The organism is Bradyrhizobium sp. CCBAU 65884, assembly GCF_028128835.1.
In the GTDB taxonomy this organism is placed as follows: domain Bacteria; phylum Pseudomonadota; class Alphaproteobacteria; order Rhizobiales; family Xanthobacteraceae; genus Bradyrhizobium; species Bradyrhizobium ottawaense.
Window position 1 is genome coordinate 1 of record NZ_LBJU01000121.1, and the last position, 57,671, is coordinate 57,671.

Genomic DNA, 57,671 nt, shown 5'->3' on the forward strand with positions numbered 1-57,671 from the left:
CGGCCGGAGCGGCGGGAGCCGTGACCGCGGGCGCGGCCGGCGCGGTCGCCTGCGCCGGCGCCTGCTGCACCGGCTGCTGCTGCACCGGAGCCGGCGCAGGCTGCGCAGTCGTCGTGCTTGGCGTGGTGTCGTCATCGTCCTTGGAGCCGCCAAGGCCCTTCAGGTTGATGTTGTTCAGCTTGATCGGCTTGTCCGACAGGCCCGGTGCCACGATGGTCACGCAGTTGAGCGAGGCGCAGTTGCGCGGCGTCTCGATGCGGATGTGCTGGCCTTCGATCTGGAACGAGATCGTGTTGCCGCCGGCATGGGCGGCGGCGGTCGACGCCAGAAAGAGCGCGGTGGCGACGATGGTGAGCTTGTTCATGACAGCCTCCGAAAATGGCGTGGTCCCGATGGACTGAAGTCGCTGGTGGATGAAGCGTGGTTCGACCCTACGCCGGACTGGCCGGGGCGTTCTGTGATGGGGGTCACAACGGTGCCGCGCCGTCTGGGTGAGGCAGCGCACATTCAGCCGTGCCGCCTCTGTGTAAGCTCGCGGCGGCACTCAAGGAGGTGTGGATGAAACGGCTTGCGACTTCGCTTGGCACCTTGATCGCACTGATGGCGATCACGCCCGCGGCGGTGGCCGGTTCCTATTCCTTCTCGATCGGCGGTCACCGGTTCCATGTCGAGTCGCCGCGCAATTGCCGGTCGGCCTCTTGTGTGTCGGTCTCCAGCCGCAGCCTTCGATCGACAGACGATGTCGACACGACATCAGCCGCGCAGCCTGCGGTCGCACCGCTGCAGCCGGCCTATCCCGCAGCTCCCGTCCGACCGGCGCAAGCAACCATCGTCGTGCCGCCACCGGCGCCGACCGGCCCTGTTGTCGCCGCGACGACGTCGCAGCCTGTTGTGCTGCCGCCGCCAAGGGTCGAGGCGCCGACACTCGTCGCGCCGAGCCTCAATCCGCCACGGATCGACCCGCCGAAGATCGTTACGCTCGATCCGCCGCGCATCGAGCCGCCGCCCTTCCCAAGTCCCGAGATCAAGCAGACCGCAACGGTCGCACAGCGCAGCGACGATGAGCCGGCTTATATGCCACTGGGCGAATGGGAGAGCCCCGGCGCCAAGGGCACGGTTCGCATCGAACGCTGTGGCCCCGCACTGTGCGGTTACGCGCTGACGGAGGCGTCGAGCCGCGGCGAGAGCGTGCTCGTCAACATGAAGCCGAAGTCGCACGACGTCTGGACCGGCAACATCTACAGCCGCTCCAGCGGCAACACCTATTACGCGACCATGACGCTGAAGAGCTCCGGCCGGCTCCACGTCGAAGCCTGCGCGCTTGGCCGCTTCTGGTGCTCCGGCAACGACTGGACGCGGATCGAGGCGCCGCGAGAGCAAATGCTCACGACGTCGCGGCAATGGAGCGCGCGGTCGTAGTTTTTCTCTCCCTCTCCCCTTGCGGGAGAAGGGACGAAGAGCGTGTATCGGAGCGATAAGCCGCTAAATCATGCCGAGCACGATGGCGCCGACGAAGGCCATGGCGAGGTATGCGGCGACAACGCTCAGTCTCCCGGCGAACGTCATGAGGTCGCTCCCTCCATGCGCGCCGCTTTGCGCGCAGGCATCATGGTTAACAGAGAGTCTCCTTGCGAAAAAGTCAGGCTTGCTGTCGCTCAGCCTGCCGGCTCCGGGCCCGTATGGTTAAAGAACTCTGAAATCAACGTGTTGAAGAGTCTTTAAGTAAATTCACCGAACGTGCGTGCATGACGCGCGGAGTTCGTTTGTATCTCGTCGGCTCCATCGTCCTTGTTTCGCTAGCGGGTTGCGGACGCGGCTTCTTCCAGGCCGAACGCGAACCGTGGCGAGCCGAGGCCGAAGCCGCATGCCTGAAATCGGGCGCGGTGAAAGAGGGGCCGGATCTCGTCCGCATCGACCCGATCTCCGGGCCCGGCATGTGCGGCGCCGAGTTTCCGCTCAAGGTCGCCGCCATCGGCGAAGCCTCGAGCAGCTACGGCTTTGCCGACGAGGAGCTGCGCCCGCCGGGCAGCATCGGCGGCCAGCCGCGCTGGCCGGTGACGCAGCCGCGGTCGACTACGCCGCAGAGCCAGAACTATCCGGCATCGTCCTATCCGCAACGATCGAACTATCCCGAAAGCGCGGTGCGCCAACCCTCTGGCTATGGCAGCTCAAGCGGGCCGGTGTCACTGAACGCGCCCGGCGTGGCGGCGCAGGAGGACGAGATCGACCTGCCGCCCGACGGCACCGATGCCGCGGGCGCGGCGCGCTACATGAATTCGCCGAGCTATCCGGCGCGGCCGGCACCTTACTCGCAGGCGCCTGCGCAGCAGCCGCCGCCGCGCCTTGGCCCCGCGCAGGGCAATCCCGTCACGGCCGTCGGTCCGGTCGCGATCAAGCCGACCGCGACGCTCGCCTGTCCGATCGTGTCCGAGCTCGACCGCTGGCTCGCCGACACCGTGCAGCCTTCGGCGATGCGCTGGTTCGGCGTCCGCGTCGCCGAGATCAAGCAGATCTCCGCCTATTCCTGCCGCGGCATGAACGGCAATCCGCATTCCCACATCTCCGAACACGCCTTCGGCAACGCGCTCGACATTGCCGCCTTCGTGCTCGCCGACGGCCGCCGCGTCACCGTGAAGGACGGCTGGCGCGGCATGCCGGAGGAGCAGGGATTTTTGCGCGACGTACAGTCGGGCGCTTGCGCGCATTTCACCACCGTGCTCGCGCCGGGGTCGAACGTCTATCACTACGATCACATCCACGTCGATCTGATGCGCCGTGCCAGCCGCCGCCTGATCTGTCAGCCCGCCGCCGTCTCCGGTGAAGAGGTGGCCTCGCGCGCGCAGTCGCGCAGGCCGTACGCGAATGCGCGCGAGCCTTCCGTGACCGGCTCGCTCGGTGTGCGCAAGAGCACGGGGCACAAGCGCGAGGAAGACGATTACGCCGACGATTAGACGGACGCAGCTGCTCTTGTCGCCCGGATGAGCCAACGGGTCGGCGCGAAGCGCCGCCCGATGACAGGCTCCGCGATATCCGGGGATAATGGTCCCGCATGTCGCTGCACTCACGCGGGCTACGATCTACGTCCGCTTCGCCGGTGCGGGGACCAACCCCATGCAGAGCTGCACCTCGCCCGGGACATTGTAGGTGCGCATGATATGGCGGCTGTCGCGCAGGCCGGTCGCCTCACGCTGCACCACGAACATCCAGAGCGCCTGACCGGCTTCCATCACCAGCTTGCGCCTGGCCGGTTGCATCGAGGCCGGCAGCTCCGAGAGCGCGTGGGCGGCGTCGAACTCGCGCAAGCGGGTTAGCGCCTGTTCGAGTGTGCGGCCCATCCGTCCAAGCGCCGAGGCCTGTTCCTGAACGATCTCGTAATGGAGGATATCGACGGGCGGGCGAAGATCACGGGACATGACCGCAAATATAGTGCCGCCTGACGGGCCTGCGCAACGCGCAGCTACTTCGCCTTGTATGCCGCCATAAACATCCGCGTCGCACTGTCGACGACCTCGGTCATGCGCTGTTCCGACGGCGCGGGCGCGGCCTGGAACACGAAGGGCAGGAAGAGGGACGCCTTGCACAGCTCCATGAACTGGGAGGCGGCAAGGTTGCAATCGTCGATCTTGAGATGGCCCGAGGCGACATGGGCTTTGAGATAGTCGGAGAGGCGGTTGATCGACTTGTCCAGCACCCGCGCATAATAGCGGCGGCCGACATCGGGCATGCGCTCGGCGATCGCCATCACGGTGCGGATCGCCGATCCGCCGCCGGGCCGGCAGAGCAGATGGATATAGGCCCGGCCGAACTCCTTCAGCGTGGTCTCGGCATCGCGCGCCGGATCGAAATTGAACACGACCTGGCCGAACTGGAGCGCCTCCTGCTCGAGGATGGCTTCGAACAGCGCGCTTTTGTCGGCGAAGTAGACGTAGAGCGTGCCCTTGGAGACCTGCGCGGCGCGCGCGATCTCGCCCATGCTGGCGCCGTCGAAGCCAAGATCCATGAACACTTTGCGGGCGCCGTCCAGGATCTGGCGACGTTTGGAGCCGTCCTCCTCCTGGATGACGTGCAGATGATCGCGGCCGGCTACAACCATTGGTTCAGGGTCTCGGCAGGTTTTTGAGTCGGGTCTGCGGCCATGAAACCCGAATAAAGGATTCTCGTCAGTAGGGTCCGGCCGGGATTATTATGTATATTGACCGAACCGTTCGGTCAATGGTATTTGGATTAGCGAGAGGGAACAGTCCGCACGCCGGCTGTCTCTTTGATCGCGCTTTTTTGGGGAGGCCTTTATGGCCGTATCGAGAGACCAGGCTGCGCGCGTCCTTCGCCAGGAAACGGTGGAGGAGCACGCGGACGGTGATGCTGCGATCGAGAACGCTGCACCCCTTGCCGAGCAATTGCGCTCTCACGTGGCCGAGGAAGCCAGGCGCCGCACCGCCGAGGCGCCGGAGAAGCCCGTGACCGACAAGCCGGTCGCACCTGCGCCGGAGGCACCTGCCGCCGGCGCTCCCAAATCCGGCAAGCGCAAGTTCGTCCTGATGGGCGTCGGCCTCGTGCTGGCGCTCGCGGCCGCGAGCTATGCCGGCTACTACACGCTGGTTGGCCGCTTCTACATCTCCACGGATGACGCCTATGTCCGCGCCAACAACACCATGCTGGGCGCGCGCGTCTCCGGCCACATCGCCTCGATCCTTGCCGGCGACAACACGACCGTGAAAGCGGGCGACATTGTCTTCCGCATCGATGACGGGGATTACAAGATCGCGGTCGATGCCGCCGCGACCAGGATCGCAACCCAGCAGGCCACCATCGATCGCATCGGCCGCCAGGTCGCCGCGCTCGACAGCCAGGTGGCGCAGGCCAAGGCGCAACTCGTCTCGGCTGAAGCGGGCCTCAAGCGCGCCGATCTCGACTATGAGCGCCAGCAGGCCCTGAGCAACAAGGGGTTTGCCTCGCGCGCCACCTTCGAGAGCTCGGAAGCCGGACGCGACCAGGGCGCCGCCGCAGTCAAGGCCGCGCAGGCCGCATACGACGTTGCAATCAGTAATGTCGATGTCGCCAAGGCGCAGCAGGCCGAAGCCCAGGCCCAGCTCGCCGAGCTCAAGACCACGCTCGCCAAGGCCGAGCGCGATCTCAGCTTCACCGCGGTGCGCGCGCCGGTCGACGGTACGTTCTCCAATCGCCTGGTCAACGCCGGCGACTTTGTCGCGGTCGGCCAGCGCCTCGGCAACATCGTGCCGCTGGACGCCGTCTATATCGACGCCAATTTCAAGGAAACGCAGCTCAAGCGCATCCGTCCCGGCCAGTCGGTGACGATCAAGGTCGATGCCTACGGCATGCGCAAGTTCTCCGGTGTCGTCGACAGCATCGCGGCGGGCGCGGGCTCGGTGTTCACGCTGCTGCCGCCCGACAACGCCACCGGCAACTTCACCAAGATCGTGCAGCGCGTGCCGGTCCGCATTCGCGTGCCAAAGTCGGTGGCGAAGCAGAACCTGCTCCGCGCCGGCATGTCGGTCTATGCGACCGTCGACACCAACAAGGGCGCGGCCGACGCCGACAGCGAGGTCGACCTCGACGATCCCACCGCGATCCACCCGCAGTAGCCACAGCCTCAGCGCTGCGAGGTCAGACCATGGGCAACGCCACCACCGCTTCACCCGCCATGATGGCGGACGCCGCTTCGGAGCGCATCGCGCCGAAGCGGTTGTTCGCGTTCATCATCATGGTGTTCGGGATGTTCATGTCGATCCTGGACATCCAGATCGTCTCGGCCTCCCTGAGCGAAATCCAGGCCGGATTGTCGGCGAGCTCCAGCGAGGTCTCCTGGGTCCAGACCGCCTATCTGATTGCGGAGGTCATTGCGATCCCGCTGTCCGGATTCCTGTCGCGCGCCTTCGGCACGCGGCTGTTGTTCGCGATCTCGGCGGCTGGCTTCACCGCCTCGAGCCTGCTCTGCGGCTTCGCCACCACCATCGAGGAGATGATCCTCTGGCGCGCGCTGCAGGGCTTTCTCGGCGCCGGCATGATCCCGACGGTGTTCGCCTCGGCCTATACCGTTTTTCCGCGCTCCAAATTCCACATCGTCGGCCCCATCATCGGGCTGGTTGCGACGCTGGCGCCGACCATCGGACCGACGGTCGGCGGCTACATCACCGATCTGATGTCGTGGAACTGGCTGTTCTTCATCAACGTCGTGCCCGGCATCGGCATCACCCTGGGCGTGCTGGCGCTGGTCGATTTCGACGAGCCGCATTTCGAGCTGCTCGACCGCTTCGACTGGTGGGGTCTGTTGTTCATGGCGGGCTTCCTCGGCACGCTGGAATATGTGCTGGAGGAGGGGCCGCAATATGAATGGATGCAGGATACCTCGGTCGCGATCTGCGCCTGGATCTGCGCGATCTCGGCCATCGCCTTCTTCTGGCGCGTCTTCACGGCGGCCGAGCCGATCGTCAACCTGCGCACCTTCTCCAACCGCAATTTCGCGATCGGCTGCGTGCTGCAGTTCTGCATCGGCATCGGCCTCTACGGCCTGACCTACATCTATCCGCGCTATCTCGCCGAAGTACGCGGCTACAGCGCGCTGATGATCGGCGAGACCATGTTCGTCTCGGGGATCACCATGTTCCTGGTCGCGCCGCTGGTCGGCCGCCTCATGGTGAAAGTCGACATGCGCTACATGATCGCATTCGGCCTCGTCGTGTTCGCGATCGGCTCCTACCAGATGACATGGATCACGCGCGACTACGATTTCTACGAGCTGCTGGTGCCGCAGATCCTGCGCGGCATCGGCATGATGTTCGCGATGGTGCCCACCAACAACATCGCGCTCGGCACGCTGGCGCCTGACAGGGTGAAGAACGCTTCGGGTCTGTTCAACCTGATGCGCAACCTCGGCGGCGCCGTGGGCCTCGCCGTCATCAACACCGTGCTCAACGACCGCACCGATTTGCACATCACCCGCCTCCAGGAGCGCGTGACCTGGGGCAATGCGACCGCGACCGAAACCCTGACCATGTTCATGCAGAAGTTCCAGGGCCTCGGCGATTCCACGTTGATGGCGATGAAGCAGCTCTCCCAGCTCGTGCACCGCCAGGCCGTCGTGATGAGCTTCGGCGATGCCTTCTTCGTGCTGACGCTGTTCTATCTCGGCCTCACCCTGCTGGTGACGCTGCTGAGCAAGCCGGCCCCACTGACCGGCGGCGGCGACGCGCATTGAGCCTGCCACACACGCGGTGTCATCGTCCGGCTTGACCGGACGATTCAGTATTCCAGGGGCCGGCGTTGGTGAACTCGCTCTCACCACATCCGCCGCGGCGTACTGGATGCCCCGATTTCGCGGAGCATGACAGCGGAGGGCGGGGCGGCTGTGGAGCGTACCAAGGCCGCGCGCACCAAATTGCAACACTCATCCGTGATCTCGCGCGAGCCCCGTTGCAAGTCGCGAACGACACATCTATAAAGCGCACCTCATTCACTCGAACCGGGGAGAGATTTGCATGATTTCGTCGCATTCGCAGATCGTACGCCCGCGCTCGATGATGTTCTGGTTCGGTATGTACGCGGCCTGTTAGAGGCCTCCTCCGCCAGTTTCGATTGGGCCAAGTTTTCGAGCAAGCGTCCCGATCGCTTTCTTTCCCAAGTCAAAGCCAACCTTAAGTGACGCCGTCTCGGCCCTCGCGGCCGGCCTGCGTCCATCGATGGAGCCGGCCCGCGCCAAAGGCGGCCGGATGATGTCATGACCGCTCTGTCAAAAAAGCCCGCGGCGATCCGCCTGGTGCTGCCCTTCGTGTTCCGGCACTGGCTGAAGCAGCCGGGACGGGGGCTCATCGTGGCCGGCGGCCTGCTGGGTGCGACCATCGCCGACCTGTTCATGCCGGTCTTCTCGGGCCGGCTGGTCGATGCGCTGACGCGCGGCCCGTCGGATCCCGATGCGCGGCATGCCGCCCTGGTTGCCTTCGGCGCCATCGTGGGGCTGGGCGCGGCCTCCGTGGTGCTGCGGCTGGCCGGCCTGCAGGCGATCGTGCCGTTCACGCTCAAGACCATGTCGGACGTCGCACAGGAGGCCTTCACCCGTGTGCAGCGCTTCTCCACGGACTGGCACGCTAACTCCTTCGCGGGCTCGACCGTGCGCAAGATCACGCGCGGCATGTGGGCGCTCGACCTGCTCAACGACACCATCCTGATGGCGCTAGCGCCCTCGCTGCTGGTGTTGATCGGCTCGATGGTCCTGATCGGGATGCACTGGGCCTCGCTCGGCGTGGTGATCGCGGTCGGCGCGTTCTTCTACGTCACCATCACCGTCGTGTTCTCGACGCGCTACATCGCGCCGGCCGCCCGAGTCTCCAATGCCTGGGACACCAAGGTCGGCGGCACGCTTGCGGATGCCCTGACGTGCAACGCGGTGGTGAAGTCGTTCGGCGCGGAAGCGCGCGAGGATACGCGGCTCGGCCGCGTCATCAACCGATGGCGCGTGCGGGTGCGGCGGACCTGGCTGCGCTACAACTACACGTCCATGGCGCAGCTGTCGCTGCTGCTCTGCCTCCGCACGTCCGTGATCGGCGGCGCGGTGCTGTTGTGGATGTCGGGACATGCCTCGCCTGGCGACGTGACTTATGTGCTGACCAGCTACTACATCATCCACGCCTATTTGCGTGACGTCGGCATGCACATCAACAACCTCCAGCGCTCGGTCAACGACATGGACGAACTGGTTGCGATCCATGCCGAGCCCATCGGCATCGCCGATGCAGCCGGTGCGCGGCCGATCGCGATCGAGGGCGGCGAGATCGTGTTCGACGACGTGACGTTCCACTATGGCGGCCATCGCGCGCCGCTCTATGACGGGTTGTCGGTGACGATCCGGGCCGGTGAACGTGTCGGCCTCGTCGGACGCTCCGGCTCCGGCAAGACCACCTTCGTCAAGCTGGTGCAGCGGCTCTACGACGTCACCTGCGGCAGCGTGCTGATCGACGGGCAGGACATCGCATCGGCCACACAGCAATCGCTGCGCAGCCAGATCGCGATCGTGCAGCAGGACCCGATCCTGTTTCACCGCTCGCTCGCCGAGAACATCGCCTATGGCCGGCCCGGCGCCAGCCTCGAGGCGATCGAGCAGGCGGCGCGGCTTGCGAATGCGCACGACTTCATCCTGCGCCTGCCGAAGGGCTACGGCACGCTGGTCGGCGAGCGCGGCGTGAAGCTGTCGGGCGGTGAGCGGCAGCGCGTGGCGCTGGCGCGCGCGTTCCTGGCGGATGCGCCGGTGCTGATCCTGGACGAGGCGACCTCGAGCCTGGATTCGGAATCGGAGGCGCTGATCCAGGAGGCGATGGAGCGGCTGATGAAGGGCCGCACCTCGATCGTGATCGCGCACCGGCTGTCGACGGTGAGGAGCCTCGATCGCATCCTGGTGTTCGACCGCGGCGAGATCGTCGAGCAGGGCACCCACGCCACGCTCGCGGGAAAGCCGGGAGGTATCTATCGCGGCTTGTTCGAGCGCCAGGTGGTGGAGCTCGGGCATATCGCTGCAGCGGAGTGAGGCGCGCGACTGCGGGACGAAAGTCCCGCAGTCGCGCCGCCAAGGAATGCGTCAAGGATGGAATGAGATGAAAGACCTGACCAACGGCTCCATCGTGAGACACATCCTGGCCATGGCACCTCCGATCATGGCCGGCATGATATCGATCATGGTCTGCCAACTGGTCGATCTATACTTCGTGTCGGGCCTGGGCGATGCCGCCGTGGCGGGCGTCGCCGCGGCCGGCAATGCTGGCTTTCTCGTCAACGGGCTGATGCAGGTGCTCGGTGTCGGCGCGGGGGCACTGATCGCGCATGCCGTGGGACGCAAGGACCGGTCGGATGCGAACCTGATCTTCAACCAGGCGATCGTGCTGTCGGTGCTGTTCGGACTGTTGACCCTGCTCGCAGGTGCCGCGCTGTCGCGCGCCTACATGCGCTCGATCGCAGCGGACCAGGCCACGATCGAGGCCGGGACCACTTACCTGCTGTGGTTCATGCCGGCGCTCGCGCTGCAGTTCGCCACCCAAGTCATGGGGGCTGCGCTGCGCGCGACCGGTATCGTGCGTCCCACCATGCTGGTGCAGGCGTTTGCTGTGGCCATCAATATCGCGCTGGCGCCGGTCCTGATCACGGGCTGGGGCACCGGCCATGCGCTCGGGGTCGTCGGTGCGGGGCTGGCGAGCTCGATCGCGGTCGCCATCGGCGTGCTGGTGCTGCTGGCGTATTTCCGCAAGGTCGAGCGCTATGTCGCTTTCAATCCGGCGCAGTGGCGCCCGCAGCCGCACCATTTGAAGCGCATTCTCAATGTCGGCCTGCCGGCCGGCGGCGAGTTCGCGATGATGTTCATCTTCATGGCGGTGGTCTATTACGTGCTGCGCGATTTCGGCGCGGCGGCGCAGGCCGGCTTCGGCATCGGGCAGCGCGTGCTCGGCCTGATCAACATGCCGGCGCTTGCGGTCGGGCTGGCGGCCGGGCCGATCGCCGGCCAGAACGTCGGCGCAGCCAACGCTGCGCGCGTGCGGGAAACTTTCCTCAAGGCCGCCTTGATCGTCACGATCGTGATGACCGGCTTCATGACCCTTGCGCAAGTGAAGCCGGAGCTGCTGCTCGCCGGATTCTCGAACGACCGCGAGACCATGGACATCGCCTACCTGTTCCTGCGGATCATCTCGCTCAACATGGTCGCACAGGGGCTGATCTTCACCTGCTCGAGCATGTTCCAGGCCCTCGGCAACACCAGGCCGGTGCTCTTGAGCTCGGCGACGCGCGTGTTCACCTACTCACTGCCGGCGATCTGGCTGTCGACGCGGCCGGGCTTTCGCATGGAGTATGTCTGGTATTTGTCGGTCGCGGCGACAATATTGCAGGCGGGCTTGAGCCTGTGGTTGCTGCGCCGCGAGTTCAGGAAGCGCCTGACTTCGGCGCCGAAGGAGAAGGACCCAGAGCAGGAGAGCGCCGAGCCCATTGCGCCTCTCGCCCGCGAGCCTGCGTAACGGTGGCTTGTTCCATCCTGGCTGCTCCGGCTAACTTGCCGGGCGGGGTGGATGGTGGGCTGCAGAAGGGCCAATGACCGGAGCGACGAACGAGCCGCGGGCGGCGTCATGGCTCGCCGCGATCTGGGCGGCGCGCTATCGCACGCCGGCCCGCTTCGTCGCACTGATCGCTCTGCTGCTGCCGTGGACCACGACCGGGCTGACCTTCGCGCTCATACCCTGGCTGATCGCCTTCGCGTTTGTCGATCTGCGCGCGTTTCCGCGTTCGCTGCTTCGCCCGATCTGCCTGCTGCCCATCGCGCTGGTCGCGCTCGCCGCCGTGGGCACGCTCTGGTCGGATGTGCCATGGCCGGAGCGAATCCACGCGATCGGGCCGGCGGCGAAGCTGCTGGTCATTCCGCTCCTGATCTACCAGTTCGAGCGCTGGCCGTACGGCCATTGGGTGTTTTTCGCCTTCCTGGCGTCCTGCACGGCGTTGATGCTCTATTCCTTCGCCGTCGCAATCGACCCCGCACTCTCGCTGAAGCTCTATCTGTCGCGGGGGCCCTACAAGGTCGAAAGCGGGATCGCGGTGCGCAACTATATCGACCAGAGCCAGGAGTTCGCGCTCTGTGTGCTCGCGCTGGTCTATCCGATCGTGGCGCTGCTGCGGCAACGCCGCGTCGGCATCGCGGCGCTGTTCGCGACGCTCGCGATCGGATTCCTCGCCAACATGATCTTCGTCGTGGTGTCGCGCACGGCGCTGGTGACGCTGCCGATCCTGGTGGTGCTGTTCGCGTTGCTGTATCTGCGTCTGCGTGCGGCGCTGCTTGCCACCGGCGCGATGGCGCTGTCGGCGGTGCTGCTCTTTGGCGTGTCGCCGCATCTGCGGACGACGGTTGCGAAATTTCAGGCCGACTATCAGACGAGCGTGCAGGACAGTCAGGTCAGCGGCATGGGTTCACGTCTGGAATATTGGCGGAAGTCCCTTCGTTTCATCGCCGATGCACCGCTGGTCGGTCACGGCACCGGCTCGATCCGCGGCCTGTTCGCAAGCGTGGCCGCCGATGCGAAGATCGATCCGCTGCGTGGCGAGATCGTCAGCAACCCACACAATCAGACCCTCAGCGTGGCCGTGCAGTGGGGAATCGTCGGTGTCCTGATCCTCTACGCGCTCTGGTTTGCGCATCTCTCGCTGTTTCGCGGCGAGGGGCTGGCCTGCTGGATCGGCCTGCTGGTCGTGGTGCAGAACATGCTGACCTCGCAGCTCAACACGCATTTGTTCGACTTCACGCCGGGCTGGGTCTACGTCCTCGGCGTCGGTGTCGCCGGCGGCATGACGCTCGCGAAGAGGGCGCGAGAGCTAGAGCATGATCCGGAAAAGTGCGCAGCGGCTTTCCGAGAAGAATGCTTAGACAACAACATAAAGCGCGATGACGCTTCATCCTGATCGCATCGCGCTCTAGAGCGCGCCGAGACTGTTCCAGACCAGGGTCAGGCCAGACAGGAACAACAGGCCGAGCACGACATCGCCGAAATGCTTGTCGTTGAGGGCGTGATAGACGCGGGCGCCGGCCCAGGCGCCGATCAGGGTGCCCGGAAACGCGACCAGCGCGAGCCAGACCACTTTGAGCTCGACGAGACCCGACGCGGTCTGCAGCACCAGTGCTGTCGCGAGAACCGTGAAATTGAAGAGCTGAAAGATGCCGCGCCGCTCATGCTTGTTCCAGCCGCGGATGTTGGCCCACAGGATCGGCAGCGGCCCGGACAACCCGGCGAGGCCGCCAAGAATACCGCCGGCAAAGCCGATCGCGCCGTCGGCAAGGCGGCCGCCGAATTTGATCGCGAGCGGCCTCTTGTTCAGATAGAGCGCGCTCGAGAACATCAGAATTAAAATGCCGACGCTCAGCTTGAACACTTTTGGATCGGCCGAGGCGATCAGCATGGTGCCGATCGGTACGCCGATCAGACCGCCGATCAGGAACGGCCAGACCAGCGAGAGGTCGAAGCTCTTCCACATCGAGGGCAGCGTCGAGGTCTGCGCGATCACCGAGCAGATCAGCACCAGCGGCACTGCGAGCGAGGGCGGCAGTACGTAGAGCCAGATGCCGAGCGCCATCAGCGCCGTGCCGAACCCGGCCAGGCCCGAGACGAAGCCGCCGGCCAATGCGCCGAGCAGCAGCAGCGCGTAGGTGAGCGTTTCCAACAGAATGTCCTCGTCGCCGGGGCGATCTCGAACTGTTGATCGCCGTCGCCCGCATAGCATGCTTGCTGCCGTGCAAGTTAATCCGCCCTGCACGCAAGCGTGATCTGCGGCGCCGGGCGTTCGCGAAAGACATGCCTACATGACGGTCGTACTTTGATCCCGGGGCCCCCACCGCCATCCTGCACTCGGATCGGTCGGACCCGAATGCGATGATGGAGAATGACCATGACCCGCACCAAGATCGCCGCTGCAGCCGCGCTGTTGGCGGCGACGCTGATGCCGACGATGGCCCAGGCGCAGCTTTCCGAGCCTGCAGCGTATCAGGCCGCTCATCCCGACCGCGACGTGCTGAACGGCGGCCAGCTCACGCCCGCGGCGCGTGCGGCTCTCGGCCAGCAGGGCACGCCCAGCGATGCATATGCTTTACAGGCCTATCCGTCGCCTGGGGCGCCGGTCGTGCGCTCGACCCATCGCCGTCATCGTCGATGATCTAGACGATTTGTCTGGTGTCGGCGGGCTTCTGCAGCGCGCCGACCAGGATGCGTAGCGCTTCCGTCAATTCTGACCTGTTGCGTGCCGCGCCCAGCGAGACGCGCGCCGCGTGCGGCGGTGTCCCATCGACCGTGAAGGCCTCGCCGGCGACGACCGCAAGTCCGTTCCGCAACAGATGCGCCGCGACATCGGGCCGGTCCTCAGGCAGCCGCAGCCACAGATGATGCGCCGCGGGCTTGGCCAGGAACTGGAAGCCTTTCAATGCGCGCTGCGCGAGCTGCTGACGGCCGACCGCCTCGCTGCGGATGGCGGTGATGACACGATCGGCAATGCCGCTTTCGATCCAATGCGTCACCAGCGCGACCATCAGCGGCGCTGGCATCTGCACGGTCGCCTGCAAATATGTCCGCATGTCCCGCTGCGCCTCGCTGTCGGGCGTCGCCAGATAGGCAACGCGGAGCGCCGGCGAGATGCATTTTGACAGCGTGGTCGCAAGATAAGTCCGCTCGGGAATGAGATTGGCGATTGGCGATGCCGAGCGGTCGAGCAGGCCGTAGGCGTCGTCCTCGATCAGGATCGTGTCGGTATCGCCGATGATCTTTGCGATCGCACTGCGCCGCTCGGAGGCAAGCGTCGCCGTGGTCGGATTGTGCAGCGTCGGAATGAGATAGACGGCCTTCGGCTTGTGCGTGCGGCACGCCTTTGCCAGCGCGTCGGGCAGGATGCCGCCATCGTCCATGGCGACGCCGACGAGCTTGATGCCGAGCCGCACTGCTGCGGCCTTGATGCCGGGGAATGTCAGCGCCTCCGTCAGCACGATGTCGCCGGGCCGCGCCAGATGGGCGAGCAGGTTGAACAGGATCGTCTGGGTGCCGGGAAAGACCACGAGCTTGTCGGCATGCGCGTGCGGCACCCGCGCACGCATCCAGCGCGCGGCGACCTCGCGCTCATGCGCGCTGCCGCCGGGCGGCTGATAATTGAGATACGCCGTCAGGCCCGATTGCGCGCGGATCGCTTCCATCCCGGCGATGATGCGCTCGTCGAGCTGCGCCTCCAGCGGATGCGGCGGCACGTTCATCGAAAGATCGATCGCGACGGGATGCGGCAGATCGACCGCGCGGCGCGCGCTGGTCTCCGACACGAACGAGCCCTGTCCGACCCGCGCCTCCATGATCCCGCGTCGCCGCGCCTCGGTGTAGGCGCGCGTCACCGTGGTGAGATCGACGCCGAGCGCCTTTGCAAGCGCGCGCTGCGTCGGCAGCTGCTGGCCACGCACGAGCCGGCCGGCGGCGATGTCGGCCTCCATGGCCTCGACGATGCGCTGGTAGCGCGGCCCTGATAGCTCCGAGATTGTCGGGCTCCAATCCATGCAATTTAAGCCCATTTCCTTTGAATGTATGGATGCAAGATATTATTGTATGGCTCGTCGAAAAGGAAGAGGTGGGGTCATGGCGGCAGGTTCAGTCTCTCTGGCGAAGGCGATGTGGCGCGGCTTTCGCGGCAAGTGCCCGAACTGCGGCGAAGGCCATTTGTTCGGCCGTTTCCTGAAGGTCGCAAACAGCTGTGATCGTTGCGGTGAGGAGCTGTTCCACCAGCGCGCCGATGACTTCCCCGCCTATCTCGTGATCGTCGTAGTCGGCCATCTCGTGGTGCCGGCGATCCTCGCGGTCGAGACCGCGTATGCGCCCGCGGTCTGGCTGCAACTGGCGGTGTGGTTGCCGGTGACGCTGTTCGCCTCGCTCGCGCTGCTGCAGCCGACCAAGGGCGCCATCGTCGGGCTGCAATGGCAGGTCGGCATGCACGGTTTCGAGGCGAGCAAGCAGCGGCGCGAGGCGGACGAGCTTGCGCCGGTGCTGGTGAAGGCAAGACAACGCTAACCGGGCGTCATTCCGGGGCGTGCGCAGCACGAACCCGGAATCCATTCATCCAGCAACTTTGCCGCCCGATGGATTCTCAGATGCGCAATTGCGCATCATAGCTCCCGCTGCGCGAGCCCCGGAATGACAGCGGGCCAAGCCAGAATGGTGAGGGGCCCGATGCGCTAGCATCGAACCCCTCGTTGCAAGATATCAGCCGGCCTGTAAGCCGGGTTCTGTAAGGCACCGTCCACTTGCGCGAACGATACGTGACGGCCATTCCTCTGGGACCATGTTTGCACATGGCCTCGAGCAACCTACCCGGACGGCGGGCCTGACATCGCCCCGCGGCGTTATCGCTTGCGCGAACAGCCCGCTACGCCGTCCCTATTCGGTTTTGCTCCCGGTGGGGTTTGCCATGCCGGCTCCGTTGCCGGACCCGCGGTGCGCTCTTACCGCACCTTTTCACCCTTACCCCGCGAAGCCGAAGGCGAAGCGGGGCGGTTCGTTCTCTGTGGCACTTTCCCTGGGGTCGCCCCCGCCGGACGTTATCCGGCACCGTATGTCAAGGGAGCCCGGACTTTCCTCCCCGGCGGCCTTTCGGCACCTGCCGGAGCGGCCGTCCGGCCGACTGACTGACAACGCATGGGGCATTTGTGACGGTTTCGTCAAGCCGATATCGCGGCCCACGATCCGCCCGAAATAATTTATCCTGAAGATGTCGTTTGCTGCGTGCCCGGTTCGACTGGATGTCGGCGACACAGCCGAACAACAGGAGTGAAGCGATGCAATATCTGCTGATGATCTATCAGAACGAGGCCGAGTACGCGAAGATTGACACGGGAACCAGCCAGAAGATGTCGGCGGAGTATGAAGCCTTCACGCAATCCATCATCCGGAACGGCAATTTCAAGGCCGGCGATCGACTGCGGCCGACCACGACCGCGACGACGGTGCGTGTGCGCGACGGCAAGATGCTGACGACCGATGGACCGTTTGCGGAGACCCGCGAGCAGCTCGGCGGCTACTATCTGATCGAGGCCAAGGATCTCGACGCCGCGATCGAGATCGCGGCGCGGATTCCGAGCGCACGCGTCGGTTCGATCGAGGTGCGGCCGATCTGGGTCTACGACAAGTGACGGCCGGGCCGCGCGTCGCCGCATGACCCCTGGCGAGATCGACAAGATCTTCCGCGACGAGGCGGGGCGGGCGCTGGCCACGCTGATCCGCCTCGTCGGCGATTTCGATCTCGCCGAGGACGCGCTTCAGGATGCTTTTGCCGTCGCGCTGGAACGCTGGGCCGCGTGCGAGGTCCCCGACAATCCGCGCGCCTGGCTGGTCAATGTCGCCAGGCACAAGGCGATCGATCGTGTCAGGCGCCAGGCTGTCTTCCGCGGCAAGCAGCAGGCGCTCCTGCACGAGATCGAGCTCAACGCGCAAACGGTCGACGAGCCGCCGGCAACACTCGACGACGACATGCTGCGGCTGATCTTCACCTGTTGCCATCCGGCGTTCGCGCCAGAGGTCCAAGTCGCGCTGACGCTGCGCACCGTCTGCGGGCTGTCGACCACGCAGGTCGCGCGCGCCTTTCTCGTGGGCGAGGAGGCAATGGCGCAGCGGCTGGTCCGCGCCAAGCAGAAGATCAGGCTCGCCGGCATCCCCTACGAGGTGCCCGAGCGCGACACGCTGGCGCCGCGGCTCGACGGCGTGCTCGCCGTGATCTATCTGGTCTTCACCGAGGGCTATGTCGCGACCGAGGGCGCGGATCTGATGCGGCCTGATCTTGCAACTGAAGCGATCCGGCTCGGCCGCTTGCTCGATCGGCTGATGCCGGATCGCGGCGGCATCAAGGGCCTGCTGGCCCTGATGCTGCTCCACGATGCTCGCCGCGCCGGACGCGAGACCGCGGCCGGCGATATCGTGCTGCTCGAGGAGCAGGACCGCATGCTGTGGGATCGCGCGCAGATCGAGGAGGGCCTGGGCCTGGTCGAGGATGCGCTGCGCGTGCCGGGACGGCCGCAGCCTTATGCTGTGCAGGCCGCGATCGCCGCGCTGCATGCCCGTGCGCCGAGCTTTGCGCAGACCGACTGGCGTCAGATCGCCGGGCTCTACGAGGTGTTGCTGCGCATCTCTCCCTCTCCGGTGATCGAGCTCAACCACGCTGCCGCCGTGTCGATGGTCGACGGGCCGGCACGTGCGCTCGATCTCGTCGATGCGATCAGCGCCCGAGGCGGGCTGCGCGGCTATGAGCTGTTGCCCGCAGTGCGTGCGGATCTGTTGCGAAGGCTCGGCCGCAAGGATGAAGCGTGCGAGGCGTATCAGACAGCGACCGCGGCGACACAGCTCGAGCCGTTGCAGCGGCTCTATGCGCGGCGGATGAGGGAGATGGGGTAGGGGCTCGTGCCCCGGACGCAGCGCAGCGTCTCTTCGACGGTGCGCTGCAGAGCCGGGGCCCATCCTATCGAAGCGTGACGTGTCGCCGACTGGGTCCCGGCTCGCGCTTTGCGCGTCCGGGACGAGAGCGAACTGCGCGGCCATCGCCGTCACTTCGACGCGACGGTCGTCCCCTCTGCCGGCAGGCTCGCCAGCAGCGCCTGCAATGTCGACAGCGTCGAGTGGTCCGCGACACCGTCCAGCCGCGCGGGGCGGAAGTGGCGCTGAAAGGCGGTGACGACTTCCATGGTCGCGGCATCGTATTTGCCGGTCAGCGGCACGCCGTAGCCGTATCTGGCGAGCGCCTGCTGCAGGCTCAGCACTTCGTCGCTGATGGTGCCGAGCATCAGGGTCTCGCCGCGCACGACCGGGGCCGGCGTCACCCAGTGACCGACGCCGGAATTGGCCAGCGAGTGCCACGGAAACTTTTCGCCGGGGTCTTTCTTGCGCGCGGGCGCGACGTCGGAATGGCCGAGCACCCGGTGGGCCGGCACCTTGCGGCGAAGCATGATGCCGCGGCACAGCGCGATCACGGCGGCGATCTGGCGCAGCGGATATTCCGGATAGCCCCAGTCGTGGCCGCGATTGATGATCTCGATGCCGATCGAGCAGGAGTTGATGTCGTCCTCGCCCGCCCAGGACGAGACGCCGGCGTGCCAGGCGCGCCTGGTTTCGGGCACGCATTGCACGATGCGGCCGTCTTCCAGCACGACGTAATGCGCCGAGACTTCGGTTCCCGCCGTGCACAGCCGCGCCAGCGCGCCCTCGACATCGGGCATGCCGGTGTAGTGCAGCACGATCATGTCGGGCTGCCGTGCCTTGTTGCGCTCGCCATAGTTCGGCGAGGGGATGATGTCGGACACGATCGAGGAATCCGGCTCGAACGCCCTCATGCTCGCCGCGGCCTTGGGAACCGGGAGAACGCGTTGACGCTTCGAATCAGATCCAGACGGTGTGGACGAACCGGACGGCGGCATAGACAAACCAAGGTCGGACGGAGAGTGGGCCAAGCCCTTCTCTTTACTATTCCTTTACCCTCCAGCGTGCGCAATCGCGCGGCGCGGTTAACGGATGCATTTTGGCGAAGTGTGTGGATGAAGCATCACCGCCTCACCAGCTTTTCGACTTGTCACGAGCCGAGCAACGCTTTCTTAACGCTAAGGGCCGTTACTGAGGGATGAAGAGCCGACCCGCGTCCGGAGGCGGCCAAAGCGTATTTTGGCTCGAAATCCCATGGCTGCCCGACAAATTCCGCTGGGAACACTGGGTTTGCCGCCCGGGACGACCGGGCTTGGTAACCATGCTGGACGGTGCGGTCGTGGAACGGCCGCGATACGGAGTCATTCGAGGCGTCATGGGCTTGTTCGTCCCCAATCTCGCTTGGACGTCAGGCTGGGCCTCCAGCAGGTCTGGCAAATGAGCTCGGCTCCGCACATTCCCGTTCTTGGCCGTGAGGCCATCGCCCATCTCGCCCCGCGCGATGGCGGTATCTACGTCGATGCCACCTTCGGCGCCGGCGGCTATAGCCGCGCCATCCTCGACGTGCCGGGAACCCGGCTCATCGCCATTGACCGCGACCGCACCGCAGTCGCGGGCGGTGCGGAACTGGTCGAACGTTCCGCGGGCCGGTTGACGCTGGTCGAGGACCGATTCTCCAACCTCGGTGAGGTCTGCGCGGCGCAGGGCGTCGAGGCCGTGGACGGCGTCGTGATGGATGTCGGGGTGTCCTCGATGCAGCTCGACCAGGCCGGCCGCGGTTTCTCTTTCCGCCTCGACGGTCCGCTCGACATGCGGATGGGGCAGGCGGGGCCGACCGCGGCCGATGTCGTTGCCCGCGCTTCGGAAGGCGATCTCGCCGACATCATCTATCTCCTCGGCGAGGAGCGGCATTCGCGCCGCGTCGCCCGCGCCATCGTCGCGGACCGTCAGGAGGCGCCGTTCACGACCACGCGCGCGCTCGCCGACCTCATCGGCAGGGTGGTGCGCTCGAAGCCCGGCGATATTCATCCGGCGACGCGGACATTCCAGGCCCTGCGCATCTTCGTCAATGAAGAGCTCGAGGAACTGCAGACCGCGCTCGCTGCGGCCGAGCGCGTGCTCAAGCCGGGCGGACGCCTCGTCGTGGTCTCCTTCCATTCGCTGGAAGACCGCATCGTCAAGAATTTCCTCTCCGAGCGTTCGAAAACCGGCGGCGGCTCGCGGCACCTGCCGGAGGTGGCGCAAGTTCCGCCGAGCTTCCAGCTTCTGACGCGGCGGCCCGTAGTCGCCGGTGAGGACGAAGTCGCGCATAACCCGCGCGCGCGTTCCGCAAAGCTTCGCGCCGCCGAGCGCACCTCGGCGCCCGCGCATGACGATGGCGAGCCATCGTCATGGCCAAAACTCTCCGACGTGATGAGGGGAGGCTAGGGCATGCGCATCATCCACCTCTTCGTCATCGGCGCGCTGATCTTCGCGGCGGCCTATGTCTACAGGATCAAGATGGACTCCACGGCGCGCACCGAGAGGGTGCTGCGGCTGCATGCGGAGATCCGCGAGCAGCGCGACGCGATCGCTTCGCTGCGATCCGAATGGGCCAAGCTCGATGCGCCCCACCGATTGCAGGGCCTGTCCGACCGGCATCTGCAGCTCAAGCCGGTCAACGGCACGCAATATGATTCGCTGAAGAACCTGCCGGAGCGTCCGCCGCGGATGTTCAGGCCTGGCGAGCCCGATCCGATCGGAGCCATGCTCAACACCATCGAAGCCGCGAGCGATCCCGACAATGTGACGGGCTCCGTGCCTCAGCCCGAGGACAAGCAATGAGCGCTGCGACTCCGGCCAAACCTACGGAACCCTGGCGCCAGCGGCTGATCCGCAGCCTGCTCTACGGGCGCAATGTCGACCGCGCCGCGAAGGCGCGCGCGCGCGTAGGTCTCGCCATGCTCGCCTTCGCCTCGGTCTACGCCCTGATCGGCGGCCGGCTCGTGATGTTCGCCATCGGCGCCGATGCCCACGGCGCGCGCCGCGCCGCGGCGCAGGAGGTGGTGGCAACCGCACGGCCCGACATCGTCGACCGCAACGGCGCAATCCTCGCCACCGACGTCAAGGCGGCGAGCCTGTTCGGCGAGCCGCGCCGCATCATCGACAAGGACGAGGCGATCGAGCTGCTCACGGCGACCGTGCCCGATCTCGACGAGGCCGAGGTGCGCGAGCGCCTGAGGACGCGTAAGGGCTTCGTCTGGCTCAAGCGCGAGGTCACGGCCAAGCAGCAGCAGGCGATTCACAAGCTCGGCATTCCCGGCATCGGCTTCCTGCGCGAGAACAAGCGCGTCTATCCGACCGGCAACGAGGTCGCCCACCTCATCGGTCTGGTCAACATCGACAACCAGGGCATCGCCGGCATGGAGAAGTGGCTCGACAATCAGGGCCTCGCCGATCTCCACCGTGCCGGCTTTGCCACCGACCGGCTGCAGAAGCCGATCGAGCTCTCGATCGATCTGCGCGTCGAGCACGCGCTGCGCGACGAGCTGTTGAAGGCCAAGGAGAAGTACCACACCAAGGCCGCCTCCGGCATCGTCTCCAACGTCAAGACCGGCGAGATCGTGGCAATGGTCTCGCTTCCGGATTTCGATCCCAACAATCCGAAGGAAGCGCACGACCCCGACCGCATCAATCGCCTGACCACCGGCGTTTACGAGATGGGCTCGACCTTCAAGGCGTTCACGCTGGCGATGGCGCTCGATTCCGGCAAGATCAATTTGAACACGTCGTGGGATGCCCGTGGAAACCTGCACTATGGCAAGTTCACCATCCACGACAGCCATCCGCTCGGGCGTTTCATCAACACCAAGGAAGTGTTCACCTTCTCGTCCAACATCGGCGCCGCGCGGATCGCGCTCGGCCAGGGTGTCGAGGCCCACAAGGCGTTCCTCGCCAAGATGGGCCAGCTGACGCGGCTGCGCACCGAGCTGCCGGAGAGCGCGGCTCCGCTGATACCGCGCCGCTGGGGTGAGCTGAATACGGTCACCATCGCGTTCGGCCAGGGCATGTCGGTGGCGCCACTGCAGGCGGTGATGGGCATCAACGCGCTGGTGAACGGCGGCTATCTGATTCCGCCGACCTTCATGAAGCGCAGCGAATCCGAAGCGGCGGCGATGGCCAAGCGCGTGATCAAGACGGAGACCAGCGACAAGATGCGGTTCCTGATGCGGCTCAACGCCGAAATCGGCACCGCCAAGACCGCTGACGTCAAGGGCTACTATGTCGGCGGCAAGACCGGCACGTCCGAAAAGGTCATCAACGGCCGCTATGCCAAGAAGCGCGTGCTCAACTCCTTCACCGCCATCATGCCTTGCGACGATCCGAAATATCAGATCCTGATCATGCTGGACGAGCCGCAGGCGATTCCTGAAACGAAGGGCTTCATCACCTCGGGCTGGAACACGGTGCCGACCGGCGGCAAGGTGATCGAGCGGATCGCGCCGCTTCTGGGCGTCGAGCCGCGGTTCGACCTGCCGCCTGCGGAGCGCCTTATTCTTGCAGCATCCAGGACAACCCAGTAATCAACGGGGTAGGCCTTCGCCGCGGCTGAGTCGGGATTTTCCGTGGGATTCGGCTTTCCGGCAGGGCATGTCGACTGGAAGACCATGAAGCTGCGCGACCTCTTAGGCCAAGATCTGTCAGGCAATGCCGCGATCGAGCCCGCTATCGCCGCGCTCGAGGTGACCGGGCTCGCGCTCGACAGCCGCGTCGTCAAGCCGGGCGATCTCTTCTTCGCACTCGCCGGCAGCAAGACCGACGGCGCGCGCTTCGTCGATGCCGCGGTCGCCGCAGGCGCCGTCGCTGTCGTGGGTGATCATGCGTCCGACGGTGGCAAGGTGCCGTTCATCAGCGTTGCCAATCCACGCCGCGCGCTGGCGCTGGCCGCGGCGAGTTTCTTTCCCGCCCAGCCGGCGACCATCGCGGCCGTGACCGGCACCAGCGGCAAGACCTCGGTCGCCGCGTTCACGCGCCAGATCTGGGAGCGACTGGGGCATGCCTCCGCCAGCATCGGCACCATCGGCCTCGTCTCGCCCAAGCGCACGGTCTACGGCTCGCTGACGACGCCGGATCCAATCGCGCTGCACCGACAGATCGATGAGATCGCGCGCGAGGGCGTGACGCATCTCGCTTTCGAAGCGTCCTCGCACGGGCTCGATCAGTATCGCCTCGACGGCGTACGCGTCTCCGCCGGCGGTTTCACCAATCTCTCGCGCGACCACATGGACTACCATCCGACCGTTGCGCATTACCTCGCGGCGAAACTCCGCCTGTTCCGCGAACTGGTGCCGCCCGATGGCGCCGCGGTGATCTCGGTCGATCATGATTGCTCGGCGGAAGCGATCGATGCCGCGAAGTCGCGCGGCCTGCGCGTGATGGCGGTCGGTCGCAACGGCGACGGGGCAGGCGAGGGCATTCGTCTCACTGAGGCCGTGGTCGAGGGCTTCTCGCAAAGGCTGACAGTCGAACATCGCGGCAAGCGCTATGCGATCCGGTTGCCGCTGGTCGGCGAATTCCAGATCGAGAACGCGCTGGTATCGGCCGGACTTGCGATCGGTACCGGCAGCGATGCCGCCAACGTGTTCGCAAGCCTGGAGCGTCTCGAAGGCGCCAAGGGACGGCTCGAGCGCGTCGGCGAGCGCAACGGTGCGCCGATCTTCGTCGACTACGCGCACAAGCCCGATGCGCTGGCGAAGGCGCTGCAGGCGCTGCGGCCCTATGCGAAACGAAAGCTGGTCGTCGTGTTCGGCGCCGGAGGCGATCGCGATGCCGGCAAACGTCCGATCATGGGCGAGATCGCGGCCGAGAACGCCGACGGAATCATCATCACCGACGACAATCCGCGCAGCGAGAAGCCCGAAACCATTCGCGCCGAAATCCTCGCAACCGCAAAGGGCGCCCGCGAGATCGGCGACCGTGCCGCGGCAATCCGAACCGCGATCGAGGAACTCCAGGAAGGCGATGCCCTGCTCGTCGCCGGCAAGGGCCACGAGACCGGGCAGATCGTCGGCGGAGAGGTTTTGCCCTTCAGTGATCACGAGGCGGTCGCCGCCGCATTAGCGTCGAGGGTTGCATGAGCGCGCCGATATGGACAGTTGCCGACGTCGCGCGCGCGCTGGGCGCTGCCGGTTCGTTCCCGGACACGCCGATCGACTTCGTCACCCAGGACAGCCGGCTGGTGAAGCCGGGCAGCCTGTTCGTCGCGCTGAGCGGCACGCCGAGCGGCGGCTTCGTCTCGGCCTTCGCCAGCGCGCGCGACGGTTGGGAGTTCGCGGACAAGGCAGAAGCTTCCGGCGCGGTCGCGATGATCGTGCCGCACGAGATCGCGGGCATCCGCATTCCGCAGATCGTCGTCAAGGACACGCTGATCGACGGCCTCTGGGGCCTCGCGCGCGCCGCTCGCGCCCGCTTCCGCGGGCCTGTGATCGGGCTGACCGGCAGCGCGGGCAAGACGAGCACCAAGGAATTTCTGGCGGCCTATCCGAACGCCTATGCAAGTCCGTCCAGCTTCAACAATTTCTGGGGCGTGCCGCTGACTCTGTGCAATGCCAGACCCGATGCAAGTCTCTGGGTCGTCGAGATGGGCATGAACCAGCAAGGCGAGATCGCGCGGCTCAGCGAACTGACGCGGCCCACCGTCGCACTCGTCGTCAATGTCCAGCCCGTGCATCTGGAGAAGCTCGGCTCGCTCGAAGCCATCCGCCGCGAGAAGGTGTCGATCGCGCTCGGCCTGCCCGAGGACGGGGTGCTGGTGCTGCCGGCCGGGCTAAAGGCATCCGAATGGAAGGGCAAGGTGGTGCGCTTTGGCGAACATGCCGAGGTGCATGAGGTCACGCACGCGCCGCATGGCGAGAGCTGGCAGGTCGTGGCCATGATCGGCAAGAAGCAGATCGCCTTCAGCCTGACGCCGGGCGCGCCGCACCGCGTGCAGAATGCGCTGGCCGCGCTCGCCGCCATCCGCGCCGCGAGTCTCGATGCGGCGACGCTGGCGATCAAGCTCGATCGGGTTGGCATCATGACTGGCCGCGGCGTCGAGCAGGCGGTCGGCGGTATCACCGTGATCGACGACAGTTTCAACGGCAATCCGGCCAGCGTGGCCGCTGCGCTGCAAAGCCTCCAGGCGCGCAATGTGACCGGCGGCCGCCGCGTTGCCGTGCTCGGTGACATGCTGGAGCTGGGCGATGATGCACCAGGCTATCACACCGGCCTTGCCAAGCATCTCGACGGGATTGACGGAATCTACTGCGTCGGCCCTCTGATGCGCCACCTCTACGATGTGCTCCCGGCCGGCAAGGGCCTCGGCTGGCACGGCGATCCCGCCACGCTGAAGCCGAGTGAGGTCGCGAACCTGCTGAAGGCAGGCGACGTCGTGGTTGTCAAGGGCAGCAAGAAGATGTTCTGGGTCAACAAGTTTGTGCCGGGCCTGGTGGCCGCCTTGCAGGCAAAGGCGTAAACTGCTTGGAAGGCGCCGTTCCCGAATCCCACCCTTTGCGGCGCGAAGCCGTCCGGTTTCCCGGAGGTCGCGACCCATGATGAAGACCAGCGAATGCGCGTGAGGCACGTTGAGGCCAAGGTAAAGACCAAGATCAAGGCCGAGACCGCGTGTGCAAAGGCGCCATAGGACCGTCTGAATGTTTTACTGGCTGATCGAGCTCTCCAACACATTTCCGGGCTTCGGTGCCGTTCGCACCTTCCTGAACGTCTTCCGCTACATCACCTTCCGTACCGGCGGCGCCGTCGTCACCGGCGCGCTGTTCGTGTTCCTGTTCGGGCCCTGGATCATCGATCACTTGCGCATCCGTCAGGGCAAGGGTCAGCCGATCCGGACCGACGGTCCGCAATCGCATCTCGCCAAGAAGGGCACGCCCACCATGGGCGGGCTGATGATCCTGTCCGGCCTCACGGTCGGCACGGTGCTGTGGGCCAATCCGCTCAATCCCTACGTCTGGATCGTGCTGGCGGTGACGCTCGGCTTCGGCTTCGTCGGCTTCTATGACGATTACCTCAAGGTGACCAAGCAGACCACGACCGGGTTCGGCAGCAAGCTTCGCCTGCTGATCGAGGCGGCGATCGCGCTGGTGGCCTGCTATGCGCTGGTGCGGCTGAACCGCGATCCCGCATCGACCGCGCTGACGATTCCGTTCCTGAAGGACACCGTGCTGCATTTCGGCTGGTTCTTCGTCATCTTCGGCGCCTTCGTCATCGTCGGCTCCGGCAATGCGGTGAACCTCACCGACGGGCTCGACGGCCTCGCCATCGTTCCCGTGATGATCGCGACCGCGAGCTTCGCGATGATCGCCTATCTCGCTGGCAATGCGGTGTTTGCCGAATATCTGCAGATCAAATATGTCGCCGGCACCGGCGAGCTCGCGGTGCTCTGCGGTGCACTGCTGGGCGCCGGCCTCGGCTTCCTCTGGTTCAACGCGCCGCCCGCCTCGATCTTCATGGGCGACACCGGCTCGCTCGCGCTCGGCGGCATGCTGGGTGCCATCGCGGTCGCGGTGAAGCACGAGATCGTGCTCGCGGTGATCGGTGGCCTGTTCGTGCTGGAGGCGGTCTCCGTCATCGTGCAGGTGGTCTCGTTCAAGCTCACCGGCAAGCGTATCTTCCGGATGGCGCCGATCCATCACCATTTCGAGCAGCTCGGCTGGACCGAGCCGCAGATCGTGATCCGCTTCTGGATCATCTCGGTGATGCTGGCGCTGGCCGGTCTCTCCACGCTGAAGCTGCGGTGATCGATCGATGATCCCCGTCACGTCCTTTGCCGGCAAGACCGTCGCGGTGTTCGGCCTCGGCGGCTCGGGGCTCGCCTCCTGCCACGCGCTGAAGGCCGGCGGCGCCGAGGTGATCGCCGCCGACGACAACGCCGAGAACGTCGCCAAGGCCGCGCAGGCCGGCTTCATCACCGCAGATTTGCGCAACGTGTCCTGGGCGAATTTCGCAGCCCTGGTGCTCGCGCCCGGCGTGCCGCTGACCCATCCGGTACCGCACTGGAGCGTGCTGAAGGCACGCGAGTCAGGCGTTGAGGTGATCGGCGACATCGAGCTGTTCTGCCGCGAGCGGCGACGCCATGCGCCGGATGCGCCGTTCGTCGCGATCACCGGCACCAATGGCAAGTCGACCACGACGGCGCTGATCGCGCACCTCACGAAAGTCGCCGGCTACGATACCCAGATGGGCGGCAATATCGGCACCGCGATCCTGTCGCTGGAGCCGCCGCGCATGGGCCGCGTTCACGTCATCGAGATGTCGTCCTACCAGATCGACCTCACGCCCTCGCTCGATCCCTCCGTCGGCATCCTGCTCAATGTCAGCGAGGACCACATCGATCGCCACGGCACCATCGCGCACTACGCTGCGGTGAAGGAGCGCCTCGTTTCGGGCGTACAGGCACGCGGCACCGCGATCGTCGGCGTCGACGACGGCTTCTGCCGCGACATCGCCGACCGGCTCGACCGCGCCGGCAAGACCGTCGTGCGGATCTCCGTCAAGAACCCTCTGGCTTCAGGCATCCATGTCGAGCACGGCAATATCGTGCGCACCGCGGGCGGCGCCCGCAGCGAGATCGCAAAGCTCGGCGGCATCGGTTCGCTGCGCGGCCAGCACAATGCGCAGAACGCGGCTTGCGCGGCCGCAGCTGCGCTCGCAATGGGCATCAGCCAGGATGTGCTGCAGAACGGCCTGCGCAGCTTTCCGGGCCTCGCGCACCGCATGGAGCAGGTCGGCCGCCGCGGCAACGTGCTGTTTGTCAATGACTCCAAGGGCACCAATGCGGATGCCACCGCACATGCGCTGTCGTCCTTCGCCGACATCTTCTGGATCGCCGGCGGCAAGCCGAAGGCCGGCGGCATCACTGGCCTGACCGGCTACTTCCCGCGCATCCGAAAAGCCTATCTGATCGGCGAAGCCGCGCAGGAGTTTTCGGGAACGCTGGGCCCAGTCGCGCACGAAATCAGCCAGACGCTTGACGTCGCCGTCGAGCACGCCGCGCGCGAGGCGGAAGCCTCGGGTCTCGTCGATGCCGTCGTGCTGCTCTCGCCCGCCTGCGCCTCCTTCGACCAGTACCGCAACTTCGAAATCCGCGGCAGCAAGTTCCGCGAACTGGTGCAGGCGCTGCCGGGCGTGAAGCCGGTGGTGTAGCGAGTTCTCGTGTCCCGGACGCGCGTAGCGCGAGCCGGGACCCAGCTGCTAGGCCTCCGGCTCTGCAGCGCACCCTAATAGCGCGCGTAAACGCGCTTATGGCGCTGCGCTGCGTCCGGGGCACGAGACTGTGCACAACTTCATCCACTTCCTTAACCCCCCGGTAACCAACCTCGGCGACCAATGGACCGACCTCTGTCCGAAAGCGGCCGCCCATGCTCTCCCGTGAAGAACGCACCCCCTTTTCCGAGTGGTGGTGGACCGTCGACAAGCCGCTGATGGGCGCCATTTTGGCGCTGATGCTGACCGGGGTGATCCTGTCGCTGGCGGCGAGCCCGCCGGTTGCGACCCGTATCGGGCTTGATCCCTTCCACTTCTTCAGCCGCCACGTGATGTTCCTTCTCCCGTCCTGCCTGGTGCTGCTCGGGGTCTCCTTCCTGTCGCCGCGCGCGATCCGCCGCTCGGCGCTGATCATCTTCGCGGCCAGCATCATCCTGATCGTGCTGACACTCGCGATCGGGCCCGAAGTGAAGGGCTCGCGGCGCTGGATCACGCTGCTCGGCGTCAACATCCAGGCTTCTGAAATCGCAAAGCCGTCGTTCGTCGTCATCGCCGCCTGGTTGTTCGCGGAATCGACCAAGCGGCCGGAGATGCCGGCGACCTCGATGGCGCTGGTGCTTCTCATGATGCTGGTCGCGCTGCTGGTGATGGAGCCGGATTTCGGCCAGACCATGCTGATCCTGATGGTGTGGGGCTCGCTGTTCTTCATCGCGGGCATGCGCATGATCTGGGTGTTCGGCCTCGCGGGTCTCGGTGCGGCCGGTCTGTTCAGCGCCTATTTGTTCGTCCCGCATGTCGCGGGCCGCATCAAGCGCTTCATGAACCCGGCCTCGGGCGACACCTTCCAGGTCGATACCGCCATGGAAGCCTTCTACAACGGCGGCTGGTTCGGGCTCGGACCGGGCGAGGGCATCGCCAAGCGCAGCCTGCCGGACAGTCACACCGACTTCGTGTTCGCGGTCGCGGCCGAAGAGTTCGGCATCATCCTGTGCCTGGCGATGCTGACGCTGTTCGCCTTCGTCGTCATCCGCACGCTGTCGCGCGCCTATGCCAATGAGGACATGTTCTCGCGCTTCGCGGCTTCCGGCCTTGCCATCCTGTTCGGCGTGCAGGCGGCGATCAATATGTCAGTGAACCTCCAGCTGATCCCCGCCAAGGGCATGACGCTGCCGTTCATCTCCTATGGCGGCTCCTCGATCGTGTCGCTCGCCTATGGCGTCGGCATGATGCTGGCGCTGACGCGCCTGCGCCCACGCACCGAGGTCGAGGCCAGCGGCCACGCCGACGCGATGCGGAGTTACGCCTGACCGCTCTCGTGTCCCGGACCAGTTCCGCGAAGCGGAGCGCAGAGCCGGGACCCAGAATGCCGCACCAATCGCCCCGGTTCAGCAGCGCACCACGCTGAACTGGACGATGCTTCGCATCGCCAGGAGCGCGCTGCGCTGCGCCCCGGGGCACGAACACCTTCGTAGCCGGCTCGCAATGACGGAAAACTCCCGGTAAAACTCCCCCACCATGAACAATTCCCCCCTGATTCTTCTCGCCGCGGGCGGCACTGGCGGCCATCTGTTTCCGGCCGAGGCACTCGGCGTCGAACTGATCCGGCGTGGCTTTCGCGTCCGCCTCGTCACGGATGAACGCGCGCTGCGTTACAGCGGGCTGTTCACCAAGGACATGATCGACGTTGTCGCGAGCGAGACCGCACGCGGCCGCAATCCGCTCCAGCTCGCCTATGCCGGCCTCACGCTCGCTGCCGGCACGCTGTCCGCCTACGCCCTGATCAAGCGCTTGAAGCCTGTCGCCGTCGTCGGTTTTGGCGGCTATCCGACGCTGCCGCCGCTGGTCGCTGCGAAATTCGCCGGCGTGCCCGGCATCATCCACGACGCCAACGCCGTGCTCGGCCGCGCCAACCGGTTCCTCTCGAGCCGCGTGCGCGCCATCGCGACGTCGTTGCCCGGCGTGCTCGACCGCGATCCGGCACTCTCCGGCAAGACCACGACGGTCGGCACGCCGATGCGGCCGGCGGTGCTTGCCGCGGCTGCCGTGCCTTACGCCGCGCCCGAGGTGAACGGCCCGCTGCGCCTGCTCGTCGTCGGCGGCAGCCAGGGCGCGCGCATCATGGCCGACATCGTGCCCGGCGCGATCGAGCGGCTCGAGCCTGCGCTGTGGGGCCGTATTGTCCTCACCCAGCAGGTGCGGGACGAGGACATGGCGCGTGTGCGCGCTGTTTACGACAAGCTCAAGATCAAGGTCGAGCTGGCGCCGTTCTTCACCGATTTGCCGGCACGGCTTGCCTCCAATCATCTCGTGGTATCGCGCTCCGGCGCCGGGACAGTGGCAGAGCTCGCGGCGATCGGCCGGCCCTCGATCCTGGTGCCGCTGCCCGGCTCGATCGACCAGGACCAGTTCGCCAATGCCGGCGTGCTGGTCAAGGTGGATGGCGCGATCCGCATCCCGCAGGCCGAGTTCAGCTCCGACCGGCTGGCCTCCGAAATCTCCGCCTTCGCCGCCGAGCCCGCGCGCCTTGCCGCCATGGCGCAGGCCGCCCGCGGCGCCGGCCGGCTCGACGCCGCCGAGCGACTGGCCGATCTGGTGGTCAAAGTCGCGGGAATCTGACGCGAAAAAGCCCTTGTCTTCGCCTTCTAAAGCGGGGCATCCAGTAAGAACGGCGCGGCTGATTTGGCCGTGACCTTCGCCAGATACCGCCGTTTCAGGCGGCGAGGTCAGGGAACAGAGCATGAGACTGCCGCGCGAGATCGGACCCATCCACTTCGTCGGGATCGGCGGAATCGGCATGAGCGGGATCGCCGAGGTGCTGGTCAATCTCGGTTATGCCGTGCAGGGCTCGGACGCCTCCGACAATTACAATCTCGATCGTCTGCGCAAGAAGGGCGCAAAGGTCTCGGTCGGCCACAGGGCCGAGAATGTCGATGGCGCCGAGGTCGTCGTGGTCTCGACCGCGATCAAGCGTGACAATCCGGAACTGATGGCGGCGCGCGAGCGGCGCATTCCCGTGGTGCGCCGCGCCGAGATGCTGGCCGAGCTGATGCGGCTGAAGAGCTGCGTCGCGATCGCCGGCACCCACGGCAAGACCACGACGACCACGATGGTCGCAACGCTGCTCGACGCCGGCGGTCTCGATCCCACCGTCATCAACGGCGGCATCATCAATGCCTATGGCTCCAATGCGCGCCTTGGCGCGGGCGACTGGATGGTGGTGGAAGCCGACGAGAGCGACGGCACGTTCCTGAAGCTGCCGACGGATGTCGCGATCGTCACCAATGTCGACCCCGAGCATCTCGATCACTTCAAGACCTTCGAGGCCGTGCAGGACGCGTTCCGCCATTTCGTCGAGAACCTGCCGTTCTACGGCTTCGCGGTGATGTGCATCGATCACCCGGTCGTGCAGAGTCTCGTTGGCAAGATCGAGGACCGCCGCATCGTCACGTACGGCGAAAATCCGCAGGCCGATGTGCGGCTGGTCGATCTGACCCCGATGGGCGGCGGATCGAAATTCAAGGTCGCGTTCCGCGATCGCAAGACCGGCGCCGTGCACGAGATCGCCGACCTCATGCTGCCGATGCCGGGACGCCACAACGCCTCCAACGCGACGGCCGCGATTGCGGTCGCGCGTGAGCTCGGCGTGTCCGACGAAGCGATCCGCAAGGCGATCGCCGGCTTCGGCGGCGTCAAGCGCCGCTTCACCAAGACCGGCGAATGGAACGGCGTCACCGTGATCGACGATTACGGTCATCACCCCGTGGAAATCGCGGCGGTGCTGAGGGCGGCGCGCGATTCCTTCACTGGCAAGATCATCGCCGTGGTGCAGCCGCATCGCTACACCCGCCTGCAATCGTTGTTCGAGGAATTCTGCACCTGCTTCAACGATGCCGATGCGGTTGTCGTCGCCGACGTCTATGCCGCCGGCGAAGCGCCGATCGACGGCATCGACCGCGATCATTTCGTGACGGGCCTGCGCGCGCATGGCCATCGCGAGGTGATTCCACTGCCGGCATCCTCCGAGCTCGCGGGCATCGTCAAGGCATTGGCGAAGTCCGGCGATCTCGTCGTGTGCTTAGGGGCCGGCAACATCACGCAATGGGCGTATGCGCTGCCGGACCAACTGAAGGCGCTGGGATAGGGCGGTGATTTTGATTTCACTATTCACCACGGTGCACGCTGCGCTCCCTCCCCCCTTGCGGAGGAGGGCGGGGGAGAGGGGTGGCCCCGGGCGAGCTCTGAGTTCGTGGCTACCCCCCTCCCTGACCTCGAGAGCGAGCTTCGCTCGCCTCGGACCCCGCAAGGGGGGAGGGAACGGAGAGATTGTGCCTTCTTCACTTGAGGAAGTGGCATGAGCTTTCCCGACATCACGCCCGAGCTCAAAGCCGCGATGCCGGAGCTGCGCGGGCGGCTGCTGGCCAACCAGTCGCTGGCCGAGCTGACCTGGTTTCGCGTCGGCGGCCCTGCCCAGGTGCTGTTCACGCCGGCGGATGAGGACGATCTCGCTTACTTCCTCGCGCATCTTGCGCCCGACATTCCCGTCTACGTCGTCGGTGTCGGCTCCAATCTGATCGTGCGCGACGGCGGCATTGCGGGCGTCGTGATCCGGCTGGCGCCGCGCGCCTTCGGCGAGGCCAGCGCCAGCGGCGATATCGTCACTGCCGGTGCTGCCACGCTCGACAAGCGCGTGGCGGAGGTGGCCGCGTCGGCCAATATCGGCGGGCTCGAATTCTACTTCGGCATTCCCGGCACGATCGGCGGCGCGCTGCGCATGAATGCCGGCGCCAATGGCGGTGAGACCAAGGACGTGCTGGTCGAAGCGCGCGGCGTCGGTCGCGACGGCAGCAAGCACACCTTCTCCAATGCCGACATGAAGTTCGTCTACCGCAACAGCGGCGTCGATCCCTCCATCATCTTCACCTCCGGGCGGTTTCGCGGCGAGATCAAGGATGCCGATGCGATCCGCGCGCGCATGGCGGAGGTGCAGACGCATCGCGAGACCGCACAGCCGATCCGCGAAAAGACCGGCGGCTCGACCTTCAAGAACCCGCCCGGCCATTCCGCCTGGAAGCTGGTCGATGCCGCCGGCTGCCGCGGCTTGCGCGTCGGCGGCGCGCAGGTCTCCGAGATGCACTGCAATTTCCTGATCAACACGGGCGATGCCACCGCACACGACATCGAGACGCTGGGCGAGACCGTGCGCGAACGCGTGAAGGCAAATTCCGGAATTGAGCTACACTGGGAAATCAAGCGGATCGGGGTTTCCGTGTGAGTGTCATTCCGGGGCGCGACGCAGTCGCGAGCCCGGAATCCATAACCCCGGCTCGTGGTTATGGATTCCGGGCCTGCGCCTTACGGCGCATCCCGGAATGACGACGACTGGCTAGGATAGGTAACAAAAGACATGCGCATCACCATCCTCTTCGGCGGCTCCAACCGCGAGCGTCTGGTTTCGGTCGCCTCGGCCCAGGCCCTGCATCAGGCATTGCCCGAGGCCGATCTGTGGTGGTGGGATGTCGAGGACAAGGTGCATGTGGTGCAGTCGAAGCAACTGCTCGAACATGCCCGCCCCTTCGAGGACGAGTTCAAGCCCGGAACGCGCGGCATCCCGCTGGAGCAGGCACTCGACCGGGCGAAGGCGGAAGGTCGCGTCCTGGTGCTCGGCCTGCATGGCGGGCGCGCCGAGAACGGCGAATTGCAGGTGATGTGCGAAGCGCGCGGCGTGCCTTTCACCGGCTCTGGCTCGGCCTCCTCGCATCTGGCCTTCGACAAGATCGCGGCCAAGCATTTCGCCGCGCTTGGCGGCGTGACGTCACCGGCAAACATAGCGCTCGACGAGATCGACGAGGCATTTGCCGAATACGGCAGGCTGATCGCAAAGCCGGCGCGCGACGGATCGAGCTACGGCCTGATCTTCGTCAACGCCAAGCAGGATCTCGTCGCCGTCCGCAACGCGGCCAAGCACGAAGAGTACGTCATCGAGCCCTACATCGCCGGCGTCGAGGCGACCTGCGGCGTGCTGGAGCGCACCGATGGTTCGATCATGTCGCTGCCGCCGATCGAGATCATTCCGGGCGAGGGCAATTTCGATTACGCTGCAAAATATCTCCTGAAGTCGACCCAGGAGATCTGCCCGGGCCGTTTCGCACCCGAGATCACCGCCGCGCTGAAGGCCCAGGCGATGCTGGCGCACCGCGCGATGTCCTGCGCCGGCTATTCCCGGTCGGACTTCATCGTCTCGGACAAGGGCCTCATCTATCTCGAGACCAACACGCTGCCCGGGCTGACCAAGTCCTCGCTCTACCCCAAGGCGCTGAAAGCCGAGGGCATCGAATTCGTCGACTTCCTGCGCGGCCTGGTGGAGCTCGCCGGGCAGCGCGTGCGGAAATAATTAGGACTGGTTAACGGCCGAATCGGCGAAACGGGCCGGTTTGGGGTCCAAAACCGGTAAAATGCCGGACATCGCGGCATAAATGCCTCACATCGCGGGGCAAAATGCGCCGGACGTTAACGAACTTTACCTTTTGTTTACCAGGACGTCCGAAGGTTAACGCTGGCGGCGCATATGGCGCTTTGGCTGCCGGCGCGTGAGCTCTCGGGGGTGACGTCACCTCCAGCGAACGCTTTGAAGGGGAGAGGCTTCTTCTGCTGAAGACCAGCACCCGGCCCGGCACGTCGAAGACGTCATGTTCGCCAGGATCCGCGCGATGTCGCGGGCAAACTGTTGACGAGCTCGTGCAATGGATGGAGCAGGAAGCCTCACCCGGTCGCTTTTCAGATCGCTGAGGCCCCAAGCCGACCTGAAGGCGGCCGCTGTCGGAGCGGTCGTGCTTCTGCGCGAGTGGCTGCAGGACAAGCGCCAGCAAAGACTTCACGCCGCCCGTGCTGCCGCCAAGATCAAGGCCAAGGCCATCGTCGAGCGTGAGCCGCCGCCGCGCGTGGTCGCGCTGATCGAGCGCTATCTGCCGCGCCGGGTCGGGATCAGCATGACCGTGCTGCTGCTGATCGGAAGCTGCGGTTTCGGCATCGTCAAGGGCGGCCATCTCCAGGATTTCATCACCGCGGTCAGCGATGCCCGCAACGCGCTGGCCAATTCCGCCGGCTTCCGCATTACCTCCGTCGTGATCAATGGCCGCAAGCAGCTCACCCAGGACGAGATCCTGGCGATCGGCGGCGTCAGCGGCCGTTCCTCGCTGCTGTTCCTCGATGCTGACGCGGTGCGCGACAAGCTCAAGGGCAATCCGTGGATCGCCGATGCGACCGTGCTGAAGCTCTATCCGGGCCAGCTGATGATCGAGCTCACCGAGCGCAAGCCATTCGCGCTGTGGCAGGAGGCCGGCCGGCTCTCGGTGATCGCCGATGACGGCGCCGTGCTCGAACCCTATGTCTCGCGCCGCTTCCTGTCGCTGCCGCTCGTGGTCGGCAAGGGCGCCGAGAGTCAGGCCCGCGATTTCCTCGCGCTGCTGGCGCGCTATCCGCAGGTCAACTCGATCACCAAGGCCGCGATCTTCGTCGGCGAGCGGCGCTGGAACCTGAGGCTCAAGGACGGTCTCGACATCCGCCTGCCCGAGCAGGACGTCGGCAACGCGCTGGCGATGCTGTCCAAGCTCGACAAGGAGGGCAGGCTGTTCTCGCGCGACATCGTCGCCGTCGACATGCGCCTGCCCGATCGTCTGGTGGTGCAGCTGTCCGAGGACGCCGCCAAGGCGCGCGAGGAGCTGTTCAAGGACAAGAAGAAAAAGAAGGCCGGGGACGCCGCATGACCGGTCTCGATCGCACCCAGACGCCGAAGACGCGCCCGATGCCGCACAAGCGCGGCGGCCTCGTCGCCTGTCTCGACATCGGCACCAGCAAGATCGCCTGCATGATCGCGCGGCTGAAGCCGTCACCGCCGAGCGAGGCGCTGCGCGGCCGCACCCATGCGGTGGAACTGATCGGTTACAGCCAGATCCAGTCGCGCGGCATGAAGGCCGGGGCGGTGATCGACCTTACCGAATGCGAGCAGGCCGTGCGCCAGGCCGTCGCGCTCGCGGAGAAAATGGCCAAGGTGCGGGTCGAGTCCGTGCTGCTCTCGGTCTCCGGCGGCCGGCTTTCCGGCCAACTGGTCGAGGCCGCCGCCGACATCCGTGGTGGCGCCGTGACGCAGGCCGATGTCAGCCGCGTCACCTCGACCGGCATGCGTCACGCCACCGGCGAAGGCCGCACCGTGCTGCACGCGCTGCCGGTCGGCTACACGCTCGACGGCGTCAAGGGTATCCGCGACGCCCGCGGCATGGTCGCCCATCAATTCGGCGTCGACATGAACGTCGTCACCTGCGACGCCACCGTGGCGCGGAACCTGATGCTGGCGGTCGAACGCTGCCACATCAATGTCGAAGCCATGGCGGCGAGCCCATATGTCGCCGGATTGTCGGTGCTGACCGACGACGAGGCCGATCTCGGCGCAGCGGTCGTCGAGATGGGCGCCGGCACCACCACGATTGCCGTTTATTCGGGCGGCCGTTTCGTGCATGCGGCGGGTTTTGCGGTCGGCGGGCAACACATCACGATGGATCTGGCGCGGGGACTCTCCGCGACCATTGCCGATGCCGAGCGAATCAAGACGTTATACGGGACCGTCATCACCGGCGGATCGGACTCGCGTGAGCTGATGTCTGTGCCGACAGCCGGTGACGAGCAGGATCTGCCGCAGATCGTCTCTCGCGCCACCATCGCCAACATCGTCAAGCACCGTGCCGAGGAAGTCTTCGAAATGGTTCGGGACAAGCTGAAGGATTCGCCCTTCGCCTCAGAGCCCAACGGCCGGGTCGTACTCTCGGGCGGCGCCTCGCAGCTGACCGGCCTCGTCGAACTCGGCACCCAGATTCTCGGCCGGCCCGTGCGGGTCGGACGTCCGCTCGGCTTCGGCCGGCTGCCCAACGAGGCGAAGAACGCCGCGTTCGCGGTGCCCGCCGGACTCCTCGTCTACCCGCAATATGTTCACCACGAACATGTCGAACCGCGGCATACGCGGCAGCAGGTCAGGACAGGGACCGGCGGTTATTTCGGAAAGGTCGGACGATGGCTACGCGAGGGCTTCTGATGATTCATTTCCGCAATTCCCGACTTTCACCAACTCCCGCGGCCGCCGGCCGGGGCGAACCCACGCGCACGTGATCGAGAGGCAAACATGACCATCAGCATCAACGTTCCTGATATTCACGAGTTGAAGCCCCGGATCACCGTGTTCGGCGTCGGCGGCGCCGGTGGCAACGCCGTCAACAACATGATCACGGCGGGCCTCCAGGGCGTCGACTTCGTGGTCGCCAACACCGACGCGCAGGCGCTGACGATGTCGAAGGCGCAGCGCATCGTGCAGATGGGCACGGCGGTCACGCAAGGCCTCGGCGCCGGCTCGCAGCCGAACGTCGGCGCGGCGGCGGCGGAAGAGGTGATCGACGAGCTGCGCGACCATCTCTCGGGCGCCAACATGGTGTTCGTCACCGCGGGCATGGGCGGCGGCACCGGTACCGGTGCAGCTCCCGTGATCGCCAAGACCGCGCGCGATATGGGCATCCTCACCGTCGGCGTCGTGACCAAGCCCTTCCACTTCGAGGGCGGCCGCCGCATGCGCACGGCGGAAGCCGGCATCAACGAGCTTCACAAGGTCGTGGATACGCTGCTGATCATCCCGAACCAGAACCTGTTCCGGGTCGCCAACGAGAAGACCACCTTCGCCGACGCCTTCGCGATGGCCGACCAGGTGCTGTACTCGGGCGTTGCCTGCATCACTGACCTGATGGTCAAGGAAGGCCTGATCAACCTCGACTTCGCCGATGTGAGGGCGGTGATGAGGGAAATGGGCAAGGCGATGATGGGCACCGGCGAAGCCTCCGGCGACAAGCGGGCGCTGACCGCCGCCGAAGCCGCGATCGCCAACCCGCTGATCGACGATAGCTCGATGAAGGGTGCCAAGGGCCTCCTCATCTCCATCACCGGCGGCAAGGACCTCACCCTGTTCGAGGTCGACGAAGCCGCGACCCGTATCCGCGAGGAAGTCGACCAGGACGCCAACATCATCGTCGGCGCCACCTTCGACGAAGCGCTCGACGGCCTGATCCGCGTCTCCGTCGTTGCCACCGGCATCGAGCAGGCCGCGATCGCCCGCAACAGCCAGGCGACCTCCGCCCCGGTTGCGAACGCGGCGCCGCAGGCGCAGCAGGCGCCCGCAGTTCCGGCCGTCGCCGCCGAGAGCCGTCTTGCCGACCTGACCGCGCGGCTCCGCGCCGACAATCAGCGTATGGCTGAGCGCGCCCAGAAGCTGGAAGGCCAGATTCCGGCCGCAGCCCCGGTCGCTGCCGCGCCGATGGCGCCCCGTCCGAATGTCGAGCGCGCCGCGCTGGCCGCCATCGCCGCCGCCGTTGCGGAGGTCCCGCAGGCGCCCGCGCCGATGCAGACCTATGGTGACGTCACCGTGCGCCCGATCGCGCAGAAGCCGACGCTGTTTCCGGAGCCCGACATGGCCCCGGTCGCGATGCAGGAGCCGATGACGCCGGAAAACTTCATCCCGCCGCAGGCCGAGCGTGCGCCGGTCCGTGCGCCGCGTATGCCGCGCCTCGATGAGCTGCCGATGCCGGCCCAGGCCGAGATTCGCCAGGCCCGCGGCGAGGTCGAGGAGGAGACTCCGCAGAAGACCCGCCTGTCGCTGCTGCAGCGCCTCGCCAATGTCGGCCTCGGCCGTCGCGACGAGGAAAGCGAGCCGCCGGTCGCGGCCCGCACCGCCGGTCCCGCGATGCCGCCGCTGCCCGAGCGCCGGCAGCAGAAGACCGTGGCGCAGCAGATCGCGTCGAGCGAGCCGGTATCCGAGTATGCCCGCCGTCCCGCGCCGCAGGGGCTGGACATGCACGGCCGTCCGGCGCCTGTTGCGCCGGCGCCACAGGGCGACGACCATCTTGATATCCCGGCCTTCCTGCGGCGGCAGGCGACCTGAGGATTGTTACAATAAGGCAGACGAAAAAAGGTCCCGGCAACAAGCTTGCCGGGACCTTTCCTTTTGTCCCGTGCATATCCGGATTGCGCAGACAAGCAACTGATTTTAAATAATTAATTACGTGTTTGGGTGTTCAGTCAAACTGCCGGAAGCGACCCGAAACCCCGGCGCAATTTGGTTAAGCCTTGGCGCGAATACGGCAGGTTTGGGGTAACAATCGGTAAAAAAGCGTGAGTTGGCGCTGTTTGAGGCAGTGACTATGGTTTGCCGTGACTTGGGGATACGGATTCGCAGGAGCTCGGCACTGGCCGGCCAAGTGGGTCTCGTATAAGTCGCAGTGGGTCGTAGTGGGGCGGGTTCCTGATGAAATTTAGCCGGCAAACAACGCTTCGTGCGCAAGCCTCCGTGGCAGGCGTGGGCGTTCATTCCGGTCTTCCCGTCACTCTCACCCTTGGGCCTGCGCCTGTCGACGCGGGTTTTATTTTTGTCCGCACCGGCCTCGAGGGAAGTGATCGCGAAGTTCAGGCGACCGCCGAGCAGGTGATCGCGACCGACTTCGCTACCGTCCTCGGCGATCGCAACGGTCCGCTGGTGTCCACCGCCGAGCACGTGCTTGCTGCACTGCGGGGTATGGGTGTCGACAACGCCACCATCGAGATCGATGGTCCCGAAGTGCCGATCATGGACGGCAGCGCGGCGGCCTTCATTGCGGCGATCGACCAGGCCGGCATCGTTACCCAGCCGGCACAGCGCCGCTTCATTCAGGTTTTGAAGCCGATCTCGGTCAAGATCGGCGACTCCTTCGGCGAGATCAGGCCCTTTGCCAACGGGTTCTGCGTCGAGGTCGAGATCGATTTCACCAATCCCGTCATCGGCCAGCAGAGCTACGCCTTCGACCTCAATCCGGAGCGTTTCCGCCGCGAAGTCGGCCGGGCCCGGACCTTCGGTCTGATGAGCGACGTCGCGCGGCTTTGGAGCGCGGGCTATGCCCTCGGCGCTTCCTTCGACAACACCGTCGTGTTCGACGACGAGCGGCTGCTCAACACCGAGGGCCTGCGCTACGCCGACGAATGCGCCCGCCACAAGGTGCTGGACGTGATCGGCGACCTGTCGCTGGCCGGCCTGCCGCTGCTTGGCGCCTATCGCTCGGTGCGTGGCGGCCACAAGCTCAACCACGCTGTCCTGACCGCGCTGCTCGCCGACCGTACCGCCTGGCGGGTGGTCGAGGGCGAGGCGGCCCGCCGCACCACGCGTCCTGTGGGCGAGGTCGGTCGCGGTATCGTCGGCGGCCGGATCGCTGCGGCCTACGGGCCGGACGTGTCCTGAACAGAGTTGTTGCCGCCGGCCTCAGGCAGCGGCTTACCCCGGGGAAACTCCTGGTAACCATGATCGGCTAGGATTGCGGCACGTTCGCCTTAATCCGGGCGGAATGCCTGCCTATCCGGTTGGTTAAAGATCGCTTTTCGGATACATCGGCGTGGTCGCATGGCAGGCACCACGGTTACATTTCGCGCCCATGACGGGGTTCATGGGCTGGCGGCACCGCATCACAGGGCGTCAGGGCTTAAACTCATGTCGGCACAGCGTACGACGCGCGGATATTTCTCGGTCTCGTCGCGGGCCCGTGGGCTGCTGCAGGCCGTGACCTTCATGTTGCTCGCGCTGCCGCTGGCCGGCTGCGGCACCGGCTCGCTCTGGGACAAGTTCACCGCCAAGGACGACACCTTCGTCGAGGAGCCCGCCGACAAGATCTACAATGAGGGCCTGTACCTCATGAACGAGAAGAAGGACATGAAGGCGGCGAACAAGAAGTTCGAAGAGGTCGACCGCCAGCATCCTTATTCCGACTGGGCCCGCAAATCGCTGCTGATGTCGGCTTATGCGTCCTATCAGGGCGGCGACTTCGACGGCTGCATCGGCGCCGCCACCCGCTATGTCACACTGCATCCCGGCAGCCCGGATGCGGCCTACGCGCAATATCTGATCGCCGCTTCCCATTACGACCAGATTCCGGACATCAGCCGCGACCAGGCCCGCACCGAGAAGGCGATCGCCGCCCTCGAAGAGGTGGTGCGCAAATATCCGAACTCGGAATACGCCACGTCCGCCAAGGCCAAGATCGAGGGTGCGCGCGACCAGCTTGCCGGCAAGGAAATGAATGTCGGCCGCTATTACGCGCAGAAGCGCGACTACACGGCGGCGATCAACCGCTACAAGACCGTCGTCACGCAGTACCAGACCACCCGCCATGTCGAGGAAGCGCTGTTCCGGCTGACCGAGGCCTATATGGCGATCGGCATCGTCGGGGAGGCGCAGACCGCGGCGGCCGTGCTTGGGCACAATTTTCCTGACAGCCGCTGGTACAAGGACGCCTATAATCTTGTAAAATCCGGCGGTCTCGAACCGAGCGAGAATCAGGGGTCTTGGATCAGCCGGACCTTCAAGAAGATGGGTCTCGGCTAGGAAATTTGGTTCCATGCTGGCGCGTCTGTCGATCCGTGACATCGTCCTGATCGAACGGCTCGATATCGAATTCGCCACCGGCCTCGCGGTTTTGACCGGCGAAACCGGTGCGGGCAAATCCATCCTGCTCGATGCCTTTGCGCTCGCACTCGGCGGCCGCGGCGACGCCGGCCTCGTGCGCCACGGCGTGGAGCAGGGGCAGGTGACCGCCGTATTCGATGTCCCCAAGAATCACCCCGCGACGAAGATCCTTGCCGAGAACGGCCTGGATGACACCGGCGAGATGATCTTGCGCCGCGTGCAGCTCGCCGACGGCCGCACCCGGGCCTTCATCAACGACCAGTCGATCAGCGTGCAGACCCTGAAGGCGGTCGGCGCCGCCCTGGTCGAGATCCACGGCCAGCATGATGAGCGCGCGCTGGTCGACGCCGCCACCCACCGCCGCCTGCTCGACGCGTTCGCCGGCCTGGAGAAGGACGTTGCCGCGGTCGAATCGCTCTGGGACGCACGCCGGACTGCCAATACCGCGCTGGAGGAGCATCGCGCCGGCATGGAGCGCGCCGCGCGCGAGGCCGACTATCTACGCCACGCCTCCGCCGAACTGAAGCAGCTTGCGCCCAAGGACGGCGAGGAGACCTCGCTCGCCAACCGCCGCACCACCATGATGCAGGGCGAGAAGATCGCCTCCGATTTGCGCGAGGCGCAGGAGGCTGTCGGTGGCCACCATTCGCCGGTCTCGACGCTGTCGGCAGCGGTACGACGACTGGAACGCCGCGGCGTCAATTCGCCGGCGCTGGTCGAGCCCGCCGTGAAGGCGATCGACATGGCGATCAACGCGCTGGAGGAAGCCGACCAGCATCTGCAGGCGGCACTCGCGGCGACCGATTTCGATCCGGCCGAGCTCGAACGTATCGAGGAGCGCCTGTTCGCGCTGAGGGCCGCCTCGCGCAAATATTCGACGCCGGTCGACGGGCTCGCCGCGCTGGCCGCCAAATACGCCGCCGACGTCGTGCTGATCGATGCCGGCGCCTCGCGGCTGAAAAAGCTGGAGCAGGCCGCGATCGAGGCAGATAGCCGCTATGCCGCCGCCGCCAAGAAGCTGTCGCTGGTGCGGCAGAAATCGGCGGAAAAGCTCAACAAGGCGGTCAACGCCGAGCTGGCGCCGCTCAAGCTCGAACGCGCAAAGTTCATGACCCAGGTCGCGACCGATGAGGCAACTCCGGGACCGCAAGGCTTCGACCGCGTCGAGTTCTGGGTGCAGACCAATCCGGGCACCAAGCCGGGACCGATGATGAAGGTTGCCTCGGGCGGCGAGCTGTCGCGCTTCCTGCTGGCGCTCAAGGTCGTGCTGTCCGACCGCGGCTCGGCGCCGACGCTGGTGTTCGACGAAATCGACACCGGCGTGGGCGGTGCGGTCGCCGACGCCATCGGTGGGCGCCTGGCGCGGCTTGCCGGCAAGGTGCAGGTGATGGCCGTGACCCACGCCCCGCAGGTCGCCGCCCGCGCCGACCAGCACCTCCTGATCTCCAAGGACGCCCTCGACAAGGGCAAGCGCGTCGCCACCCGGGTCAATGCGCTGGCCGCCGACCACCGCCGCGAGGAAATCGCCCGCATGCTGGCCGGCGCCGAGATCACGGCCGAGGCGAGGGCGGCGGCCGAGAGGCTGCTCAAGGCGGCAAGTTAGACCTCGTGTCCCGGACGCGCATAGCGCGAGCCGGGACCCAGAATGCCGCCGCATGGGCCCCGGCTCTGCAGTGCACCGCTGAAGAAGCGCAGCACTGCGTCCGGGGAACAAGTCCTCCGCCCATCTTTACCCTTCCGCCCGCTCCGTCGTATCCAAGCACCATGGCCAGAGCAGCAAAATCCAAAGCAACACCGCTTCGCGACGTCGCCGACCTCACCAAGGCCCAGGCCAAGGTCGAGCACATGCGGCTGGCGCTTGAAATCGAGGGGCACAACGAGCGCTACTATCAAGAGGACGCGCCCACCGTCACCGACGCCGAGTACGACGCGCTGCGCCAGCGCTTCAACGCGATCGAGAAGCGCTTTCCTGAATTCGTCACCTCGGACTCGCCCTCGCAGAAGGTCGGCGCGGCGCCGTCAGGCCGCTTCAAGAAGGTTCGGCACTCCGTTCCGATGCTGTCGCTCGACAACGCCTTTGCAGAAGAGGACGTGCGCGACTTCGTCGGCCGCATCGTGCGCTTCCTGAAGCTCGACGACGACAAGGTCAACTTCTCCGCCGAGCCGAAGATCGACGGCCTCTCGATGTCGTTGCGCTACGAGGGCGGCGAGCTCGTCACCGCGGCGACGCGCGGCGACGGTGCGGTCGGCGAGGATGTCACCGCCAACATCCGCACGCTCGAAGACGTGCCGCAGAAGCTGAAAGGGCGCAACGTGCCCGACATCTGCGAGGTCCGCGGCGAGGTCTACATGACCAAAAAGGCGTTCCTCGCGCTCAACGAGCGGCAGAAGGCGGCCGGCGACACCATCTTTGCCAACCCGCGCAATTCGGCCGCCGGTTCGCTCCGGCAGAAGGACCCGACCATCACCGCCTCGCGCCCCCTCGGCTTCTTCGCCTATGCGTGGGGGCAGATGAGCGCGATGCCGGAAGGCACGCAGAGCGGCATGATCGGCTGGTTCGAGCGCTGCGGCTTCAAGACCAATCCGCTGACCAAGCTGTGCCACTCCGTCGAGGAGCTGGTCGCGTTCCACCAGAGCATCGAGGAAGAGCGCGCCGAGCTCGACTACGATATCGATGGCGTCGTCTACAAGGTCGATCGCATCGACTGGCAGGAGCGGCTCGGCTTCGTCTCGCGCACGCCGCGCTGGGGCATCGCGCATAAATTCCCGGCCGAGCGGGCCATGACTGTGCTGCGCGACATCGAGATTCAGGTTGGTCGCACCGGCTCGTTCACGCCGGTCGGCAAGCTCGAACCGGTCGGCGTCGGCGGTGTGATCGTGCAGAACGTCACGCTGCACAACGAGGACTATATCAAGGGCATCGGCAACAAGGGCGAGGTGCTGCGCGAGGGGCGCGACATCAGGATCGGCGACACCGTGGTGGTCCAGCGCGCCGGCGATGTGATCCCGCAGATCGTCGACGTCGTCCTGGACAAGCGGCCGAAAGGCGCCAGGGAATTCTCTTTCCCGAAGAAGTGTCCGTGCCCGCTCCACACCGACGTCGTCCGCGGCGCAACCGCCGCCGGCGAAGAGGAATCCCGCGCCCGCTGCAGCGGCGAGTTCGCCTGCCCCTATCAGAAGATCGAACACCTGAAGCTGTTCGTCTCGCGCCGTGCTTTCGACATCGACGGTTTAGGGGAGAAGCAGCTGCAGTATTTCTTCGACGAGGGATGGGTCAAGGAGCCCGCCGACATCTTCACGCTGGAGAAGCGCAACGCGAAGCTGAAGCTCGAGGAGATCGAAGGCTACGGCGCGACCTCGGTGCGCAACCTGTTCGGCGCCATCGAGTCTCGGCGCACAATCGCGCTCGAGCGCTTCATTTATGCGCTCGGCATGCGTCATGTCGGCGAGACCACTGCGCTGGCGCTGGCACGCGGCTACGGCTCGTGGGACGCCTTCCACGATGCCTGCCTCAAGGTCGCCAAGGGCGACGAGGAGGCGATGGCCGAGATGGACGCGCTCGACCAGATCGGCGACACCGTGATCAAGAGCATCGCCGATTATTTCGGCGAGAGCCACAACCGCGGCATCGTCGAGCGGCTGACCAAGGAAGTCGAGATCGTCGACGCCGAGAAGCCGAAGAGCAACTCGGCCGTCGCCGGCAAGACGGTGGTGTTCACGGGCTCGCTGGAGAAGATGACGCGCGACGAGGCCAAGGCCACAGCGGAGCGGTTGGGCGCCAAGGTCTCAGGCTCGGTGTCGAAGAAGACCGATCTCGTCGTCGCCGGCCCCGGCGCGGGCTCGAAGCTGGCCGAGGCCAACAAGCACGGCGTCAAGGTGCTGACCGAGGACGAGTGGCTGACGCTGATCGGGGAGTGAGGGTTCGCGCTTTGCGCCACACACTCCGCCGTCATTCCCCGCGAAGGCGGGGAATCCAGTACGCCGCAGCCTATCCGTATCCCCGCAGCGTCTCTGGAATACTGGATCCCCCGCCTTCGCGGAGGATGACACCGAGCGTGTCGTGAAAGCCGTCGCATAGCGAAAGCTCACATCATCCCGCTCTCTTCCTCTTCCGCCTGCTCGATCAGTGCCTCGCTCACCACCACTTCGCGGCGGGGGACGACGAAGATCATCACGCAAGCACAGAGCAGCGAGATCGCGAGGACTGCGCCGGTGAGCGGCAGCGTCGTTGCGGAGTGGCCGCCGAGATAGGCCCCGAATTGCGACATCAGCGCGCCGATGCCCTGCTGTAGAAAGCCCATCGTGCCGGAGGCGGTGCCGGCGGCCTCGGGGCGGATGCTGATGGCGCCGGCGGCCGAATTCGCCATCACGAAGGCATTGCCGGCCATCACGATCATCTGCGTGCCGAACAGCCAGGCCGGGGCCTCGTTCCAGCCGATGATACTCCACAGCAGGTTCGCAAGGCTGCCGGCGAGTTGGAGGGCGAGCCCGAACCAGATCAGTTTTTCCAGCGAATGCCGCGGCGCAAAGCGTACGCAGAGCAGGTTTCCGACGAGAAACGCAAAGCCCGAGGTCGCGAACCAGGCGCCGTATTCGGCGCTGCTGCGGCCCATCTGCGTCACCACGATGTAGGGGCCGCCGCCTGCGAAGGTGAAGATGATCTGCGAGGCCAGCACCTGGCACATCACATAGCCGACGAAGGCGCGGTTGCGGATCAGGATGCCGACGTCGCCACGGAAGCCGCTGCCGGCGGCGCGACTGCGCCGCGTTTCGGGCAGCGCCACCGCGATGCCGACGGCGACAATGATCGCGGCGATGGTGATGGCGTAGAAGATCGCGCGCCAGCCGAACGCGGTCTCGATCAGGCCGCCGGTGAGCGGGGAAACCATCTGCCCGATCATCAGCGCCGCGACCACGAGGCTGATCATTGAGGCGACGCGGTCGCGCTCGTAGATGTCGCGGATGATGGCACGGCTGATCACCATGCCGGAGGCGCCGCCGAGCGCCTGGAAAAAGCGTGCGGCGATCAATTGCGGCAAGGTCTCGGCGAAGATGCACGCGACGCTGGCCACGACCATCAGCGCCAGCCCTCCGAGCAGCACCGGACGCCGTCCGAATCGGTCCGACAGCGGTCCCATGATCAGCTGCGACAGCGCGATGCCGACCATGTAGAGCGACACCGTCATCTGCGCGATCGAGATGTCGCTGCCGAAATTCGTCGCCAGCACCGGCAGTGCCGGAACCAGGATGTAGAGCGAGATCGGCGCGACTCCGGTCATCACGACCAGCAACAGCAGCACCAGGCGCGACGTCGCGAGGTTCGCCGCCGCTCCCGGCGGCTTGCTGATCATGCCGTGCATTGTGTCCGTCTTTCGAGTTCGGATCGACTGTAGCGCGCTCGCGCAAGACGGATATCGGCGTTTCGGAATGCGGCTATACGGATTCCGGGATGGTTATGCTGGAGGCGCGATATTCGCTTTAGCCTCCGTGTCGGGAAACAGCGTTGCGCATACGGCGTAGCGCCATGCGCGCTGCGGCAGGGTGACCCTACGCCTTCAGCTCCGCCGTCGCCTGATCGAGCCAGGCCTGCGTCGCCTCGTCCAGCGCGGGCCGCACCTCGGTCCGGACGCGCGCGTGGTAGGCATTGAGCCAGCCGAGTTCGTCGCGGCTCAGCATCGCGACATCGATGAGGCGGCGGTCGATCGGCGCTAGCGTCAGCGTCTCGAACGCGTTCATCGGCTTCTCGGCGCCCTTGATGTCGGCGGCCACCACCAGCTCCAGGTTCTCGATGCGGATGCCGAAACCGTCGGTCTTGTAATAGCCGGGCTCGTTGGAGAGGATCATGCCGCGCTTCAGCGGCGTGGTACCGAGCTTCGAGATCCGCGCCGGCCCTTCGTGCACCGAGAGATAGCTGCCGACGCCGTGACCGGTGCCGTGCTCGAAATCGACGCCGGCGGCCCAGAGGTATTGCCGTGCCAGCGTATCGAGCTGCGCGCCCGTGGTGCCGTCCGGAAAGACGGCGCGCGCGATCGCGATATGGCCGCGCAGCACGCGGGTGAAGCGGTCGCGCATCTCAGCGGTGGGTTCGCCCACCGCCATGGTGCGCGTGACGTCGGTGGTGCCGTCTTCGTACTGCGCGCCGGAATCGATCAGCAGCAGGTCGCCGGGTGCGATCCGCCGGTTGCTCTTGCGGGTGACGCGGTAGTGCACGATGGCGCCGTTCGGGCCGGTGCCCGAGATGGTGGGAAACGACACGTCCCTCAGCGCGCCGGTGTCGCGGCGGAATGTCTCCAGCGCCTCGACCGCGTCGATCTCCGTGAGCTTGCCGCTCGCGGCCTCGCGGTCGATGAAGGCGAGGAAGCGCGCCAGCGCCACGGCGTCGCGCCGATGCGCCGTCTGCGTGCCTTTGATCTCGGTGGCGTTCTTGACCGCCTTGAGCAGTGCAATCGGATCGCTACCGCGCACCGGCTTGCCGCCGGCCCCCGCGATCAGCCGGCTGAGTGCGTCGGCCGCGGTGGCGCTGTCGAGCGCAATCGATCCGCCGCTCTTGGCGAGCGCCATCAGCGTCGGCGCCATCGCATCGGGCTCGCGCACGTCGGCGGACTGCTCGAGATGGTCGCGCGTCAGGTTGGAGAGTTTTCGGTGGTCGATGAAGATGGTTGGACGGCCGTCCTTCGGCACCAGCGCATAGGACAGCGGCAACGGGGTGTGGGCGACGTCGGCCCCGCGGATGTTGAAGGTCCAGGCCACCGCGTGGCTGTCCGACAGCACCAATGCGTCGGCGCCGAGCTTGCCGATCTCGTTTCGGATCTGCGTCAGCTTCTCGGCTTCAGTGACGCCGGCATTCTGCAGGCTGTGCACGGCGACGGGGGCGAGTGGTGGCTGCGGGCGGTCCTGCCAGATTGCGTCGATTGGATTGCTGTCGACCGCGACGAGCTCGGCGCCGGCCCTGGCGCATGCGGCGGACAGGCGCTCGGCTGCCGCAAAAGTGTGCAGCCACGGATCAAATCCGAGGCGGTCACCGGCTTTCAGATGCGCGGACACCCAGCTCTCCGGCGGCGGGTCGATCAGCGATTCCACGGCCCAGGCCTTTGCGTCGACCTGCTTGGCGGCCTGAAGCGTGTAGCGGCCGTCGACGAACAATGCGGCCTCCTGGGTCAGCGCCACCGCGAGGCCCGCCGAGCCCGTGAAACCGGTCAGCCAGGCCAGCCGCTCTTCCGACGGCGGCACATATTCGTTCTGCTGCTGATCGGCGCGCGGGATCACGAAGCCGGTCAGCTTGCGGCGGGCGAGTTCTTCGCGAAGTGCGGCGAGCCGTGCCGTCAATGCGACGCCGGCCTCCGGCTCCTCGAATGTCTGGAAGTGTGCTTCGAACATGGTGGATCACTTTAGGATCATGGGGACGAGTCCGCAATCTGGACGCATTCGCGTCGCATCTGGCATGGACTGTGCTTGAATGGTTCCATTCGAATTGAGTGGAGTAAAGGATGCGGCAGTTGCGCTTCGTCCGGATGACAGGGAAATTCGAGCAGGTGGTTCATCTCAACGGCGAGGGGACACACGATGCCAGCATTCACGTTTGAGAAGATTACGCCGCCAGTGCGTCGCACCCCGACTGCGGCGGCTCCGAAGAAGCCGCGCGGCGTCATGCGCCAGATGATCGACCGTATCGCCGAGCGCCGCGCGAAGCGTACCTTGCAGGATGAGCGCGCGCTGCAGCGGGATGAGAAGGCAGCAGAGTAGCGGCATCGATGATGCCGTAGGGTGGGGCAAAGGCGCGTAGCGCCGTGCCCACCATCTTCTATTCGAGGGCGAGATGGTGGGCACGCTTGCGCTTTGCCCACCCTACGGCGCTTCGCTCAATCCACCTTCCGCAGCAACAGGCTGCTCCACCCCTCGATCCGCAGATGCTTCAACGGCACGAGGCCGCGCGCGCGGTAGGCGGCGATCACGGCGGGGGCCTGGTGTGTCAACAGGCCGGAGAGGATGACGCGTCCGCCGGGCGCGAGATGCCGCGCCATCGGGCCCGCCAATTGCCTGAGCGGGTTGGCGAGGATGTTGGCCAGCACCAGGTCGAACGGACCGGCCTTTCCGAAATCCGGGGCGGCGAAGCCGGTCGCGCGGATGACCCGGACCTGGTTGCCGACCTCGTTCATTACCGCGTTCTCGGCCGCCACCCGCACCGACGGCGGGTCGATGTCGGAGGCGAGCACCGCGCGATGCAGGGCCTTGGCGGCCGCGATGCCGAGTACGCCGGTTCCGGTGCCGAGGTCGAGCAGGTTTCTCGGACGGGAACTCTTAAGGACATGGTCAAGCAGCAGTAAACAGCCACGGGTGGTGCCGTGGTGGCCAGTGCCGAAGGCAAGCGCCGCCTCGATCTCGATCGCGAGCTTGTTCGGCGCCACACGATCGCGGTCATGGCTGCCGTGCAGGACGAAGCGCCCGGCCGGGACCGGGACGAGATCTTCCAGGCTGGCCTTGACCCAGTCCTTGGCCTCGACGGTGTCGAAGAGAAGCGTCTCGGCGATCGCATTTCCTGCTGAAGTTGCAACGAGTTCGCGCAGCCAAGCCTGGTCGGGCGCCTCGGCGAAATGGAGCGTGACGTCCCATGGTCCGTCCGGCCGCTCGAAGGCGGCAACCGCCGCATCGCCGTCGAAAAACACCTCGGTGAGCACGTCGACGACGCGCCTGGCGTCGGCCTCGCTGCCGATCGAAAAGCTGGCGCGATGGGTGGGAGAAGGCTGCATTCAGGGTTCCGTTGAGTTCAATTTTTGGAACTTTCGTCGCCAATTTTCCGCATAAGTTGCGGTTCCCCGGTTAACCGGGCTGTAGGTTGCGCCCCGTATCTTTGCGGATGTCGAAGCCAACCAACACAGCTTGGAATTGAAACGGAGACGAGTCTTGAAACGCATGGTTCAAAAGTTCTGGTCGGACGAGTCCGGTGCAACCGCGATCGAGTACGGCCTGATTGCCGCAGGTATCGCTCTGGCGATCATCACCGTGGTGAACAGCCTGGGCGTCACCCTGAACGACAAGTTCACTTCGATTAGCAGCTCCTTGAAGTAATTTCCGCCTCCATTTCCCAGCGGGGGCGATTTTTCTTTGAGGTTATTCCTGATCGTCGCCCGCGAGGGGATACCCCTGGCGGGCGAGGTCGTTTCCGGACGAGCGTTCTCAGTGATCTTCACAAATTGTCCACCGCCTGCCGGGACGCCGTCCACCCGCTTGTCCCGCGATTGTCCACCGGCTTTCCCCAAGTTCGGTCCCGACGTTCTGGCCCATGTATCCTCTGTCTGACCACAGGCCATTCAACAGCCAGTCCACAGCTCATCCACAGACCTATCCACGGCTTCCGAACAGCGACCGGTGATCTCTCAAGATCGCCTGCGCGGCGTTATGGCCGGGAGCACCGGTGACGCCGCCGCCGGGGTGGGCGCCGGAGCCGCAATGATAGAGGCCCTTCAACGGCCCGCGATAATCGGCATGGCCAAGCATCGGCCGCGCCGAGAACAACTGGTTCAAGGTCAGCGCGCCATGGAAGATATCGCCGCCGAGGAGGCCGAACTGCCGTTCGAGATCGAGCGGGGACAGGATCTGGCGGCCCAGCACGCTCGCCGCAAAACCAGGCGCGTATTTGTCCACCGTCGCGATCATGAGATCGGCGACCTCGTCGCGATGGTCGTCCCACGACTTTCCATCGGGAAGCTCCGGTGCGACGTGCTGGCAGAACAGGCTGGCGACGTGCTTTCCAGCTGGGGCCAGCGTGTCGTCGAGGGTCGAGGGGATCAGCATCTCGACGACTGGTTCCCGGCTCCAGCCCTGCGCCCGCGCATCGAGCCAGGCGCGGTCCATGTAGCCGAGGCTTGGCGCCAGGATGATGCCGGAGCTGAGATGATCGCCCTCGCCGGGCAGCGCCGTGAAGGAGGGCAGGCGGTCCAGCGCAACGTTCATGCGGAAGGTGCCGGAGCCATTCTTCCAGTGCCGGATGCGGCCGAGGAAGTCCGCAGGAAGCGCGTCGGCCGCGACCAGCCGCGTGTAGAGCAGCTTTGGATTGACATTGGCTGCGACATATTTGGCGCGGATGGCCGTGCCGTTTTCCAGCACGACGCCGACGGCGCGGTCGCGCTCGACGATGATCTCACGGACGCCGGCATCCGTTTCGATCACGACGCCGCGGCCCTGTGCCGCGCGCGCCATCGCCTGCGTGATCGCGCCCATGCCGCCGATGGCGTGACCCCAGACCCCCTTCTTGCCGTTCACCTCGCCGAAGGCGTGATGCAGCATCACATAGGCTGAGCCGGCGGCGTAGGGGCTGGCATAGTTGCCGACGATGGCGTCGAAGCCGAACAGGGCCTTGACCAAATCATGCTCGAAGCGCTCGTCCAGCATCTCGCCGGCCGAGCGGGTGAAGAGATCGAGCAGGCTGCGGCTCTGTTCGAGCGTGAGACCGCGCAGGATGTTGGCCGTCTTCCAGGCGTTGACGCCTTCGCGAACGGCTGCCGCGCCAAAGCCGTCGACGAGGTTCGGCGGCGCGCGGAGCACGAACTGCCGCAGCACGTCGGCGATGTCCTCCAGCTCGCGCGAAAATCCGTCGAGCGCGTCTGCGTCATGCGCGCTCAGCCGCGCGACTGATGCCTTTGTCCGCCCTTCGCCGGTGAGGAGATAGCTGGCATCCGGCGAGGGCAGAAAGTTCTGGGCGCGCCGTTCGACGATCCGGAGGCCCTGCTCGGCGAGCTTGAGGTCGCGGATCACTTGCGGATTGAGCAGGCTCACAGTGTAGGCCGCGACCGAATTGCGGAATCCGGGGTGAAACTCCTCCGTGACCGCGGCGCCGCCGACCACCTTGCGGCGCTCGACCACGCGCACGCGCAGGCCTGCGCTCGCGAGATAGGCCGCGCAGGTGAGGCCGTTATGCCCCGCGCCGATGATGAGGACGTCGGTTTCGCTCATGATTCCCTGGTGTCTTTCCGGGGCGCGCGAAGCGCGAACTATGGTGCGGGCTCCGCACCGGAGAATATCGAGGTTCCGGGTTCGATGCTTCGCATCGCCCCGGAACGACATCTCTATATCAAGCATTCCTCGCTGCAACATCACGAGCGCCTTTATTGCCCGTTCAGGCGCCTTGTGCTCCATTGCGCGCGTCCGGCGCCCGCCGGGGAATGTAGGCTGGAGCTTCCATGGATTCGATCGTGCAACCTGCCGCCACGGAGCAGCCGTCGTCCTCGCGCAACCGGTTGCTGCTGACGGTCTACACCGCTGCGATCTTTGTCAGCGCGCTGCTGCTATTCTCGGTGCAGCCGCTGTTCACGAAGATGGTGCTGCCGCGGCTCGGCGGCTCGCCGGCGGTGTGGTCGGTGGCGATGGTGTTCTTCCAGTCGCTGCTGCTGGCGGGCTACGCCTATGCGCATCTGTTGATGCAGGCGAGGAGCCGCGTCGTGCCGGTGGCCGTGCATCTGGTGTTGCTGGTGCTGGCCTTCGCCACGCTGCCGCTCGGAATAGCCTCCGCCTATGGCGAGCCGCCCGCTTCGGGCTATGCGTTCTGGCTGCTCGGCCTGTTCGTGGTTTCGATCGGCCTGCCGTTCTTTGCGCTCGCCGCCAACAATCCGCTGCTGCAGGCCTGGTTCGTCCGCACCGGCCATCCCGCTGGGCACGATCCCTACTTCCTCTACGCTTCCTCCAACATCGGCAGCTTCCTCGCGCTGTTGTCCTATCCGTTCCTGCTCGAGCCGATGTTCACGCTGCATGCGCAGAACCGGTTCTGGACCGGTGGTTATGGCCTGCTGATCTTCCTGATCGCCGCCTGTGGCGTGCTGTTGTTGCGCTCGCCGAAGCTCGCAATGGCCGATGCGCGGACCGAGGAGATCAATGCGCCAGCGCCTGATATCGTGACGCGGCTGCGCTGGATCTTCCTCGCCGCGGTGCCTTCGGGTCTGCTCATCGCCGTCACCGCGCACATCTCGACCGACGTCGCGGCGGCGCCGCTGCTGTGGGTGCTGCCACTGTCGCTGTACCTGCTCACCTGGGTCGTGGTGTTCCAGTCGCGACCGCTGCTGCCGCACAAATGGATGCTGATGCTGCAGCCGGTCGCGATCGCGGGCGTCATCGTCCTGCTCGCCTTCGGCGGCGAGCAGAATTTGCTGCTGACACTCGGTGGCCACCAACTCTGCTTCTTCGTCATTGCCATGGCCTGCCACGGCGAGCTGGCGCGGACCCGGCCGGCGGCCAGATATCTCACCGGCTTCTATGTAGCATTGTCGTTCGGCGGTATGGTCGGCGGTCTCTTTGCTGGCCTCGTTGCTCCCTTCACCTTCTCGTGGATCGCCGAATACCCGATCCTGATCGCGCTCGCCGCGCTGTGCCGGCCGTCCGCGAACGAGCGTCTCGCCGGCATCGTCAAATGGTACTGGCTGGTGCTCGCCGCGCTCGCGGTGGCGCTGGTCGCGCCGTCCTATACCACCGGCAGCGCCTCGACCTGGCTGGAGGATCACCGCGTCTGGGTCGCCGGCGCCGTCGGCGTGCTCGCCGCGCTGCTGGCACTGGCGCTCAATGCCGGCCGCTGGAAGATCTTCGCCACCGTCGCGCTCGCGCTGGCGTTGATCCGTGTCTATCCGGCGGACGAGGGCCGGGTCACGACGGTGCGCAGCTTCTTCGGCGTGCACAAGATCGTGGTGACGCCCGGCGGCTATTTCCACGTGCTGATGCACGGCACCACCATCCACGGCGCCGAGCGCTTCCGCAACAATGACGGCACGCCGGTCACCGGCCGGCCCGAGCCGATCACCTACTATCACAAGGACGGCGGCATCGGTCAGGCCGTCAGCGCGATCCGCGAGCGCAAGGGCGCGCCGCTCAAGGTCGCCGCGATCGGCGTCGGATCGGGCACGCTCGCCTGCGCCGCCGAACCTGGCGAGGACTGGAAATTTTTCGAGATCGACCAGTCGATGGTGGATGCCGCGCGTGACCCCAAAAATTTCCGCTACATCTCGAGTTGTCTGCCGGACATGAAGCCGGTGATCGGCGATGCGCGCCTCACCTTCGCAAAGGAGCCCGACGGAGCCTACGACCTCATCATCGTCGATGCCTATTCGTCGGATGCGATCCCGATTCATCTCGCCACCGAAGAGGCGATGAAGATCTACAAGGACAAGCTCGCGCCGAACGGGGCTGTGGTGATGCACGTCTCCAACCGGCATCTCGATCTCGAGACCGTCGTGGTCGGCATCGCGGACGCCAACGATCTCAAGAGCTGGGTCTTCAACGAGGATTCCGGGCGTGATGGCGACTACATCTTCTCGACCGACGTCGTCATCTCCGCGCGCGAGGAGGCCGACATCGGTCGGCTCGCGTCCTCCAAGGTCTGGGAGCAGACCGAAGCCGACGACAGGGTACGGGTCTGGACCGACGACTATTCCAACATCCTGGGCGCCCTGTACCGGCGTTTGAAGAATGGAGAGTAGGGCGGCACCCGTCTCCATCCCCCGGACGCAGCGCAGCGCTTCCCTGGCGATGCGAAGCATCGTCCAGTTTAGCGGTGCGCTGCAGAGCCGGGGCTGATGGCGCGGCGCTCTGGGTCCCGGCTCTGCGGAGCAGCATTGCATGCTGACCGCGTCCGGACACGAGGCCGACGGTTACGGCGCGACCGGCGTCCCCGCCGGCAGCACAATGCCCTTCTCGCCGGCAACCTCGCGCAGCAGATCGGGCCTGTCGGAAATGATCCCGTCGACGCCGAGCTCCATCATCCGCGCCATGTCTTCGCGCTTGTTGACCGTCCACACCACGACGCGTAATCCGAGCTCGTGGGCTTCCGCGACCAGCGCGGAGGTCACATCGCCGAAATAGGGCGACCAGACTGCGCCGCCCGCCGCCTTGATCGTCCGTGGCAGCGAGCTGACGTGATCGGCCGGGCTGAAGCCTGCCGTCCAGTTGGTGGCTTTGTCCAGCACGACTGTCTGGCCTGTGCCGCGCTGGAGCGTCAGGTACACCGTCGGTATCTTCGGCGCCTGCTGCTGGACGAGCTGCAGGGTCCTCCAGTCGAAGGATTGGATCATGACCCTATCGGAAAACGTTTCGGCGTCGATCAATCCCAGCAGCTTCGCGACAAAGGCCTGCGGATCGAGCGTTTCGTCCGGATGGTTCGGATCGATCTTGGTCTCGATGTTAAGGCGCACACGCGAGTTGCCGGATTTCCGCACCAGCGCGAACAGCTCGCTCAGGGTGGGAATGCGTGTCCCCGGCACGGCGCGCTGGTCGGGGAATTGTTTCGCATAGGCACTGTCCGGTCGGATCTGGCCGACGTCATAGGTCCTGACCTCGTCCAGCCGCAGTTTTACGAAGGGCGTGCCGGGCGGAGCAATGTAAGTCCTGCCAGCACTGCGCGCGAGATCCGGATTGAGCCCGCGCTCATGCGAGACGACGACTTCGCCGTCAGCGGTCACGCCGACGTCGAGCTCCAGCGTATCCACGCCCATCGAGAGCGCGTTGGCGAAGGCCGGCAGGGTGTTTTCCGGCAACAGCGCTCGCCCGCCGCGATGCGCCTCGATATCAAAGGCCATGACCCGCCCCGTTATCAGAACTGAGAGCACAGTCAGAATGGTCGTGGCACGTGACGGCATGGTGCCTCGAATAGCTATCCTGTTGTTCGCGCTGACGACTGACGACGGTGACGGAGCTGCGGCCGCGTCAGTTCTGGTAGTAATAGCCGCGCGGCTGGTAAACCTGCCGCGGCTGCGGTTGATAGTAATAGCCCTGCTGGCCGGAGCCTTGGTCGTAATAGGGACGCGGCTGCTGCTGGTAAACCTGCGCATCATAGAGCGGGCGTGTGCCGCGCGGTGCCGGATACCGTGCGCCAGTGTCGCTGCCGTCGGCCGGATAGATGTAATTGTCGTCCTGCGGCATGTAGCGGCGGGCGGGCTGCGCCGGCGGCGTCAGATTCACGGGATCGCCCGTGGTCGCGTACTGCTCTTCGGCTGGCTGCTGCGGCGCGCGGGCGACTGCATTGTTAGTGCGGCCGCGCGGATTGCGCGCCAGCGCCACCTGCGCCGAGCCGGTCAGCGTCACCGTGGTGTTGAGCACGCCCTGCTGCTGCACCAGCGCATAGAGTGTCGAGGCATTCTGGCGCGACAGCCGCACGCAGCCGTGGGACGCCGGCGAGCCGAGACGGCCGACCGAGTCGGTGCCATGGATGGCGTGGCCGACCTTGGTGAAGAAGATCGCGTGCGGCATCGGCGCGTCGTCGAATTCCTTGGAGTAGTGATCCTCTTCCATCCGGAAGGTGCGGAACGCGCCGTTAGGCGTTTCGCGCGAGGGGATGCCGGTCGACACCGGCCAGTGGTAGCGCGCGACGCCGTCGACCGCGACGGTCATCTGCTGATTGTCCTTGTCGACGGTGATCTCGACCTTGGCCTGCGCGCTGCCTGCGCTCAAAAGCATCAGTGAGGTGAAAGCGATAAAAAATGAACGCATCTGGAAACGCATTTGAATCCTGGCCTCCGGCCTGTTCACGCTAGGCGCCGCGGCTCTCCGTCCCCGACGTGCAATATGCCTGCAATCCGGCTTTCGTTCCAGCGGCCTGCCCGCCCATCGTTAACGCGGCGCCGGGCGTAAGCAAGGCCGCTTTGTGCCGCGCCGCGCGCGGTGGCGCTGACATTTTCGCGAGCGGCGCGCCATTCATAACGCCGACAATTCGTCACAAAGGCGCAACCATTTGGCCGCCCGGTGCGTTGACGATCACCTGCCTCGACAGGCGGCGCTCGCCGCCATTCACCGTTTGGGATCGAAGATGAACAAAGCCCGCATCGCCGCCGCGCCGTCGCCGGCCGGTTTAGCCTTCCGCCTGGTGTTCGCAGCCGCCGCCATCCTGCTCGCGCTCTTGTCGCTACCGCAGGCCGGCCACGCCCAGGGCATCGTCCGCGGCGCCCAGGAAGGCTCTTACGAGGGCAACCGGATTGCCGGCCCCGTGGGCGGTG

The 57,671-nt window shown here is 65.8% G+C and carries 45 protein-coding genes, 1 other RNA gene and 1 pseudogene (1 of these 47 running past the window's edge); 34 read left to right on the forward strand and 13 right to left on the reverse strand.

Annotation, left to right across the window (positions count from 1 at the left end; translation table 11 throughout):
- A pseudogene (locus XI03_RS21965) lies at window positions 1-364 on the reverse strand (DUF2147 domain-containing protein); the annotation flags it as partial.
- A 194-nt stretch (window positions 365-558) separates the two neighbouring features.
- On the opposite strand from XI03_RS21965, the gene XI03_RS21970 reads away from it, so the two are divergent.
- A complete protein-coding gene (locus XI03_RS21970; protein WP_038971267.1) occupies window positions 559-1,419 on the forward strand; it encodes a DUF2147 domain-containing protein in 861 nt (286 codons plus the stop codon).
- 326 nt (window positions 1,420-1,745) lie between these two features.
- Window positions 1,746-2,951, forward strand: coding sequence for an extensin family protein (locus XI03_RS21975; protein WP_212475192.1), 1,206 nt, complete (start codon window positions 1,746-1,748; stop codon window positions 2,949-2,951).
- A gap of 126 nt (window positions 2,952-3,077) precedes the next feature.
- Here the strand turns inward: XI03_RS21975 and XI03_RS21980 are convergent, their stop codons facing one another.
- Window positions 3,078-3,413, reverse strand: a complete 336-nt coding sequence (locus XI03_RS21980) for a DUF6665 family protein (RefSeq protein ID WP_038947698.1) — start codon at window positions 3,411-3,413, stop codon at window positions 3,078-3,080.
- 44 nt (window positions 3,414-3,457) lie between these two features.
- Window positions 3,458-4,093: a TetR/AcrR family transcriptional regulator gene (locus XI03_RS21985; RefSeq protein WP_028145550.1), complete on the reverse strand. Its 636-nt coding sequence runs from the start codon at window positions 4,091-4,093 to the stop codon at window positions 3,458-3,460.
- Window positions 4,094-4,289: 196 nt separating this feature from the next.
- Here XI03_RS21985 and XI03_RS21990 point away from each other — a divergent pair, with 196 nt between their 5' ends.
- From XI03_RS21990 to XI03_RS22010, 5 genes are all read left to right on the forward strand, one after another.
- Window positions 4,290-5,603 carry an HlyD family secretion protein gene (locus XI03_RS21990; protein ID WP_038947695.1) on the forward strand — a complete coding sequence of 438 codons (1,314 nt, stop codon included), beginning with the start codon at window positions 4,290-4,292 and terminating at the stop codon, window positions 5,601-5,603.
- A 29-nt stretch (window positions 5,604-5,632) separates the two neighbouring features.
- On the forward strand, window positions 5,633-7,216 hold the full coding sequence (locus XI03_RS21995; protein ID WP_271593329.1) for a DHA2 family efflux MFS transporter permease subunit: 1,584 nt from the start codon (window positions 5,633-5,635) through the stop codon (window positions 7,214-7,216).
- Between the two features lie 519 nt (window positions 7,217-7,735).
- A complete protein-coding gene (locus tag XI03_RS22000; protein WP_271593330.1) occupies window positions 7,736-9,535 on the forward strand; it encodes an ABC transporter ATP-binding protein in 1,800 nt (599 codons plus the stop codon).
- Window positions 9,536-9,602: 67 nt separating this feature from the next.
- A complete protein-coding gene (locus XI03_RS22005) occupies window positions 9,603-11,009 on the forward strand; it encodes an MATE family efflux transporter (RefSeq protein WP_271593331.1) in 1,407 nt (468 codons plus the stop codon).
- A gap of 73 nt (window positions 11,010-11,082) precedes the next feature.
- A complete protein-coding gene (locus XI03_RS22010; RefSeq protein WP_271593332.1) occupies window positions 11,083-12,438 on the forward strand; it encodes an O-antigen ligase family protein in 1,356 nt (451 codons plus the stop codon).
- Window positions 12,439-12,450: 12 nt separating this feature from the next.
- Here the strand turns inward: XI03_RS22010 and XI03_RS22015 are convergent, their stop codons facing one another.
- Window positions 12,451-13,194, reverse strand: a complete 744-nt coding sequence (locus XI03_RS22015; protein WP_038947689.1) for a sulfite exporter TauE/SafE family protein — start codon at window positions 13,192-13,194, stop codon at window positions 12,451-12,453.
- Between the two features lie 225 nt (window positions 13,195-13,419).
- Here XI03_RS22015 and XI03_RS22020 point away from each other — a divergent pair, with 225 nt between their 5' ends.
- On the forward strand, window positions 13,420-13,683 hold the full coding sequence (locus XI03_RS22020) for a hypothetical protein (protein ID WP_038971261.1): 264 nt from the start codon (window positions 13,420-13,422) through the stop codon (window positions 13,681-13,683).
- A 1-nt stretch (window position 13,684) separates the two neighbouring features.
- Here the strand turns inward: XI03_RS22020 and XI03_RS22025 are convergent, their stop codons facing one another.
- Window positions 13,685-15,055 carry an aminotransferase-like domain-containing protein gene (locus XI03_RS22025; protein ID WP_271593333.1) on the reverse strand — a complete coding sequence of 457 codons (1,371 nt, stop codon included), beginning with the start codon at window positions 15,053-15,055 and terminating at the stop codon, window positions 13,685-13,687.
- 49 nt (window positions 15,056-15,104) lie between these two features.
- Here XI03_RS22025 and XI03_RS22030 point away from each other — a divergent pair, with 49 nt between their 5' ends.
- On the forward strand, window positions 15,105-15,563 hold the full coding sequence (locus tag XI03_RS22030) for a DUF983 domain-containing protein (RefSeq protein ID WP_442869734.1): 459 nt from the start codon (window positions 15,105-15,107) through the stop codon (window positions 15,561-15,563).
- Between the two features lie 188 nt (window positions 15,564-15,751).
- On the opposite strand, the gene rnpB is transcribed toward XI03_RS22030, so the two are convergent.
- Window positions 15,752-16,177: RNase P RNA component class A (gene rnpB / locus XI03_RS22035), an RNA gene on the reverse strand.
- A gap of 150 nt (window positions 16,178-16,327) precedes the next feature.
- Here rnpB and XI03_RS22040 point away from each other — a divergent pair.
- Window positions 16,328-16,681, forward strand: a complete 354-nt coding sequence (locus XI03_RS22040; RefSeq protein ID WP_026202052.1) for a YciI family protein — start codon at window positions 16,328-16,330, stop codon at window positions 16,679-16,681.
- Between the two features lie 22 nt (window positions 16,682-16,703).
- A complete protein-coding gene (locus XI03_RS22045) occupies window positions 16,704-17,936 on the forward strand; it encodes an RNA polymerase sigma factor (protein WP_271593335.1) in 1,233 nt (410 codons plus the stop codon).
- Window positions 17,937-18,085: 149 nt separating this feature from the next.
- Here the strand turns inward: XI03_RS22045 and XI03_RS22050 are convergent, their stop codons facing one another.
- Window positions 18,086-18,868, reverse strand: coding sequence for an N-acetylmuramoyl-L-alanine amidase (locus tag XI03_RS22050; RefSeq protein WP_038971256.1), 783 nt, complete (start codon window positions 18,866-18,868; stop codon window positions 18,086-18,088).
- A gap of 523 nt (window positions 18,869-19,391) precedes the next feature.
- Here XI03_RS22050 and rsmH point away from each other — a divergent pair.
- The 19 genes from rsmH to ligA all read left to right on the forward strand — a co-directional run bounded on the left by rsmH (window position 19,392) and on the right by ligA (window position 45,624).
- Window positions 19,392-20,381 (forward strand): 16S rRNA (cytosine(1402)-N(4))-methyltransferase RsmH, encoded by a 990-nt coding sequence (rsmH, locus tag XI03_RS22055; RefSeq protein WP_038947685.1) that lies wholly within the window; start codon window positions 19,392-19,394, stop codon window positions 20,379-20,381.
- A gap of 3 nt (window positions 20,382-20,384) precedes the next feature.
- Window positions 20,385-20,777, forward strand: a complete 393-nt coding sequence (gene ftsL, locus XI03_RS22060; RefSeq protein WP_028145538.1) for a cell division protein FtsL — start codon at window positions 20,385-20,387, stop codon at window positions 20,775-20,777.
- Window positions 20,774-22,516, forward strand: coding sequence for a peptidoglycan D,D-transpeptidase FtsI family protein (locus XI03_RS22065; RefSeq protein ID WP_028145537.1), 1,743 nt, complete (start codon window positions 20,774-20,776; stop codon window positions 22,514-22,516). The genes ftsL and XI03_RS22065 overlap by 4 nt, the downstream gene beginning before the upstream one ends.
- A gap of 84 nt (window positions 22,517-22,600) precedes the next feature.
- Complete coding sequence (locus tag XI03_RS22070) at window positions 22,601-24,070, forward strand: UDP-N-acetylmuramoyl-L-alanyl-D-glutamate--2,6-diaminopimelate ligase (RefSeq protein ID WP_271593404.1); 1,470 nt, start codon at window positions 22,601-22,603, stop codon at window positions 24,068-24,070.
- A complete protein-coding gene (locus XI03_RS22075) occupies window positions 24,067-25,446 on the forward strand; it encodes a UDP-N-acetylmuramoyl-tripeptide--D-alanyl-D-alanine ligase (protein WP_038947683.1) in 1,380 nt (459 codons plus the stop codon). The genes XI03_RS22070 and XI03_RS22075 overlap by 4 nt, the downstream gene beginning before the upstream one ends.
- A gap of 178 nt (window positions 25,447-25,624) precedes the next feature.
- Complete coding sequence (gene mraY, locus XI03_RS22080) at window positions 25,625-26,728, forward strand: phospho-N-acetylmuramoyl-pentapeptide-transferase (RefSeq protein WP_018318673.1); 1,104 nt, start codon at window positions 25,625-25,627, stop codon at window positions 26,726-26,728.
- 7 nt (window positions 26,729-26,735) lie between these two features.
- Window positions 26,736-28,133 (forward strand): UDP-N-acetylmuramoyl-L-alanine--D-glutamate ligase, encoded by a 1,398-nt coding sequence (gene murD / locus XI03_RS22085; protein WP_271593336.1) that lies wholly within the window; start codon window positions 26,736-26,738, stop codon window positions 28,131-28,133.
- Window positions 28,134-28,348: 215 nt separating this feature from the next.
- The gene (gene ftsW / locus XI03_RS22090; protein WP_028145532.1) at window positions 28,349-29,500 is read left to right on the forward strand and encodes a putative lipid II flippase FtsW; all 1,152 of its coding nucleotides are present in this window, start codon (window positions 28,349-28,351) and stop codon (window positions 29,498-29,500) included.
- A 208-nt stretch (window positions 29,501-29,708) separates the two neighbouring features.
- Entirely contained in the window at window positions 29,709-30,809 is a 1,101-nt protein-coding gene (murG, locus tag XI03_RS22095) for an undecaprenyldiphospho-muramoylpentapeptide beta-N-acetylglucosaminyltransferase (RefSeq protein WP_152102499.1), read from the forward strand.
- Window positions 30,810-30,930: 121 nt separating this feature from the next.
- A complete protein-coding gene (gene murC / locus XI03_RS22100; protein WP_038971253.1) occupies window positions 30,931-32,334 on the forward strand; it encodes a UDP-N-acetylmuramate--L-alanine ligase in 1,404 nt (467 codons plus the stop codon).
- 210 nt (window positions 32,335-32,544) lie between these two features.
- Window positions 32,545-33,465, forward strand: coding sequence for a UDP-N-acetylmuramate dehydrogenase (murB, locus tag XI03_RS22105; protein ID WP_152102501.1), 921 nt, complete (start codon window positions 32,545-32,547; stop codon window positions 33,463-33,465).
- A gap of 132 nt (window positions 33,466-33,597) precedes the next feature.
- Entirely contained in the window at window positions 33,598-34,584 is a 987-nt protein-coding gene (locus XI03_RS22110; RefSeq protein ID WP_271593337.1) for a D-alanine--D-alanine ligase family protein, read from the forward strand.
- Between the two features lie 349 nt (window positions 34,585-34,933).
- Window positions 34,934-35,956, forward strand: coding sequence for a cell division protein FtsQ/DivIB (locus XI03_RS22115; protein WP_271593338.1), 1,023 nt, complete (start codon window positions 34,934-34,936; stop codon window positions 35,954-35,956).
- The gene (ftsA, locus tag XI03_RS22120) at window positions 35,953-37,275 is read left to right on the forward strand and encodes a cell division protein FtsA (protein ID WP_028145526.1); all 1,323 of its coding nucleotides are present in this window, start codon (window positions 35,953-35,955) and stop codon (window positions 37,273-37,275) included. Before XI03_RS22115 ends, ftsA begins: the two co-directional genes overlap by 4 nt.
- 87 nt (window positions 37,276-37,362) lie before the next feature.
- Window positions 37,363-39,162: a cell division protein FtsZ gene (gene ftsZ / locus XI03_RS22125; protein ID WP_028145525.1), complete on the forward strand. Its 1,800-nt coding sequence runs from the start codon at window positions 37,363-37,365 to the stop codon at window positions 39,160-39,162.
- A gap of 363 nt (window positions 39,163-39,525) precedes the next feature.
- Window positions 39,526-40,488 carry a UDP-3-O-acyl-N-acetylglucosamine deacetylase gene (gene lpxC / locus XI03_RS22130; RefSeq protein ID WP_028145524.1) on the forward strand — a complete coding sequence of 321 codons (963 nt, stop codon included), beginning with the start codon at window positions 39,526-39,528 and terminating at the stop codon, window positions 40,486-40,488.
- A 246-nt stretch (window positions 40,489-40,734) separates the two neighbouring features.
- The gene (locus XI03_RS22135; protein ID WP_028145523.1) at window positions 40,735-41,625 is read left to right on the forward strand and encodes an outer membrane protein assembly factor BamD; all 891 of its coding nucleotides are present in this window, start codon (window positions 40,735-40,737) and stop codon (window positions 41,623-41,625) included.
- A 13-nt stretch (window positions 41,626-41,638) separates the two neighbouring features.
- Window positions 41,639-43,309: a DNA repair protein RecN gene (gene recN, locus XI03_RS22140; protein WP_271593339.1), complete on the forward strand. Its 1,671-nt coding sequence runs from the start codon at window positions 41,639-41,641 to the stop codon at window positions 43,307-43,309.
- Between the two features lie 161 nt (window positions 43,310-43,470).
- The gene (gene ligA, locus XI03_RS22145) at window positions 43,471-45,624 is read left to right on the forward strand and encodes an NAD-dependent DNA ligase LigA (protein WP_271593340.1); all 2,154 of its coding nucleotides are present in this window, start codon (window positions 43,471-43,473) and stop codon (window positions 45,622-45,624) included.
- Between the two features lie 167 nt (window positions 45,625-45,791).
- On the opposite strand, the gene XI03_RS22150 is transcribed toward ligA, so the two are convergent.
- Window positions 45,792-47,066 carry a multidrug effflux MFS transporter gene (locus XI03_RS22150; RefSeq protein WP_271593341.1) on the reverse strand — a complete coding sequence of 425 codons (1,275 nt, stop codon included), beginning with the start codon at window positions 47,064-47,066 and terminating at the stop codon, window positions 45,792-45,794.
- 187 nt (window positions 47,067-47,253) lie between these two features.
- Complete coding sequence (locus tag XI03_RS22155) at window positions 47,254-49,083, reverse strand: aminopeptidase P family protein (protein WP_271593342.1); 1,830 nt, start codon at window positions 49,081-49,083, stop codon at window positions 47,254-47,256.
- Window positions 49,084-49,269: 186 nt separating this feature from the next.
- Between XI03_RS22155 and XI03_RS22160 the strand changes: the two genes are divergently transcribed.
- Window positions 49,270-49,449, forward strand: a complete 180-nt coding sequence (locus XI03_RS22160) for a hypothetical protein (RefSeq protein WP_028145518.1) — start codon at window positions 49,270-49,272, stop codon at window positions 49,447-49,449.
- A 116-nt stretch (window positions 49,450-49,565) separates the two neighbouring features.
- Here the strand turns inward: XI03_RS22160 and XI03_RS22165 are convergent, their stop codons facing one another.
- Complete coding sequence (locus tag XI03_RS22165) at window positions 49,566-50,453, reverse strand: 50S ribosomal protein L11 methyltransferase (RefSeq protein ID WP_271593343.1); 888 nt, start codon at window positions 50,451-50,453, stop codon at window positions 49,566-49,568.
- 163 nt (window positions 50,454-50,616) lie between these two features.
- On the opposite strand from XI03_RS22165, the gene XI03_RS22170 reads away from it, so the two are divergent.
- Entirely contained in the window at window positions 50,617-50,772 is a 156-nt protein-coding gene (locus XI03_RS22170) for a Flp family type IVb pilin (RefSeq protein ID WP_018322539.1), read from the forward strand.
- A gap of 273 nt (window positions 50,773-51,045) precedes the next feature.
- Here the strand turns inward: XI03_RS22170 and XI03_RS22175 are convergent, their stop codons facing one another.
- On the reverse strand, window positions 51,046-52,656 hold the full coding sequence (locus XI03_RS22175) for a phytoene desaturase family protein (protein ID WP_271593344.1): 1,611 nt from the start codon (window positions 52,654-52,656) through the stop codon (window positions 51,046-51,048).
- 227 nt (window positions 52,657-52,883) lie between these two features.
- Here XI03_RS22175 and XI03_RS22180 point away from each other — a divergent pair, with 227 nt between their 5' ends.
- A complete protein-coding gene (locus tag XI03_RS22180) occupies window positions 52,884-55,163 on the forward strand; it encodes a spermidine synthase (protein WP_271593345.1) in 2,280 nt (759 codons plus the stop codon).
- Between the two features lie 171 nt (window positions 55,164-55,334).
- Here XI03_RS22180 and XI03_RS22185 read toward each other — a convergent pair whose 3' ends face one another.
- Both XI03_RS22185 and XI03_RS22190 read right to left on the reverse strand, forming a co-directional pair.
- Window positions 55,335-56,318, reverse strand: coding sequence for a glycerophosphodiester phosphodiesterase (locus XI03_RS22185; protein WP_271593346.1), 984 nt, complete (start codon window positions 56,316-56,318; stop codon window positions 55,335-55,337).
- Window positions 56,319-56,385: 67 nt separating this feature from the next.
- The gene (locus tag XI03_RS22190; protein WP_028145513.1) at window positions 56,386-57,180 is read right to left on the reverse strand and encodes a L,D-transpeptidase; all 795 of its coding nucleotides are present in this window, start codon (window positions 57,178-57,180) and stop codon (window positions 56,386-56,388) included.
- Between the two features lie 304 nt (window positions 57,181-57,484).
- Here XI03_RS22190 and XI03_RS22195 point away from each other — a divergent pair, with 304 nt between their 5' ends.
- Window positions 57,485-57,671: the 5' portion of a hypothetical protein gene (locus XI03_RS22195; protein ID WP_028145512.1), read on the forward strand. The gene runs 140 nt beyond the window's last position; only the first 187 of its 327 coding nucleotides appear in the window; its start codon is at window positions 57,485-57,487; its stop codon lies off the right edge, out of view.

What these genes read in the sequence shown, in the direction of transcription:
- XI03_RS21970 (WP_038971267.1), top strand. Translation starts at nt 559, where the DNA reads ATGAAACGGCTTGCGACTTCGCTTGGCACCTTGATCGCACTGATGGCG.
- XI03_RS21975 (WP_212475192.1), top strand. Translation starts at nt 1,746, where the DNA reads ATGACGCGCGGAGTTCGTTTGTATCTCGTCGGCTCCATCGTCCTTGTT.
- XI03_RS21980 (WP_038947698.1), bottom strand. Translation starts at nt 3,413, where the DNA reads ATGTCCCGTGATCTTCGCCCGCCCGTCGATATCCTCCATTACGAGATC.
- XI03_RS21985 (WP_028145550.1), bottom strand. Translation starts at nt 4,093, where the DNA reads ATGGTTGTAGCCGGCCGCGATCATCTGCACGTCATCCAGGAGGAGGAC.
- XI03_RS21990 (WP_038947695.1), top strand. Translation starts at nt 4,290, where the DNA reads ATGGCCGTATCGAGAGACCAGGCTGCGCGCGTCCTTCGCCAGGAAACG.
- XI03_RS21995 (WP_271593329.1), top strand. Translation starts at nt 5,633, where the DNA reads ATGGGCAACGCCACCACCGCTTCACCCGCCATGATGGCGGACGCCGCT.
- XI03_RS22000 (WP_271593330.1), top strand. Translation starts at nt 7,736, where the DNA reads ATGACCGCTCTGTCAAAAAAGCCCGCGGCGATCCGCCTGGTGCTGCCC.
- XI03_RS22005 (WP_271593331.1), top strand. Translation starts at nt 9,603, where the DNA reads ATGAAAGACCTGACCAACGGCTCCATCGTGAGACACATCCTGGCCATG.
- XI03_RS22010 (WP_271593332.1), top strand. Translation starts at nt 11,083, where the DNA reads ATGACCGGAGCGACGAACGAGCCGCGGGCGGCGTCATGGCTCGCCGCG.
- XI03_RS22020 (WP_038971261.1), top strand. Translation starts at nt 13,420, where the DNA reads ATGACCCGCACCAAGATCGCCGCTGCAGCCGCGCTGTTGGCGGCGACG.
- XI03_RS22025 (WP_271593333.1), bottom strand. Translation starts at nt 15,055, where the DNA reads ATGGATTGGAGCCCGACAATCTCGGAGCTATCAGGGCCGCGCTACCAG.
- XI03_RS22030 (WP_442869734.1), top strand. Translation starts at nt 15,105, where the DNA reads ATGGCTCGTCGAAAAGGAAGAGGTGGGGTCATGGCGGCAGGTTCAGTC.
- XI03_RS22040 (WP_026202052.1), top strand. Translation starts at nt 16,328, where the DNA reads ATGCAATATCTGCTGATGATCTATCAGAACGAGGCCGAGTACGCGAAG.
- XI03_RS22045 (WP_271593335.1), top strand. Translation starts at nt 16,704, where the DNA reads ATGACCCCTGGCGAGATCGACAAGATCTTCCGCGACGAGGCGGGGCGG.
- XI03_RS22050 (WP_038971256.1), bottom strand. Translation starts at nt 18,868, where the DNA reads ATGAGGGCGTTCGAGCCGGATTCCTCGATCGTGTCCGACATCATCCCC.
- rsmH (WP_038947685.1), top strand. Translation starts at nt 19,392, where the DNA reads ATGAGCTCGGCTCCGCACATTCCCGTTCTTGGCCGTGAGGCCATCGCC.
- ftsL (WP_028145538.1), top strand. Translation starts at nt 20,385, where the DNA reads ATGCGCATCATCCACCTCTTCGTCATCGGCGCGCTGATCTTCGCGGCG.
- XI03_RS22065 (WP_028145537.1), top strand. Translation starts at nt 20,774, where the DNA reads ATGAGCGCTGCGACTCCGGCCAAACCTACGGAACCCTGGCGCCAGCGG.
- XI03_RS22070 (WP_271593404.1), top strand. Translation starts at nt 22,601, where the DNA reads ATGAAGCTGCGCGACCTCTTAGGCCAAGATCTGTCAGGCAATGCCGCG.
- XI03_RS22075 (WP_038947683.1), top strand. Translation starts at nt 24,067, where the DNA reads ATGAGCGCGCCGATATGGACAGTTGCCGACGTCGCGCGCGCGCTGGGC.
- mraY (WP_018318673.1), top strand. Translation starts at nt 25,625, where the DNA reads ATGTTTTACTGGCTGATCGAGCTCTCCAACACATTTCCGGGCTTCGGT.
- murD (WP_271593336.1), top strand. Translation starts at nt 26,736, where the DNA reads ATGATCCCCGTCACGTCCTTTGCCGGCAAGACCGTCGCGGTGTTCGGC.
- ftsW (WP_028145532.1), top strand. Translation starts at nt 28,349, where the DNA reads ATGCTCTCCCGTGAAGAACGCACCCCCTTTTCCGAGTGGTGGTGGACC.
- murG (WP_152102499.1), top strand. Translation starts at nt 29,709, where the DNA reads ATGAACAATTCCCCCCTGATTCTTCTCGCCGCGGGCGGCACTGGCGGC.
- murC (WP_038971253.1), top strand. Translation starts at nt 30,931, where the DNA reads ATGAGACTGCCGCGCGAGATCGGACCCATCCACTTCGTCGGGATCGGC.
- murB (WP_152102501.1), top strand. Translation starts at nt 32,545, where the DNA reads ATGAGCTTTCCCGACATCACGCCCGAGCTCAAAGCCGCGATGCCGGAG.
- XI03_RS22110 (WP_271593337.1), top strand. Translation starts at nt 33,598, where the DNA reads ATGCGCATCACCATCCTCTTCGGCGGCTCCAACCGCGAGCGTCTGGTT.
- XI03_RS22115 (WP_271593338.1), top strand. Translation starts at nt 34,934, where the DNA reads ATGGATGGAGCAGGAAGCCTCACCCGGTCGCTTTTCAGATCGCTGAGG.
- ftsA (WP_028145526.1), top strand. Translation starts at nt 35,953, where the DNA reads ATGACCGGTCTCGATCGCACCCAGACGCCGAAGACGCGCCCGATGCCG.
- ftsZ (WP_028145525.1), top strand. Translation starts at nt 37,363, where the DNA reads ATGACCATCAGCATCAACGTTCCTGATATTCACGAGTTGAAGCCCCGG.
- lpxC (WP_028145524.1), top strand. Translation starts at nt 39,526, where the DNA reads ATGAAATTTAGCCGGCAAACAACGCTTCGTGCGCAAGCCTCCGTGGCA.
- XI03_RS22135 (WP_028145523.1), top strand. Translation starts at nt 40,735, where the DNA reads ATGTCGGCACAGCGTACGACGCGCGGATATTTCTCGGTCTCGTCGCGG.
- recN (WP_271593339.1), top strand. Translation starts at nt 41,639, where the DNA reads ATGCTGGCGCGTCTGTCGATCCGTGACATCGTCCTGATCGAACGGCTC.
- ligA (WP_271593340.1), top strand. Translation starts at nt 43,471, where the DNA reads ATGGCCAGAGCAGCAAAATCCAAAGCAACACCGCTTCGCGACGTCGCC.
- XI03_RS22150 (WP_271593341.1), bottom strand. Translation starts at nt 47,066, where the DNA reads ATGCACGGCATGATCAGCAAGCCGCCGGGAGCGGCGGCGAACCTCGCG.
- XI03_RS22155 (WP_271593342.1), bottom strand. Translation starts at nt 49,083, where the DNA reads ATGTTCGAAGCACACTTCCAGACATTCGAGGAGCCGGAGGCCGGCGTC.
- XI03_RS22160 (WP_028145518.1), top strand. Translation starts at nt 49,270, where the DNA reads ATGCCAGCATTCACGTTTGAGAAGATTACGCCGCCAGTGCGTCGCACC.
- XI03_RS22165 (WP_271593343.1), bottom strand. Translation starts at nt 50,453, where the DNA reads ATGCAGCCTTCTCCCACCCATCGCGCCAGCTTTTCGATCGGCAGCGAG.
- XI03_RS22170 (WP_018322539.1), top strand. Translation starts at nt 50,617, where the DNA reads ATGGTTCAAAAGTTCTGGTCGGACGAGTCCGGTGCAACCGCGATCGAG.
- XI03_RS22175 (WP_271593344.1), bottom strand. Translation starts at nt 52,656, where the DNA reads ATGAGCGAAACCGACGTCCTCATCATCGGCGCGGGGCATAACGGCCTC.
- XI03_RS22180 (WP_271593345.1), top strand. Translation starts at nt 52,884, where the DNA reads ATGGATTCGATCGTGCAACCTGCCGCCACGGAGCAGCCGTCGTCCTCG.
- XI03_RS22185 (WP_271593346.1), bottom strand. Translation starts at nt 56,318, where the DNA reads ATGCCGTCACGTGCCACGACCATTCTGACTGTGCTCTCAGTTCTGATA.
- XI03_RS22190 (WP_028145513.1), bottom strand. Translation starts at nt 57,180, where the DNA reads ATGCGTTTCCAGATGCGTTCATTTTTTATCGCTTTCACCTCACTGATG.